The 47,184-nt window shown below is 69.5% G+C and carries 53 protein-coding genes and 1 other RNA gene; 7 read left to right on the forward strand and 47 right to left on the reverse strand.

The features are described 5' to 3' along the window. Nucleotides 1-18: 18 nt before the first annotated feature. On the reverse strand, nucleotides 19-1,641 hold the full coding sequence (locus ABTZ43_RS06980) for an MFS transporter (RefSeq protein WP_350538307.1): 1,623 nt from the start codon (nucleotides 1,639-1,641) through the stop codon (nucleotides 19-21). Then, entirely contained in the window at nucleotides 1,638-2,060 is a 423-nt protein-coding gene (locus ABTZ43_RS06985; protein ID WP_350538308.1) for a VOC family protein, read from the reverse strand. Before ABTZ43_RS06985 ends, ABTZ43_RS06980 begins: the two co-directional genes overlap by 4 nt. A 131-nt stretch (nucleotides 2,061-2,191) precedes the next feature. Here ABTZ43_RS06985 and ABTZ43_RS06990 point away from each other — a divergent pair, with 131 nt between their 5' ends. Together ABTZ43_RS06990 and ABTZ43_RS06995 are read left to right on the forward strand one after the other, a co-directional pair. Further along, nucleotides 2,192-2,452 carry a hypothetical protein gene (locus ABTZ43_RS06990; RefSeq protein ID WP_149422962.1) on the forward strand — a complete coding sequence of 87 codons (261 nt, stop codon included), beginning with the start codon at nucleotides 2,192-2,194 and terminating at the stop codon, nucleotides 2,450-2,452. A gap of 103 nt (nucleotides 2,453-2,555) precedes the next feature. Next, nucleotides 2,556-3,710 (forward strand): AI-2E family transporter, encoded by a 1,155-nt coding sequence (locus ABTZ43_RS06995; RefSeq protein ID WP_350538309.1) that lies wholly within the window; start codon nucleotides 2,556-2,558, stop codon nucleotides 3,708-3,710. On the opposite strand, the gene ABTZ43_RS07000 is transcribed toward ABTZ43_RS06995, so the two are convergent. From ABTZ43_RS07000 to ABTZ43_RS07015, 4 genes are read right to left on the reverse strand one after another with little or no spacing between them, the layout of a single operon-like run. Beyond that, nucleotides 3,697-4,626, reverse strand: a complete 930-nt coding sequence (locus ABTZ43_RS07000; RefSeq protein WP_350538310.1) for a diacylglycerol/lipid kinase family protein — start codon at nucleotides 4,624-4,626, stop codon at nucleotides 3,697-3,699. The two genes, ABTZ43_RS06995 and ABTZ43_RS07000, sit on opposite strands and share 14 nt — an antisense overlap. Nucleotides 4,627-4,635: 9 nt before the next feature. Next, nucleotides 4,636-7,611 carry a bifunctional [glutamine synthetase] adenylyltransferase/[glutamine synthetase]-adenylyl-L-tyrosine phosphorylase gene (locus ABTZ43_RS07005; RefSeq protein ID WP_350538311.1) on the reverse strand — a complete coding sequence of 992 codons (2,976 nt, stop codon included), beginning with the start codon at nucleotides 7,609-7,611 and terminating at the stop codon, nucleotides 4,636-4,638. Nucleotides 7,612-7,620: 9 nt separating this feature from the next. Then, nucleotides 7,621-8,958, reverse strand: a complete 1,338-nt coding sequence (gene glnA, locus ABTZ43_RS07010; protein WP_045253017.1) for a type I glutamate--ammonia ligase — start codon at nucleotides 8,956-8,958, stop codon at nucleotides 7,621-7,623. A gap of 2 nt (nucleotides 8,959-8,960) precedes the next feature. Further along, nucleotides 8,961-9,176 (reverse strand): hypothetical protein, encoded by a 216-nt coding sequence (locus ABTZ43_RS07015; protein ID WP_056417869.1) that lies wholly within the window; start codon nucleotides 9,174-9,176, stop codon nucleotides 8,961-8,963. 68 nt (nucleotides 9,177-9,244) lie between these two features. On the opposite strand from ABTZ43_RS07015, the gene ppgK reads away from it, so the two are divergent. After that, the gene (gene ppgK / locus ABTZ43_RS07020; RefSeq protein ID WP_045253019.1) at nucleotides 9,245-9,991 is read left to right on the forward strand and encodes a polyphosphate--glucose phosphotransferase; all 747 of its coding nucleotides are present in this window, start codon (nucleotides 9,245-9,247) and stop codon (nucleotides 9,989-9,991) included. Nucleotides 9,992-10,331: 340 nt separating this feature from the next. Here ppgK and rnpB read toward each other — a convergent pair. The 4 genes from rnpB to ABTZ43_RS07040 all read right to left on the reverse strand — a co-directional run bounded on the left by rnpB (nucleotide 10,332) and on the right by ABTZ43_RS07040 (nucleotide 13,641). Next, an RNA gene (rnpB, locus tag ABTZ43_RS07025) (RNase P RNA component class A) lies at nucleotides 10,332-10,688 on the reverse strand. Nucleotides 10,689-10,718: 30 nt separating this feature from the next. Further along, nucleotides 10,719-12,347 (reverse strand): bifunctional 3'-5' exonuclease/DNA polymerase, encoded by a 1,629-nt coding sequence (locus ABTZ43_RS07030; protein ID WP_502885343.1) that lies wholly within the window; start codon nucleotides 12,345-12,347, stop codon nucleotides 10,719-10,721. A gap of 106 nt (nucleotides 12,348-12,453) precedes the next feature. Further along, the gene (locus tag ABTZ43_RS07035; protein ID WP_350538313.1) at nucleotides 12,454-13,185 is read right to left on the reverse strand and encodes a zinc ribbon domain-containing protein; all 732 of its coding nucleotides are present in this window, start codon (nucleotides 13,183-13,185) and stop codon (nucleotides 12,454-12,456) included. Nucleotides 13,186-13,218: 33 nt separating this feature from the next. Continuing rightward, complete coding sequence (locus ABTZ43_RS07040; protein WP_350538315.1) at nucleotides 13,219-13,641, reverse strand: YchJ family protein; 423 nt, start codon at nucleotides 13,639-13,641, stop codon at nucleotides 13,219-13,221. Nucleotides 13,642-13,663: 22 nt separating this feature from the next. Here ABTZ43_RS07040 and ABTZ43_RS07045 point away from each other — a divergent pair, with 22 nt between their 5' ends. Both ABTZ43_RS07045 and ABTZ43_RS07050 read left to right on the forward strand, forming a co-directional pair. Beyond that, complete coding sequence (locus ABTZ43_RS07045) at nucleotides 13,664-14,503, forward strand: aldo/keto reductase (RefSeq protein ID WP_350538316.1); 840 nt, start codon at nucleotides 13,664-13,666, stop codon at nucleotides 14,501-14,503. Nucleotides 14,504-14,528: 25 nt separating this feature from the next. Next, the gene (locus tag ABTZ43_RS07050) at nucleotides 14,529-15,461 is read left to right on the forward strand and encodes a methyltransferase family protein (RefSeq protein WP_350538317.1); all 933 of its coding nucleotides are present in this window, start codon (nucleotides 14,529-14,531) and stop codon (nucleotides 15,459-15,461) included. Nucleotides 15,462-15,495: 34 nt separating this feature from the next. Here the strand turns inward: ABTZ43_RS07050 and ABTZ43_RS07055 are convergent, their stop codons facing one another. Then, nucleotides 15,496-16,386 (reverse strand): TIGR01777 family oxidoreductase, encoded by an 891-nt coding sequence (locus ABTZ43_RS07055; protein ID WP_350538318.1) that lies wholly within the window; start codon nucleotides 16,384-16,386, stop codon nucleotides 15,496-15,498. A gap of 99 nt (nucleotides 16,387-16,485) precedes the next feature. On the opposite strand from ABTZ43_RS07055, the gene ABTZ43_RS07060 reads away from it, so the two are divergent. Next, nucleotides 16,486-17,313 carry a zinc-ribbon domain-containing protein gene (locus tag ABTZ43_RS07060; protein ID WP_350538320.1) on the forward strand — a complete coding sequence of 276 codons (828 nt, stop codon included), beginning with the start codon at nucleotides 16,486-16,488 and terminating at the stop codon, nucleotides 17,311-17,313. On the opposite strand, the gene ABTZ43_RS07065 is transcribed toward ABTZ43_RS07060, so the two are convergent. Further along, nucleotides 17,301-17,681, reverse strand: coding sequence for a hypothetical protein (locus ABTZ43_RS07065; protein WP_253386158.1), 381 nt, complete (start codon nucleotides 17,679-17,681; stop codon nucleotides 17,301-17,303). The two genes, ABTZ43_RS07060 and ABTZ43_RS07065, sit on opposite strands and share 13 nt — an antisense overlap. Nucleotides 17,682-17,814: 133 nt before the next feature. On the opposite strand from ABTZ43_RS07065, the gene ABTZ43_RS07070 reads away from it, so the two are divergent. Continuing rightward, entirely contained in the window at nucleotides 17,815-18,903 is a 1,089-nt protein-coding gene (locus ABTZ43_RS07070; protein ID WP_149422939.1) for an AAA family ATPase, read from the forward strand. 36 nt (nucleotides 18,904-18,939) lie between these two features. Here ABTZ43_RS07070 and ABTZ43_RS07075 read toward each other — a convergent pair whose 3' ends face one another. The 35 genes from ABTZ43_RS07075 to ABTZ43_RS07245 all read right to left on the reverse strand — a co-directional run. Continuing rightward, nucleotides 18,940-19,785: a sigma-70 family RNA polymerase sigma factor gene (locus ABTZ43_RS07075; RefSeq protein ID WP_350538321.1), complete on the reverse strand. Its 846-nt coding sequence runs from the start codon at nucleotides 19,783-19,785 to the stop codon at nucleotides 18,940-18,942. 173 nt (nucleotides 19,786-19,958) lie between these two features. Then, nucleotides 19,959-20,273, reverse strand: a complete 315-nt coding sequence (locus ABTZ43_RS07080) for an HU family DNA-binding protein (protein ID WP_056417896.1) — start codon at nucleotides 20,271-20,273, stop codon at nucleotides 19,959-19,961. Nucleotides 20,274-20,480: 207 nt separating this feature from the next. Continuing rightward, on the reverse strand, nucleotides 20,481-20,894 hold the full coding sequence (fliW, locus tag ABTZ43_RS07085) for a flagellar assembly protein FliW (protein ID WP_056417899.1): 414 nt from the start codon (nucleotides 20,892-20,894) through the stop codon (nucleotides 20,481-20,483). Further along, nucleotides 20,891-21,778 carry a flagellar hook-associated protein FlgL gene (gene flgL / locus ABTZ43_RS07090; protein ID WP_082539378.1) on the reverse strand — a complete coding sequence of 296 codons (888 nt, stop codon included), beginning with the start codon at nucleotides 21,776-21,778 and terminating at the stop codon, nucleotides 20,891-20,893. Before flgL ends, fliW begins: the two co-directional genes overlap by 4 nt. Before the next feature lie 16 nt (nucleotides 21,779-21,794). Beyond that, nucleotides 21,795-23,201 (reverse strand): flagellar hook-associated protein FlgK, encoded by a 1,407-nt coding sequence (flgK, locus tag ABTZ43_RS07095; RefSeq protein ID WP_056417904.1) that lies wholly within the window; start codon nucleotides 23,199-23,201, stop codon nucleotides 21,795-21,797. 5 nt (nucleotides 23,202-23,206) lie between these two features. Next, entirely contained in the window at nucleotides 23,207-23,689 is a 483-nt protein-coding gene (flgN, locus tag ABTZ43_RS07100) for a flagellar export chaperone FlgN (protein ID WP_056417907.1), read from the reverse strand. 142 nt (nucleotides 23,690-23,831) lie between these two features. Beyond that, on the reverse strand, nucleotides 23,832-24,080 hold the full coding sequence (gene csrA / locus ABTZ43_RS07105) for a carbon storage regulator CsrA (RefSeq protein WP_350538322.1): 249 nt from the start codon (nucleotides 24,078-24,080) through the stop codon (nucleotides 23,832-23,834). An 87-nt stretch (nucleotides 24,081-24,167) separates the two neighbouring features. Beyond that, nucleotides 24,168-26,234, reverse strand: coding sequence for a flagellar biosynthesis protein FlhA (locus ABTZ43_RS07110; protein ID WP_350538323.1), 2,067 nt, complete (start codon nucleotides 26,232-26,234; stop codon nucleotides 24,168-24,170). A gap of 34 nt (nucleotides 26,235-26,268) precedes the next feature. Then, nucleotides 26,269-27,372 (reverse strand): EscU/YscU/HrcU family type III secretion system export apparatus switch protein, encoded by a 1,104-nt coding sequence (locus ABTZ43_RS07115; RefSeq protein ID WP_149422933.1) that lies wholly within the window; start codon nucleotides 27,370-27,372, stop codon nucleotides 26,269-26,271. Beyond that, nucleotides 27,369-28,130, reverse strand: a complete 762-nt coding sequence (locus ABTZ43_RS07120) for a flagellar biosynthetic protein FliR (protein WP_350538324.1) — start codon at nucleotides 28,128-28,130, stop codon at nucleotides 27,369-27,371. The genes ABTZ43_RS07115 and ABTZ43_RS07120 overlap by 4 nt, the downstream gene beginning before the upstream one ends. Beyond that, the gene (gene fliQ / locus ABTZ43_RS07125; protein WP_045253034.1) at nucleotides 28,130-28,405 is read right to left on the reverse strand and encodes a flagellar biosynthesis protein FliQ; all 276 of its coding nucleotides are present in this window, start codon (nucleotides 28,403-28,405) and stop codon (nucleotides 28,130-28,132) included. The genes ABTZ43_RS07120 and fliQ overlap by 1 nt, the downstream gene beginning before the upstream one ends. After that, entirely contained in the window at nucleotides 28,402-29,178 is a 777-nt protein-coding gene (gene fliP, locus ABTZ43_RS07130) for a flagellar type III secretion system pore protein FliP (RefSeq protein ID WP_149423484.1), read from the reverse strand. Before fliP ends, fliQ begins: the two co-directional genes overlap by 4 nt. A gap of 204 nt (nucleotides 29,179-29,382) precedes the next feature. Further along, nucleotides 29,383-29,826, reverse strand: a complete 444-nt coding sequence (locus ABTZ43_RS07135; RefSeq protein ID WP_350538325.1) for a flagellar biosynthetic protein FliO — start codon at nucleotides 29,824-29,826, stop codon at nucleotides 29,383-29,385. A 3-nt stretch (nucleotides 29,827-29,829) separates the two neighbouring features. After that, entirely contained in the window at nucleotides 29,830-30,486 is a 657-nt protein-coding gene (locus tag ABTZ43_RS07140; RefSeq protein WP_350538326.1) for a FliM/FliN family flagellar motor switch protein, read from the reverse strand. Beyond that, nucleotides 30,486-31,406, reverse strand: coding sequence for a FliM/FliN family flagellar motor switch protein (locus tag ABTZ43_RS07145; RefSeq protein WP_149422930.1), 921 nt, complete (start codon nucleotides 31,404-31,406; stop codon nucleotides 30,486-30,488). The genes ABTZ43_RS07140 and ABTZ43_RS07145 overlap by 1 nt, the downstream gene beginning before the upstream one ends. Before the next feature lie 6 nt (nucleotides 31,407-31,412). Continuing rightward, on the reverse strand, nucleotides 31,413-32,222 hold the full coding sequence (locus ABTZ43_RS07150; RefSeq protein ID WP_149422929.1) for an OmpA/MotB family protein: 810 nt from the start codon (nucleotides 32,220-32,222) through the stop codon (nucleotides 31,413-31,415). After that, nucleotides 32,219-33,019, reverse strand: coding sequence for a motility protein A (locus ABTZ43_RS07155; protein WP_350538327.1), 801 nt, complete (start codon nucleotides 33,017-33,019; stop codon nucleotides 32,219-32,221). The genes ABTZ43_RS07150 and ABTZ43_RS07155 overlap by 4 nt, the downstream gene beginning before the upstream one ends. Before the next feature lie 2 nt (nucleotides 33,020-33,021). Then, on the reverse strand, nucleotides 33,022-33,252 hold the full coding sequence (locus tag ABTZ43_RS07160) for a flagellar FlbD family protein (RefSeq protein ID WP_056417938.1): 231 nt from the start codon (nucleotides 33,250-33,252) through the stop codon (nucleotides 33,022-33,024). A 401-nt stretch (nucleotides 33,253-33,653) separates the two neighbouring features. Next, nucleotides 33,654-34,820, reverse strand: a complete 1,167-nt coding sequence (locus tag ABTZ43_RS07165) for a flagellar hook protein FlgE (RefSeq protein WP_350538328.1) — start codon at nucleotides 34,818-34,820, stop codon at nucleotides 33,654-33,656. 31 nt (nucleotides 34,821-34,851) lie between these two features. Continuing rightward, nucleotides 34,852-35,301, reverse strand: coding sequence for a flagellar hook capping FlgD N-terminal domain-containing protein (locus tag ABTZ43_RS07170; RefSeq protein WP_056417944.1), 450 nt, complete (start codon nucleotides 35,299-35,301; stop codon nucleotides 34,852-34,854). A gap of 9 nt (nucleotides 35,302-35,310) precedes the next feature. Beyond that, the gene (locus ABTZ43_RS07175) at nucleotides 35,311-36,768 is read right to left on the reverse strand and encodes a hypothetical protein (protein ID WP_350538329.1); all 1,458 of its coding nucleotides are present in this window, start codon (nucleotides 36,766-36,768) and stop codon (nucleotides 35,311-35,313) included. After that, nucleotides 36,765-37,130 (reverse strand): hypothetical protein, encoded by a 366-nt coding sequence (locus ABTZ43_RS07180; RefSeq protein ID WP_350538330.1) that lies wholly within the window; start codon nucleotides 37,128-37,130, stop codon nucleotides 36,765-36,767. The genes ABTZ43_RS07175 and ABTZ43_RS07180 overlap by 4 nt, the downstream gene beginning before the upstream one ends. Next, a complete protein-coding gene (locus ABTZ43_RS07185; RefSeq protein WP_350538331.1) occupies nucleotides 37,127-37,552 on the reverse strand; it encodes a flagellar FliJ family protein in 426 nt (141 codons plus the stop codon). The genes ABTZ43_RS07180 and ABTZ43_RS07185 overlap by 4 nt, the downstream gene beginning before the upstream one ends. Next, the gene (locus tag ABTZ43_RS07190) at nucleotides 37,549-38,877 is read right to left on the reverse strand and encodes a FliI/YscN family ATPase (RefSeq protein WP_350538332.1); all 1,329 of its coding nucleotides are present in this window, start codon (nucleotides 38,875-38,877) and stop codon (nucleotides 37,549-37,551) included. Before ABTZ43_RS07190 ends, ABTZ43_RS07185 begins: the two co-directional genes overlap by 4 nt. Then, nucleotides 38,874-39,512 (reverse strand): FliH/SctL family protein, encoded by a 639-nt coding sequence (locus ABTZ43_RS07195; RefSeq protein WP_350538333.1) that lies wholly within the window; start codon nucleotides 39,510-39,512, stop codon nucleotides 38,874-38,876. Before ABTZ43_RS07195 ends, ABTZ43_RS07190 begins: the two co-directional genes overlap by 4 nt. 122 nt (nucleotides 39,513-39,634) lie before the next feature. Next, a complete protein-coding gene (gene fliG, locus ABTZ43_RS07200; protein WP_350538334.1) occupies nucleotides 39,635-40,720 on the reverse strand; it encodes a flagellar motor switch protein FliG in 1,086 nt (361 codons plus the stop codon). Then, nucleotides 40,717-42,357 (reverse strand): flagellar basal-body MS-ring/collar protein FliF, encoded by a 1,641-nt coding sequence (gene fliF / locus ABTZ43_RS07205; protein ID WP_350538335.1) that lies wholly within the window; start codon nucleotides 42,355-42,357, stop codon nucleotides 40,717-40,719. The genes fliG and fliF overlap by 4 nt, the downstream gene beginning before the upstream one ends. Next, nucleotides 42,357-42,677 carry a flagellar hook-basal body complex protein FliE gene (gene fliE, locus ABTZ43_RS07210; protein WP_056417967.1) on the reverse strand — a complete coding sequence of 107 codons (321 nt, stop codon included), beginning with the start codon at nucleotides 42,675-42,677 and terminating at the stop codon, nucleotides 42,357-42,359. The genes fliF and fliE overlap by 1 nt, the downstream gene beginning before the upstream one ends. Continuing rightward, on the reverse strand, nucleotides 42,677-43,069 hold the full coding sequence (locus ABTZ43_RS07215) for a flagellar basal body rod protein FlgC (protein ID WP_056417970.1): 393 nt from the start codon (nucleotides 43,067-43,069) through the stop codon (nucleotides 42,677-42,679). The genes fliE and ABTZ43_RS07215 overlap by 1 nt, the downstream gene beginning before the upstream one ends. Then, a complete protein-coding gene (locus tag ABTZ43_RS07220; RefSeq protein WP_056417973.1) occupies nucleotides 43,066-43,413 on the reverse strand; it encodes a flagellar basal body rod protein FlgB in 348 nt (115 codons plus the stop codon). Before ABTZ43_RS07220 ends, ABTZ43_RS07215 begins: the two co-directional genes overlap by 4 nt. 108 nt (nucleotides 43,414-43,521) lie before the next feature. Next, on the reverse strand, nucleotides 43,522-43,800 hold the full coding sequence (locus tag ABTZ43_RS07225; protein ID WP_056417976.1) for a hypothetical protein: 279 nt from the start codon (nucleotides 43,798-43,800) through the stop codon (nucleotides 43,522-43,524). 6 nt (nucleotides 43,801-43,806) lie between these two features. Further along, nucleotides 43,807-44,232 (reverse strand): flagellar export chaperone FliS, encoded by a 426-nt coding sequence (gene fliS, locus ABTZ43_RS07230; RefSeq protein ID WP_350538336.1) that lies wholly within the window; start codon nucleotides 44,230-44,232, stop codon nucleotides 43,807-43,809. A gap of 39 nt (nucleotides 44,233-44,271) precedes the next feature. After that, nucleotides 44,272-45,636, reverse strand: a complete 1,365-nt coding sequence (gene fliD / locus ABTZ43_RS07235) for a flagellar filament capping protein FliD (protein ID WP_350538337.1) — start codon at nucleotides 45,634-45,636, stop codon at nucleotides 44,272-44,274. Between the two features lie 102 nt (nucleotides 45,637-45,738). Beyond that, nucleotides 45,739-46,563: a flagellin N-terminal helical domain-containing protein gene (locus ABTZ43_RS07240; protein ID WP_056417985.1), complete on the reverse strand. Its 825-nt coding sequence runs from the start codon at nucleotides 46,561-46,563 to the stop codon at nucleotides 45,739-45,741. A 115-nt stretch (nucleotides 46,564-46,678) separates the two neighbouring features. After that, nucleotides 46,679-47,184, reverse strand: a 506-nt coding sequence (locus ABTZ43_RS07245) for an RNA polymerase sigma factor (protein WP_350538338.1), incomplete at its 5' end; no start/stop codon positions are given.

Raw genomic sequence — 47,184 nt, forward strand, 5'->3', positions numbered from 1 at the left:
TGGTGCGGTGGTTCCGTCTCAGCGCGTGGCGACGCCCTGAGACGGCGGGGACTCGGGGAAGTAGTGCCGTTCGCGGGGCTCGCCCTGGATGTGCGCTCGGGCATCGGCCTGGATCTCACGATCGCGGCCGGTCAGTCTCTGCGTCTGCTGACGCCGGTATTCGCCCCAGGACGGGACCATGAACGACTCGAGCAGCACATCCTGTTCCTCCCCGCTGCGCAGAAGGTTCCACCGATACCCGCCGGTGCGGCGCCGGGAGGCCTCGACCAGCCGCATGGCCTCGCGGAACGCATCGACGCGGCCGGGATCCACGGTGTAGGTGATCTGCACCAGCACAGGACCGTCGGTCGACTGCGGGTCGAGAACGAGCGTGGGCGTGGGCCATGACATCGAGACTGTGCGGTCGACGGTGCCGGTGCCCGGCAGAAGTGGCAGCCACGCGACGCTCACGGCGACGATGACGAGCAGCGCCGCGGCCGCCGCCAGGGATGTCGCCGTGCTGAGCGCGCCGGCCAGAGCGCCCCACCCGAAGGATCCCACTGCCATCGCCCCCATGAAGACGAGGATGTAGATCGATGCCCCGCGCGATCGCACCCACTGGGGAAGGGTCAGCTGCAGTGCGGCATTGAGCACCGTGAGGGTCCCGATCCAGGCGACGCCGGCGAGAACGAGCAGCGGCAGCATCGGGACGAAGGGCAGGAACGCCGCCGCGAGCGTGCCGACCGCGAACAGCAGCGCGCTCACCCCGATCACCACGTTGTCCGAGAATCGCTTTCTGGCGACGGGCAGGACGAAGATGCCCAGCACGGCACCGGCGCCGACCGCGCCGAGAAGAAACCCGTATCCGCTCGAGGTGAGGCCAAGCCGTGTGGCGGTGATGGGAAGCAATGCCCACAGAGCGCTGGCGGGAAGGGCGAACAGGGCTGACCTCAGCAGGATACGACGCACCAGGTGGGCGGATGCGACGTACCGGACTCCCGCTCGGAGCGCGGCCCCGAAAGGCTCGCGGTCATCGAGGCCGAGCTGCGGTGGACGCCTCCACCACCACAGCGCAGCGACTGCGGCGACGAAGCTGAGCGCGTTGATGCCGAAGACCACCGGTGCGCCGAACAGCGACAGGACCACGCCGGCCAGAGCGGGTCCGACTGCGCGGGCGCCGTTCACCGTGACTCCGCCGAGCGCCGAGGACGCACCGATGAGCGGACGGGGAACGAGTTCGGGCTGGATCGCCTGCCACGCCGGTGACGTCAGTGTCGAGGTGATCCCGAGCAGAAAGGTGAAGCCGAGAATCGTCCACGGTGTGAGAGCACCGAAGAACGCGATGACCGTGAGTGCGGCGGCGATCAGCGCGCTCGCCGCCGATCCCCAGATCAGCAGCTTTCGGCGGTCGAGCGAATCGGCCAGCACCCCCGCCGGCAGCGAGAACAGCACGGCCGGGGCGAGGCTCGCTGTCTGCACGAGGGCGATGAGAGTCGCTCCGGCGGCCGCATCGACGAGGAACCACTGCGCGCCGACGGTCTGCATCCAGGTGCCGATGTTGCTCCCCAGCTGTGCGAACCACAGCACCCGGAACGCGGGAATGGCCAGGGGCGCCCACGCGGAGACGGGGCGGGATTCGGTGGCATCGGCTGCGGCGGTCATCGGTGCTCGTCCACCCTGTCTGACGGTTCCTCTCGAACGGCGAAGAGATTGCCGAACGGATCCAGAAGCTGACACAGCCGCTCGCCGGTGAAGACCGTCTTCGGTCCACGATGAGTCCGTGCCCCATGGGCGGTCCAGTCCGCGACGATCGCGTCGACGTCGGGTACGGTCCAGTACGGCACCGTCCCGGACGGCCCCGGCGAGTTCACCTCGTCCGCGGCGTGCAGCGTCAGACGCGAACCACCCAGCTCGAATGCGACCAGCGCTCCCCCTCGAATCGTGGGCCGGCGGTGCAGCCGCGCCGCGTACCACTCGACCGCGGCATCGAGATCGGCGACGAAGTAGAAGACGTTCCCGATCGCGCTGAACGAGTCGGTCTGCGGATGCGCGTGACCGACGGGAACGGGCTCTGTCGACATAGGATCCCCTCGATCTCGCGCCGTCTGATGGGCGCCCTGATCGCACGCTAGAAGGTGCGGAGGAGACGGCTGCTCGACATATGTCGAGGGTTCAGTGCACCCCCCGTGCGACCGCGCCGTCGACTCGGAGCATGGACCCTGCCACGGTGATGGATCGCTCACCGGTCGACATCGAGATGCGCACCTGGCAGGGTGGTCGGATGAGTGACACGGATCGCCGCACCCGCATCAGCTACGGCCTGATGGTCTTCGCCGTGCTCTTCGCGCTGACGTGCGTCATCCTGATCGCCACGGGCGTCGTGGGACCGACCGTCTGGTTCACGGTCGTGGCGATGGCGCTGCTCGCCCTCTCCCAATGGCTCAACATCCGCGCGCGGCGCAGGAGCCGCTGACCCGCTCCCTGCCGACCCGCGTGTCACGCGGCCGTGTCGCGCTTGCTTTCGCCCCGGGCGACTGGTCAACTGAGTGGTCTGTTCGATCATGATGGGGGCCGCCATGCGCCGCAAGCACGACAAATCGGAGCCGAAGAGGGTCTTCACCTCCGAGACTCCCCCTGCGCAGCCGAAGACCGCGGCCGCCGCGATCGCCCGCATCAATCCGTTCATGTACGGACTGCTCGGTGCGCTGGGTGTGCTCGTCGCCCTGATGCTCGGCGGGATCGTCAATCAGCTGGCCACCGTGCTCGTCTACATCGGCGTCGCCATTTTCCTGGCTCTCGGCCTCGATCCGATCGTCGCGTTCATCGAGCGGAAGCTGCCCCGCCCCGCAGCGGTCGCCATCGTCGTCTCGGTGGTGGTACTGGCATTCGCCGGGATCATCCTGGCGATCGTCCCCATCGTCGTCGATCAGATCACCAACCTGATCGACAACGGCCCCCAGATGGTCAAGGACATCCAGACAGCCGCCTGGTTCAAGGATCTCAACAGCCGGTTCGGTTCGACCTTCGAGGACGCGGCGAACGGCATCCTCTCGTTCCTGCAGGATCCGGGCAACCTCGCCGACATCGGCGGCGGAGTCTTCGCCGTCGGCGCCGGCATCGCGGGCGGATTCACCGGGGTCACCATCGTGCTGATCCTGACGCTGTACTTCATGGCGTCATTGCGGAGCATCAAGCGCGTCGCCACGCGCTTCGTTCCCGCCTACCAGCGCGACACCTTCCACGGGCTGCTCGAAGACGTCTCCGGCGCCGTGGGGCGCTACGTGATGGGGCAGGCCAGCCTCGCGCTGATCAACGGTGTGCTGAGCCTGATCATGCTGAGCATCATCGGGGCCCCGGTCCCTGCCCTGCTCGCTCTCGTCGCCTTCATCGGATCGATGATCCCGCTCGTGGGTACGCTGAGCGCCTCGATCATCATCTCGCTGGTGTGCCTCATCGAGAGCCCGGTGACCGCGCTGATCGCGATCGGCTACTACCTGGTCTACATGCAGGTCGAGGCGTACATCCTCTCGCCGCGCATCATGAACAAGGCCGTCGCCGTGCCCGGAGCCCTCGTGGTGATCGCCGCCGTCGCGGGCGGAGCGCTCGGCGGCATCCTCGGCGCTCTCGTCGCCATCCCCGTGGCCGCGAGCGTGATCATCATCGTGCAGAAGGTCGTCTTCCCCACGCAGGACCAGAAGGTCGTGCCTCCGGGAACGCTCAGCGAACGGTGAGCGCGCCGGGGTCGACCCGCACGGAGAACGACGAGACCTCGCCGACCTCTTCCCCGTCGATCTCGAACGCCTGAGGCGACGAGAGGGTCACCGCGATCCGCTCCGCCGCGACATGCGTGGTCGAGTCGGTGCTGACCGCCTGGTCTACGGCGCCGAACAACCGGCGCACGCCGTTCTCCCACACCAGGGAGCGCACGGTGTCGAGCCACTGCAGTGGACCGTCGGCGCTCACCAGCAGCATGTCGAGCTGACCATCATCGATCAGGGCGTCGGGCAGCAGGCGGATGCCGCCCTGGACCATGCCGCAGTTGCCGATGAGCATGGTGTGCCCACGCAGCCCCTCCGGCTCGGCGTCGTCGAGCGTCAACTGGATGTCGATCATCTCTGTGCCGGCGACTGCGCGACCCATCGCCTCGACGTAGGCCAACCAGCCCGCCCGGCTCTTGAGGTCGTCGTCCGTCTCGACGAGCATCTGCGCGTCGATGCCGAAACCGACCATCACGACGAACGCATGCTCCGCGCCGTCGAGCTCCACCCATCCCATATCGATCTTGCGCGGCTCGCTGTCGAGAACGCGGCGCAGCGCGGCGGAGATGTCGTTGAGGGGCACATCGAGATTGCGTGCCAGCAGATTGCCGGTGCCGCGGGGCACGATGCCCAGGGCGACGCCCGTGCCCGCCAGCCCTTCGGCGACCGCGCGCACCGTGCCGTCGCCTCCGGCGGCGATCACCACGTCGCAGCCTTCGCTCGCCGCCTCCGCCGCCATACCGCGTCCCGGGTCATCGGGAGTCGTCTCCCACCACTTCACCGTGATCCCGGCGGCCTCGTCTCCGAACACCTCGGCCACCGCCGCCTGCAGCTTGTCGCCGCCGGGCTTAGAAGGATTCCACACCACACCGAGCTTCGAGATCGTCATGGGATCAGGCTAGCCGTAGAACAGCTGCTCGAACGCCCTTCTGGCCCGCCGCGTCACGCCGAGATAATCGTCGTCGAGCACGCTCGCCGAACGGTCGGGGTAGCCCAGCAGACGGCCGATCGCATCGAGCTCCCTCGGTCCGGTCGGCAGCACGTCGCTGGTCTTGCCCGTGAAGAGCGTGATGGCGGAGCGGAGGCGGCTCGACAGCAGCCACGCCTCGCGCAGCAGATCGGCCGACTCCGCAGGTACGAGCCCCGCGGTCACGGCGGCGTCCAGCGCTCCGAGCGTCGACGTCGTGCGCAGCTCGGGCACGTCGTGCGCATGCTGCAGCTGCAGCAGCTGCACGAGCCATTCGACGTCGCTCAGGGTGCCGGGCCCGAGCTTGAGATGACGCCGGGGATCCACACCCTGCGGCAGCCGCTCCCCCTCCACCCTGGCCTTGATGCGCTTGATCTCGCGAGTGCCCTGCAGATCGATCTGCGCGGGGTAGCGGATGCTGTCCGCGAGGGCCGTGAACTTCTCGATCAGCGTCACGCTGCCGGCCACACCGCGCGCACGCAGCAGTGCCTGCGCCTCCCAGGAGAGCGACCACCGGCGGTAGTACTCGGCGTATGCGTCGATCGAGCGCACCACGGGACCGTTGCGTCCCTCCGGGCGCAGATCGGCGTCGAGATCGAGCGGCACCCGGTGATCCGTCAGATGCTCGCGCAGGCCCGAGACGATCCTCGTCGCCAGCGCCTGGGCCCGCTGCGGGTCGATCCCGTTGGCGTCGTACACGTAGAGGATGTCGGCGTCCGAACCGAATCCGAGCTCCGCGCCACCGAATCTCCCCATGCCGATGACGGCGAAATCGAGCGACTCGTCGTCCGCGGTCACGAACTCCCGGCGCACCGCACGCAGAGCTGCCTGGATCGTGGCATCCGTGATCTCGGTGAGCGATGTCGCGACCTGCTCGATCGAGAGCACGTCGAGCACCCCGCCCATCGCGGTGCGCAGAAGCTCCCGACGTCGCAGCGCCCGAACCGCCTGCAGCGCGTCGCCGATGTCTCGGTGGCGCGTCTGGATGGCGCGCGCCTCCTCATCGATCGCCGCTCCGCTGCGCGGTCGCAGGAGGTCGCTGCTGTCGAGCCACGCGACGGATTCGGGGATCCACTCCATGAGCTCGCCCACGTACCGCGACGACGACAGGAGGCGCGTGAGACTCTCGGCCGCACCGGAGGAGTCGCGCAGCATCCGAAGGAACCAGGGAGTGTCGCCCAGTCGCTCGCTGATCCGGCGGAATGCGATCAGGGCGTAGTCGGGGTCGCTGCCGTCGGCGAACCAGCGCACCATCACCGGCATGAGGTGTCGCTGGATCGTCGCCTTGCGGCTGAGGCCGGTGGTCAGGGCGCCGATGTGTCGGAGCGCGCCCGCGGGGTCACGGAAGCCGATCGCCATCAGCCTGTCGTGCGCCTGTGCGGTCGACAGCGTGCGCTCCTCCTCGGGGAGCGAGGCGACGGCGCTCAGCAGCGGTCGGTAGAACAGGCGGGTGTGGATGTCGCGGACCTCGCGGCGAACGCCCTCCCATCGTGCCCAGATCGCCTCGCCCGACTCCCCCAGTCCCGTGCTGCGCGCGAGCACCCGCAACCCTGCGGGGGTGCGCGGCATCAGGTGGGTACGGCTCAGCTCCCGCAGCTGCAGGCGGTGCTCCATCAGTCGGAGGATGCAGTAGTCGTCGGCGAACGACGCCGCCTCGGCGCGTCCGATGTAGCCCCCCTCGACCAGTGCGTCGAGGGACTCCAGCGTCCCCCTCGTGCGCAGCCGCGGGTCGGTGAGGCCGTGCACCAGCTGCAGCAGCTGCACCGTGAACTCGATGTCGCGAAGACCTCCCGCGCCCAGCTTCAGCTGATACGGCGCGTCCTCGGGGTCGATGTGCTCCATCACGCGCTCGCGCATGCGCTGCACGCTGTCGACGAAGTTCTCCCTCGCCGCGCTGGAGAAGATCTTCGGCTGCACGCCGGCGACGTACGCCTCGCCGAGCTCAGGATCGCCCGCCAACGGACGCGCCTTCAACAGCGCCTGGAACTCCCAGCTCTTCGCCCAGCGGTCGTAGTACGCCAGGTGCGAGGCCAGCGACCGCACGAGCGCGCCCTGCTTGCCCTCCGGCCGCAGCGCCGCATCGACCTCCCACAGCGGCGGTTCGACCTCGATGCCGCTGAGACCGCGCATCGTCTCGCGCGCGAGCCGCGTCGCGATGTCGATCGCCCGGGCCTCCGACACCACCTCTTCGTCGGCGGTGCCGCCGACGAAGATCACGTCGACATCGCTGACGTAGTTGAGCTCTCTGGCACCGGCCTTGCCCATGCCGATGATCGCGAGCTGCGTGGCGGCGACCTGCTCGGGGGTCAGCGAGTCGGCGAGACGGCGCCGGGCGATCGCCAACGACGCCTCGAGTGCCGCGCCCGCGATGTCGGCGAGGGAGGCGCTGACATCACCCACGATGCGCACCGGGTTGTGCACGGTGAGGTCGATCGCCGCGATCGCCGCGAGATTGCGGCGGTAGGCGACGCGCAGGGTGACCACGGCGTCGTCATCGCCGGACGCGGCGAATCCGTCGACCGCGCCGACGGCGTCCAGCATCCGCTCGCGCAGCTGCTGGGCCGTCGGGAGTTCCGCCGCTGCCTCGCCCAGCACCGCGATCTCGCCGGGATGCCGCAGGAAGAAGTCGGCGAACCCCTGCGAGGCACCGAAGACACGCCAGAGGCGTCGCCGTGCCCGCGGATCGGCGAACAGCCCGGCGATGGCCGACGGATCGCGACGCGCGACGCGGAGCATCCCCTCCACCGCGGAGTCGGGATCCGCCCCGTCGGCCTCGCCGAGCAGCATCGATCTCTCCAGACCGAGCAGCTCGGCGAGCTCCGCGAGATTGGCCGCCGCCTCACTGAGCTCGGCGAAGCCGAGCCGTGCCAGCGCGGACAGGGAGACGGAGTCGTCCGAACGGGCCATGCGCGACGCTCAGAGCAGCTCGAGGTTGTTCTTCAGCTCCAGCGGGGTCACCTGGCCGCGGTAGGCCTCCCACTCCTTGCGCTTGTTGAGGAGTACATAGTTGAACACGGACTCGCCCAGGGTCTCGGCGACGAGCTCGGAGCTCTCCATGTACTCGAGCGCGTGGTCGAGGCTCGCAGGCAACGCCGCATAGCCCAGAGCGCGTCGTTCCGCATCGCTGAGGGACCAGACGTTGTCCTCGGCCTCGGGAGGGAGCTCGTACTCCTCCTCGATGCCCTTGAGACCCGCCGCGAGCATGAGCGCGTACGCGAGGTACGGGTTCGCCGCCGAGTCGAGCGCGCGGTACTCCACGCGAGACGATCCACCCTTGTTCGGCTTGTACATCGGCACGCGCACGAGAGCCGAACGGTTGTTGTGGCCCCACGTGACGAAGCTGGGCGCTTCGTCACCGCCCCACAGACGCTTGTACGAGTTGACGAACTGGTTGGTCACGGCCGCCATCTCGTTGGCGTGGCGCAGGAGGCCGGCGATGAAGTGCCGACCGGTCTTCGACAGCTGGTACTTCGCGCCCTCCTCGTAGAAGGCGTTGCGCTCGCCCTCGAACAGCGACATGTGCGTGTGCATGCCGCTTCCGGGGTGGCCGCTCAACGGCTTGGGCATGAACGTGGCGTACACGCCCTGCTCGATCGCGACCTCTTTGATGACCGTGCGGAACGTCATCACGTTGTCGGCCATCGTCAGAGCATCCGCGTACCGCAGATCGATCTCGTTCTGCCCGGGCCCGCCCTCGTGGTGGCTGAACTCGACCGAGATGCCGAGGTCTTCGAGCATGCGCACAGACCGCCGACGGAAGTCGTGTGCGGTGCCGCCGGGGACGTTGTCGAAGTATCCGGCCGAGTCGACCGGGACGGGACCCTCAGGGCCGAACGACGACGACTTGAGCAGGTAGAACTCGATCTCGGGATGCGTGTAGAAGGTGAATCCGGCGTCGGCGGCCTTCGCGAGCGTGCGCTTGAGCACGTGCCGCGGGTCGGAGACGGCGGGGCGTCCGTCGGGCGTCGTGATGTCGCAGAACATGCGCGCCGTGGGGTCGATCTCGCCGCGCCACGGCAGCGTCTGGAAGGTGGTCGGGTCGGGCTGGGCGAGCAGGTCCGACTCGTAGCTGCGAGTCAGCCCCTCGATGGCCGAGCCGTCGAAGCCGATCCCCTCGGCGAATGCGCCTTCGACCTCGGCCGGAGCGATCGCGACCGACTTCAGCGTTCCGATCACATCGGTGAACCACAGTCGCACGAACTTGACGCCGCGCTCTTCGATCGTCCGGAGGACGAAATCCCTCTGCTTGTCCATCGTCACTCGGCGCCCGTGCCGGTACCGGAGTCCCAGCCGTTCTCGGCGGCCTCCTCGTCGGCCCAGGCGCGGGAGCGCTCCTGCAGCTTCTCGGGCGCGTGCGCGGCCTCGGCCTCGGTGTCGAAGGGACCGACACGGTCGGCGGACGCCGAGATCATGCCGAACTCGACCTGACGGGTCTCCAGGTTGTACCAGTACTTCTCATCGCCGTTCGACATGGCCGTTCCCCTTCATACGTGTGTCATCGATCCTACTGGCGCTGGCGGCGGTCGCTAAGCTATCGACCATGGCAAAAGCGATCGGCGTCGACATCGGCGGCACGGGAATCAAGGCGGGTCTGGTCGACCTCGAGCACGGCACCATGGCATCGGACCGGGTGAGGGTCCCCACCCCCGCAGGCGCATCTCCGCAGGATGTGCTCCAGGCGGTGCAGACCGTGCTGAAGACTCTCGACGTGAAGGACGCGTCGCTCCCGCTGGGCGTGGCGTTCCCCGCGATCGTGAAGCGCGGCAAGACGCTCTCCGCCGCCAACGTGTCGAAGGAATGGATCGACTTCGACGCCGAGAAGTTCTTCCGCGACGGACTCGGCCGCAACATCGTCTTCGTGAACGATGCGGATGCCGCGGGCGTCGCAGAGGCACGTCACGGTGCTGCCCGTGACGTGCGCGGCTTCACCCTGCTGACCACGCTCGGCACCGGCATCGGCTCCGCGTTCCTGAACGACGGCGTGCTGCTCCCCAACACCGAGCTCGGACACCTGAACTTCCGCGAGTACGAGTCGGTCGAGACCTTCGCCGCGACGTCGGCGCGGGAGCGCGAGGGGCTCAGCTGGTCGGAGTGGGCCGAGCGTCTGCAGGCCTTCTACTCGCACATCGAATTCCTCTTCAGCCCCGACCTGTTCGTGGTCGGCGGCGGCGTCTCGAAGAACGCCGGGGACTTCCTGCCGCTGCTCGATCTCAAGACCCCGATCGTCCCGGCGATCCACCGCAACAACTCGGGCATCATCGGCGCGGCGTCGCTCGCCGGCGACTGATCCGCACCCCGGGCAGGAGCCCAGGCGTCATCGTCGCGACCGGTTCGCATCGGGTGCCGTATTTTTTCTGACTTCCTTTTAGGTAGATAACCTAGTAACGTTCCCAGTAAGCAACCCGATCCCCCATTCGGGTGCGGGAACGATCCTTCCGACATCGCACAGCGCACGGTTCCCCAGACCGTCGTCGGACACATCGTTTACAGAGATCCGGCCCGGACCCCCCAGTGTCCGGGCCGGATCGCATTCCGAGGGAAGTCTCCTCGGACCTCCGGAATGTCGTCTCGGATCTTCGGACGCGCAGAGGATCCGTCACTCCGCTGTCGAATCCGGCCGGATGATGCGAATGGGCCGACCTGTACGCCGGGTTCTGTTCCGGGGTTCTTCGCCCCTTCGACGGCCATCTCTCTCGGCGACACGTTGCCGTGGCACTCTAGCGGTCTACCCGAGGACTCGGCGAGCCGCGTCAACATCCTCTGTCTGACCTTGCTCCGGACGAGGTTTACCTGGCGGGCCATGTCACCATGGCCCCCGGTGGTCTCTTACACCACCCTTTCACCCTTACCCCTTGCGGGGCGGTCTGCTCTCTGTGGCACTTTCTCGCGGATTGCTCCGGGTGGGCGTTACCCACCGTCCTGCCCTGAGGAGCCCGGACGTTCCTCGGTGCGGTTACCCGCCACGCGGCCGTCCAGTCGACCCATTCGCAGCTCCAGTCTACGACCAGGCCGCGCTACTTCTCCGCCGACTCCGCGATGCGCAGGTCGAGCGGCACCTCGATCGGGAACCCTCCGAACATCCGTCGGGTGGCGACGTCGGCGGCCTCCCGCACCGCGTCGGCGGCCGCCTCCGCCTGCTCCTGCGGAACATGGAGGATCACTTCGTCGTGCAGGAAGAACGCGAGATGCGCGCGCGACCCGAAGACCCCGGATGCCGGTGCATGCCGCTGCGCCTCGGGGAGCCTCAGCAGTCGGTGTCTGATCTCCGCCAGCCAGATCAGCGACCACTCGGCGGCCGTGCCCTGAACGACGAAGTTGCGCGTGAACCTGCCCCAATCCCTCGCACGGCGACGCGCCAGGGCGACATCGGTCGGGTCGGCATCGGCATCCGTCGCTCGCGCCTGCATGCCCTCCCACTCGGTCGAGGGGCGCGGGGACGACCGTCCGAGCCAGGTCGAGACGACTCCCCCGTCCTCGCCGATCCGCGCGGCCTTGTCGACGTGCGCCATTGCCCGCGGATACACCTTGCGCAGTCGCGGCACCAACCGCCCGCTGTCCCCCGTCGTGGCGCCGTACATCGCACCGAGCACGGCGTACTTCGCCTCTTCTCGCGTCGCCACCGCCCCCGAATCGACGACGCCGGCGTAGAGGTCCTTCCCCTGTGCAGCTCGGGCCATCGCCCGATCGCCGGCCATCGCGGCCAGCATCCGGGGCTCGAGCTGCGCGACATCCGCGACGACCAGCGTCCATCCCTCGTCCGCCCGGACCGCCGCACGCAGGTTTCTGGGCAGCTGGAGCGCTCCCCCGCCGGCCGACGCCCAGCGGCCCGTGACGACGCCGCCGGTGATGTAGATCGGACGGAATCGCCCCTCGTGCACCCACTCGGCCAGCCACGCCCATCCGTTGGCGCTCAGCAGACGCGAGAGCTTCTTGTAGGCGAGCAGCGGCTCGACGACGGCGTGGTCGTGCTGCGCGAGCTCCCACCGTCCGGTGGACTCGACCTGCACTCCCACCCGGTGCAGCGCCCTGAGCAGCTTCGGCTGGCTCTCGAGGTTCAGAGTCGCGTCGCCGAGGATCGAGCGGATGCGCTCCCCCTGCGCGACCATGCGGCTCGGGAGCCCGCCACCGGCCGGGCGTGCGCCGAGGACCTCGGTGAGGATCTCGTTATGCGCGGCCTCGTTCCACGGCAGACCGGCGACGCGCATCTCCTCGGCGATCAACCCGCCGGCCGATTCGGCGGAGGCCAGCAGCGTCAGCCTCCCGTCCTTTCCCGCGCGCAGGACGCGACGCTGCTCCCGGTATTGATCCAGCAGATCCGCCACGGGATCGTCGACATCGCCGCCGTCGGCGAGGTCGAACAGGGCCGGCGCCTCATCGACGGGGTCTCGGCGCAGCCAGGCCGGAGACGGCGCCAGGGGCCGGGCCACCGTGTCCGTGTCGCGGAGGATCGCATGGCACAGCAGCAGATCGTGCGAACGGCCGATCTGCACGCCGGCCGCCAGGAGGATCGGGTAGATCTCGCGCGCGCTGCGGATCACCCATCGAGGTCGGGCGTCGCGCTCCTGCCGCGCGACCCAGTCGGGCATCTCCGCACCGGTCAGGACGGTGCGGCCGGTTTCGGCGTCGTCGGCGTCGAGTTCCATCGCGGCGTAGCGGGTCGCCCCACCGTCGGAGCCGAGCGCGACCAGGGCGATCCGGCGTTCGATCGGCTGCCGCGAGCTCACCGTCGACGTGCGCGCGGCGCGATGCTCACAGCCCGGTCTCCTCGGTGCGCACCAGGATGCAGCCGCACTCGGGGCACGACACGACGAGGTCGTCCGGCGCATTGCGGATGTCGTTCAGATCGGTGCCGGGGAGCAGGATGCGGCATCCCTCGCAGGTGCCGCGGATGAGCAGCGCGGCCCCCGCACTGTTCGAGGCCCTGCGGGTGTACTCCGCGAGGAGCGGAGCGGGCACCGCCGCCGTCACGGCGTCGCGGTCACGCGCCAACTGGGCGGCGAGATCCGTCGCCGCCTGCACGTCGGCCTTCGCCTGCGCGGTGAGCGCCGTGCCCTCCGCCGTGGTCGTGGCGAGCAGCGCCTGCTGCGCGGCGACCGCGGCATCCGCATCCTCGACACGGCCCATGACATCGAGCTCGATGTCCTCGAGGTCGCTCTGGCGCCGGGTGAGGCTGGCGATCTCGTGCTCGAGCGCCTGCGCGTCCTTGGGGTTGGTCGATGTGGCGAGACGGTCGGCATCGCGAGCACGGCGCTGCTCGACGAGCTTCACATCGGACTCCAGACGGGTGAGCTCCGTGCGCACATCGTCGCGGGTGCCGGTCAGCGCGGTCAGCTCACGCAGCTGCTCCTGGCGGATCGCGACGAGCTCGGCGATCCGAGCGGCCTGGGAGGGCTTGGTCCGCGCGCGCTCCGCCTGCGCGATGCGCCGGTCGAGATCGGCGACGTCGAGAAGGATGCGCTGGTGTTCGGGGCTCGCGTTCACACTCTCAAATCTAGTCGCTGACGGAGCGGCTCATCACCCGATCCGACCGTCGAGGTACAGCCAGCGTCCGTCGTCGCGGACGAAACGGCTGCGCTCCCGCAACGACCCGCGCTCGTCGCCCTCTCGCCAGAACGCCTCGAACTCGACGACCCCCTCGCGGTCGAAGGGTCCACCCGCGACATGATCGACGATCAGCAGACGACGCCAGACGAGGGCGGGATCGAGATCCAGCTCCGCCGGCCTCGTCGACGGATGCCAGCTGGCTCGGAGATACTCGGCGTCGTGCAGCGCGAACGCCGTGTACCGCGAACGCATCAGCCGCTCCGCCGTGGGGGCGGCGGCACCGCGGAGCAGGGGCCCACAGCATCCGCCGAACACGTCGCCCGATCCGCAGGGGCATCGGGCGGCATCATCGGGGATGCGGGCTTCACGCGCCATGCTCTCCGCCGGGGTCATCGCTCCAGCGTACGCTGGCGGCATGACGGCACTCGCGCACTTCACCGCACACAACGGCTTCGCCCTCCCCGCCCTCGGTCTCGGCACCTACGCCCTCGACGGCGACGCCGGAGCGGAGGCCGTCGCCGGCGCGATCGGCGCGGGGTACCGCCTGATCGACTCGGCCTTCAACTACGAGAACGAAGGGTCTGTCGGCCGCGGTGTCCGCGCATCCGGCCTCGAGGCGTCGGAGCTCATCGTGACGACGAAGCTCCCCGGCAGACACCACCGCCGCGAGAAGGCACGCACCAGCATCGAGGAGAGTCGCTCGCGACTGGGCGTCGACGCCATCGATCTGCACCTCATCCATTGGCCCAACCCCCGACAGGACGAATACCTGCAGGCGTGGGAGGCACTGGTCGAGGCCCAGCAGCGAGGGACGGTGCGACAGATCGGCGTGTCGAACTTCCTGCCGGAGCACCTCGAGCGCATCGAGCAAGAGACCGGCGTGCGGCCGGTCGTCAATCAGATCGAGGTGCACCCGTACTTCCCTCAGGACGAGCAGCTGGCGTACCACCGCCAGCACGGGATCCTCACCGAGGCCTGGAGTCCTTTGGGACGCGCGAAGGACCTCCTGCAGGAGCGGGTCATCGGCGAGGTCGCCGCGGCGCACGGGATCTCCCCCGCGCAGACAGTGCTCGCCTGGCATGTGGCACGCGAGACGGTGGCGATCCCTAAGGCCTCGTCGCTCGCCCACCAGCAGGCGAACCTCGAGGCGGGCGCGGTATCGCTCACCGCCGACGAGGTCGCCGCGATCACCGCTCTCGGACGCGCGGACGGCCGCCTGTTCGATGCCGACCCGGCGACCCACGAGGAGTCCTGAGCCGCACGCTCATAGACTGGCGGGCATGCCCGTCATCGCTGGGATCCGCATCACTCCGATCACGGCACGGGTGTACTTTGCCGTCCAGGCGCTGTGCGGTGCGATGTGGTGGGTGGCCGTCGCCTTGTCCGCAGAGGTGCGCGACGCCACGCTCGGCGGCCTCCCCGCCCCGGTCATCGCGGCGTTCGACATCCCGCTCTTCGTCGGCGGCTCGGCACTGGCCGCAGCCGGCGTGCGCGGGGCCCTGTGGGTGGTCACGCCGTGGACGGCGCTCGTCGCCCTCGGGATGGCCGTCTATGCGACGGCGACCACACTCGCCGGCTGGGGCGCCCTGCTCATGGCGATCGCCGCCGGTGCCAGCGTCGCCGCGGCGATCGTCGTCCTGTGCGGGCGCGCACCGGTCGAATGGATCGTGACCGGTCCCTTCGCATTCCGCCCCGCCGACCGCGTCGGCACCCGTGGACTGCTGGCACGCACCGGTCAGCAGACTCTGGCGTTCTGGGGGACCTTCCTCATCGTCGTCCCCCTCATCGCGGCAGTGGTCGAAGCACGGTGGGGCCTGCGCATCGACGCTCCCCCTGCGGTGCACATCGCGGGCGGCGTACTGCTCGTCGTGGCGACAGCGCTCGGGGTGTGGTCGGCGGTGTCGATGTCGGTCGACGGCGAGGGGACGCCGCTGCCGTCGCAGATGGCTCGACGGCTGGTCATCACCGGCCCCTACCGGTACGTGCGCAACCCCATGGCCGTCGCCGGGATCGCGCAGGGAGTCGCCGTCGGGATGCTGCTGGGATCATGGATGGTCGTGGCATACTCGCTCGTCGGCTCGCTGCTGTGGAACACCCTCGTCCGTCCGCTCGAGGAGGCCGACCTCGAGCAGCGGTTCGGCGCCGAATTCGTCGCCTATCGCAACCGCGTCACCTGCTGGATCCCGGCCTCGCCCGTCTCCCGACAGGTCTGAGTCTCCCGACAGGTCTGAACGAGCGTCGCGCCCCTCAGAGCGCGGAGTCGACCGCCTGCCGCGCCGTGCGGTGCGTGAACTCGAACCCCGACGCCTCCAGCGCCGTCGGACGCACGTCGGCATCGGAGAGCAGCAGCGAGTCGGCGGCCTCCGTACTCAGCGCCAGCCGCAGCGCGAAGGAGGGAGCCGGCACCCAGAACGGCCTGTGCATCTTCTCGGCCAGCGCCCGGCCGATGTCGTTCGCCGAGGCCGGCGTGGGTCCGGTGAAGTTCACGGGACCTTCGAGGCCCGCGTCGATCACGTGACGGATGCCGCGGACCTCGTCGTCGAGCGAGATCCAGGGCCAGATCTGACGACCGGGACCGATCGGACCCGCGAGTCCGAACCGGGTGAGCTGGATCAGCGGCTTCAGCACCCCTCGGCGGTGGATGATCGGTGCCGTGCGCAGCAGCGACACCCTCGTATGCTCCCCCGCCCGCCGCGCCTCCTGTTCCCAGCGGACGCAGAGCTGAGCGAGGAAGGTGTCGCCGGCAAGCGAGTCCTCGGTCAGCGTCTCACCGGGCGCGGAGCCGTAGTATCCGACCGCGGATGCCGAGACGAACGCCGGAGCCGCGTCTCTGAGCGCGCGCACCGCCGTCGCGATCGTGCGCGTCGTCGTCAGCCGGGACTCGACGAGTTCCCGCCGGTAGCCCCGCGTCCAGGGAAGCCGACCGACGCTGGCGCCGCCGAGCGCGACCACGGCATCCGCTCCGTCGAGCACATCGGGATCGAGCTCCCGCTCGCCCGGCGCCCACTGCACCTCGGTGGGCACCCGGGGCGGGCGCCGCACCAGCGTCGTCACGTCGATGCCGTCGGCTCTCAGCGACGACGCGAGCACCGTGCCGATCAGGCCCGATGCTCCGCTGATCACGATGCGCTGCGCCATGCGAGCTCCCCTGTCCGACTGCCGTCGACGGCCGTCCCCGAGATTCTGTCACGTCGGCTCCCCTTCGGCGATGTCGGCGCCCCCGCGTAGGTTCCGAGCGTGCCTGACTCCGTGCCGACGTGGTGGGCGAGACGTCAGTTCTCGCGCGGACTCGACGTGCCCTACGAGAAGGGAACCTACCGCGCCGGGTGGGCCGCCTACCCGGAGCTCATCCGCCAGTACCATCCGGAGCTCAACCACGGCATCGCGCTCTCGCAGGTGCCTCTGGCCGCCGACGTGCTGCTGTGCTGGGAGTGCCGGGCCGGGCACCGCTTCGCCGCGACCCCGACCGAGCAGCGCGAGCGGCCGGGGCGGGTGCGTCGCCAGTCCGCATGGTGTCCGGAGTGTTCGTCGCTCGCGCGCCCGCAGCCGGTGATCCTCGGCGAGGCGCGCGCGATTCCGCGCCGTGCCCGCACGCCGTCGACGCTGTGCGGCAAGACACCCGACCTCCCGACCGGCGAGGCGTTCGCGAGCGTGTGCGCGCCGACGCCGGCGTCGGCATCCGAAGAGAAGCTCAGAGCCGCACTGCACGCCCGACTCACGTTCGCCGCCGACGTCAACGCGGTGAAGGTATCGCGCCCGTTCTTCCGCCACACCGAGGTGTGGCCCGACATCCTCCTGCCCGAGCTGCGAGTCGCCATCGAGTACGACACGGTCGGGCGTCACGGGCTCGAGCACGTCGGACGACGACAGGAGGCCGACGAGCGCAAGGACCGCGCGCTCCGGGCTGCGGGCTGGGAGGTCATCCGCATCCGCACGGGAGCTCTGGAGCCGATCGGACCGCACGATCTGCCGATGTCCGGCATCGGCCGGCGGGGCGTCGACCGGATCGTGGACGAGCTCCGCGAGATCCGCGGGTCGCTCCTCGTCGACGCCTACCTCGTCTGAGGGAAGGAGTCGGGCCGCTCGGCGACGGCATCCCACTCCGAACGGAGGAAGCGGGCCTCACCCGCCGCGACGATCTGCGCGTTGTCGTTCGGCCCCACCTCCGGCCGCATCGTCAGCCCGTCGACCGTGAGGCTGGGGATGCTCCGTCGGATGCACTCGATGCTGCCGCGCACGAGCAGATCGGCCGTCTGCTCCGGCGTCGTCGCCGAGGCGATCACGGCGTCGTCATGCGCGATGATCACGGCCTGCCAGATCGGCGTGCGCGCCTCGGGGTCCAGCGTGTACTGCATCAGCCCCTGCGGTGCCGCCTCGACGACCACGATGATCCCGCCGACGATCGGCTGCTCGCCCCGCTCGTGTACACCCATGCCCCGGTTCCCCTGACCCGAGCGTCCCCACGCCCGTCGTGCGAACAGGCTACTGCGGAAACTGCTCTCCCGATCGCCTTACGGTCCGTCGATCCCAACCGATATACACAACGGGGAGCGAAGGAGGAGGACTGTGACCAGCACCTACATCGAGACGGGTGGGCACGTGCGCGTCTACGACGACGCCGTCCGCACGCACCTGGAGTTCCCCCTCGGCACCTACCGGGTGCACTTCACCTCGAAAGAGGGATTCAGCCTGATCAAGATCGACGACCTCACCGTCGGCACCGAGCGGGTGTACGGAGGCCGCGACAGGAAGGTCGACAAGATCTTCCGCTCCTACGCGCTCAGCGACCGCAGTCTCGGCGTGATGCTCTCGGGCGACAAGGGGATCGGCAAGACACTGTTCCTGCGCATGGTCGCCGAAGAGGCCAGAGAGCTCTGCCTGCCGGTGGTCATCGTCTCGGAGGACAACGACGGCATCGTCGAGTTCTTGGAGAGCCTGGACGAGTGCCTCATCATCTTCGACGAGTTCGAGAAGACCTTCCCCGCAGGCCGTCGCGGATCCGCCGACGGCACCAACCGTCAGAATCAGTTCCTGCCCCTGTTCGACGGGCTCTCCTCGGTCAAGCGTCTCTACTGCGTCACGGTGAACGACATCGCCGACGTCAGCACCTACATCGTCAATCGCCCCGGCCGATTCCACTACCACATGCGGTTCGAGTACCCGGGCCCCGACGAGGTGCGCCAGTACCTGATCGACCAGGCGCCGCGGGCCCACCGCGACGAGATCGAGAACGTCGCGCTCTTCTCGCGACGGGCCCGGTTGAACTACGACCACCTGCGGGCGATCGCCTTCGAACTCGACCAGCCGGACACGCTCTTCGCCGAGATCGTGGAGGACCTCAACATCAAGGCGGTGGAGCCGAGCACGTACCGCATCGAGGCCAGGTTCCCCGACGGCAAGGTGTGGGCGGAGGAGGTCGAGATGAACCTCTTCGAACGCGGCGACGTCGCACGCACGTTCGAGCTCCGCAACGCGAACCGCTCGATCTTCGCGACCTTCGTGCCGCGGGACCTCCTCTTCGAGGCGGACGGCGGCATCTTCGTGCCCATCCACAAGCTCGAGCTGATCGACGACGAGGACGAGCAGCCCGAGGTGTACCCGACGACGGTGGCGCTGATCCTCGTGGGGCAGCCGGCCTACGGGTTCGGTTTCTGACGGTCGTCTGACCCGGATGCCGGGCGGCGGCGACCTTCAGGCGCTGACGGCGTGTGACACCACTGCGCGGGTGAATCGCCGTCCGCCCGCGACGACCCGGTCGACGTAGGCGTCACAGGTCGATGTGGACGAGCGCGACGCGGTCTGCGCCTCGTGCCGAGATGCATCGGTGTCGGGCCGTGGCGGGTGGGCGTCGTCGCGCGGCGTATCGGCGTCATGCCGTTCGAGTGCGTCCTTGAGCATCCGCACCGCCGCCGCTCGCTGCTGCGAGACGGCCGCATGCGAGACCCCCAGCTCGTGGGCGATCTCGGTGACCGTGCGATCCTCGAAGTACACCGCCCGCACGATCAGCCGTTTGCGCTCGGGCAGCGCGTCGACGGCGCGCCGCAGGAACTCGTCTCGCTCCGCGGCGATCGCGAGCTCCTCCGGCAGGTACCCCGTCCAGACGATCTCGGGCGCGTTCGGCGCATCGAGGCTGGTGAGCATCAGCTCCGCGTCGGCGAGCCCCTCTCTGACGTCGTCCGTGGCCACGCCCATCGCCGCGGCGATCTCGACGACCGATGGCATCCGACCCAGCGCGGCGGCGAGAGCCTGCCGCACCCTGGTGGTCTCCTTGGCGCGCGCGCGTACGGCGCGCGGTGCCCAGTCCATGGCCCTCAGCTCGTCCTTCAGCGCCCAGTCGACCCGGCCGCGGGCGAACGCTCCGAAGGGGACGCCGAGACCGGCATCGAACTTCTCCGCGGCCCGCACCAGTGCGAAAGCTCCGGCCGCGGCGAGATCCTCTCGGGAGACCTGAGTGAGGCGAGCGGCGATGCGGGCCGTCGCCGCACCGACGATGTGCAGGTGATCGACCACGAGCTGATTACGCGCACGCATCGTCATGGGGGTTCCGTCTCTTCCACCGTAGGGGCGAGTCCTCCCCGATGACTCACAGCACGACCACTCCCCAGAGGTCAGGACTTCGTTTCTGACTACATGCTACGTCCGCGGAGGCACGAAAAAACCCCGGAGGCCGAAACCGTCGGGGATTCTCGTTTACGTTCAGATAACGATGACTAGTCGTTCACTTTGACACGCCGGTTCACCTCACGCGTCGCGGAGAACTTCAGGACCGTGTAGTCGTTGACCTCGGCGTCGCCCTCACCCTTCGCGAACTGCACGCGGTGCCCCTTGTGCGTCTGCGGATAGAACTTGCCGAAGTTGGTGAGCGTGACCGTGTTCCCGCGGCCCACGAGGTCGAGCAGTTCGTCGATCATCGCGTTGTAGGCGGTCTGCGCGGCCGGAACCGAGATGCCCCCACGTCGCGCGAACCTCTGCACGAACTCCCGCTTGCTGACCCTGTTCGTCTCGAGCGTCCTTGATGTGCTCATGTCTTCATCCGTCCCATCGAATGTCGCTCGTCACCGAGCGATGTGCGCTGTACCCCTACCAGCCATCCACGGAACGCCCAGGCCCCACTCTTCTGCGCCGTCCCCTGGATCTGCCAGTACCCCAGCCTGTGCACTCAGAGCGTAGACGATGTTCCTTGGTATATGCGGTGAATTCGCAAATATTCCGCGCAAGCGCGGCGGGCGGCGTCAGGGAGCGAGCAGTGCGCGCACCGGATACGCGGGGTCGTCGAGGATGATCTGGGTCGCGCGACCGGTGTCGAGATGGATGAGGACGGGCGCCTTGAGGTTGACGCGGATGCCCTCGGACGAGGGATTCGCGATCACGAAGAGCGCGACCTCGGCATCGTCGGCGGCTCCGATCAGCGCGCGGGCATCCGCGGGGATGCTCGGGGCGTACCCATAGGAGCCGGTGCGCGGATCGAGCAGGAACAGCCGCACATCGGCGTCGGCGGCCCTGAGCGCATAGAGCCCGCTCCCCTCTCCGATCCGGGCCAGGGTGAACGCGGTATGCGGGGCGAGCCCGGGCATCGGCGAGACGAACTCCACCGCGCTGGTCGTCTCGACGGCAGCAGCGGGGGCGGGGGTGGCGGCAGCGGTCATCGCAGGAACTCCAGCAGGTTGGTCTGCAGCGACCGGGCGGTCACCTGCAGCGCGGATTGGAAGACGAGCTCGGCCGACTGCAGTCGCACCAGAACCTCGAGACTGTCGACGTTCTCGACCTCGGCACGGCGAGCCTCGAGGTCGATGGACGTCGACAGGTTCTGCGACGCCGCACGCTCCAGCTGCACCTGCCGGGCGCCCGTCGCCCCTCGGGCGGCGACGAGACCGTCGAGTCGCGCGTCGATGTCCGCGAGTCGTGGTCCGACCTCCGCCCCGCTCCGGAGCTCCGCGGCGATGTCGCCGAGCATCGCGAACACGCTGTTCGCGCCGTCCCCGAAGGCCTGCGCGCCGTCGGCGTCGACACGCACCGTCTCGTTGTCGCTGATCCGCCTGCGCACGCCGTCTCCCGGACTTCCGTTGAAGGTGAACGTCCCCGGGTCGAAGGCCGCTCCCGCGTCGCTCGTCCCGGCGAAGACGCTGCGACCGAGAACGGTGGTGTTCGCCTTCGCCAGCAGCTCGGCGCTGATCGATTCGAGCTCCTGCGCGATCGACTCGCGGGCAGCCGGACTGAGCGCGCCGGAGTTCGCCCCCTGAGCGGTGAGGTCCCTGGCGCGGTTGAGCAGATCGACGCTCGCGCCGAGGGCCGTGTCCACCGTGGTGACCCACGCCATCCCGTCGCTCAGATTGCGGGAGTACTGCGCCACCCGCGATTGATCGCCGTGCACGCCGAGCGTCGTGGCGGCGGCGGCCGGGTCCTCGCTGGGAGTCCGGAAGGCGCGCTGCGAGGCGGCCTGATTCTGCAGCCGATCGCGGTCGGCGAGGTTGGTCTGCAGCGTGCGCAGCGACTGCTGCGTCATGGTGCTGCTCGTGATGCGACCGATCATGTCACTCTCCCCAGAGTCAGCGGCCGACGAGGCCGGTGCGGTTGATCAGGATGTCCAGCGCCTCGTCCACGGCCGTCAGCACGCGGGCCGCCGCCTGGTAGGCCGTCTGGTAGGTCAGGAGGTTGATCGTCTCCTCGTCGCCGTCGACCGACGCGTTCGACTGCTGCGCGGTGACCGCGGCGACAGCTCCCATGTCGGCGATGTCGGCGCGCTGCAGATCACCGGCGACGCTCACGGCGAATCCGGTGACGAAGCTCGACCACGTCGCGCTCGGTCCGGTCGTCGACGTCGCCAGAGCGCCGATGCGGTCGGCGACGGTCGTGTCCTTCGCCCCGGCACCCGGTGCCGCGAGTGCGAGGTCGGCGAGCCCGACGGGCACCACGCGCAGGCCGAGGGCCGCGGGGCCCGTCGCCGACAGCGCGAAGAAGTCGCCCCCGGGTGCGCCGGCCGACGTGACACCGGTGCGGTGGACGTCGTTGACGGCGGTCGCCAGGGCGGTCGCCGTGCGGTTGTACGCGGCGGCGACGCCTGCCAGCGTTCCCCCGTCTGCCGCGGGCGCCAGCGCACTGATCGTCCCACCGACGAGTCCGCCGGTGACCGTCACCGGCACGCCGGGGCGGTCCGCCCACGCGATGCCCACCCGTCCGCCGTCGGCCACGTCACGAGGACCTGAAGCCACCAGCGACCTGCTGCTGTCGCCGGAGACGAGAGCGTTCCCGTCGACGCGCAGGGTCAGAGTGCCGTCGGCCTCGACGATGCCCGTCGCTCCGACCGCCGTGGACAGCTGCTGCGCGAGCACCGTGCGCTGATCCATCAGCTCGTTCGCGTTGCGTCCGGACTGCAGAGCCTCGCGGATCTGTCCGTTCAGCGCGGCGACCTGACCGGCGACCGCGTTCACGTCGGCGATCTGGCTGTCGACCTGACCGCGCAGGTCGCGCCACTGCGAGGCGATCGTGCCGTAGCCTGCGGCGATCTGACCGATGAGCACGCCGGCATTCGTGAGCACGACCTGTGCCGCCGCGGTGTCGGGGGTGTTGGCGAGATCGGACCATCCTGCCCAGAAACGGTCGAGGTTCGCCGCGAGCCCGTCCTTGGTGGGCTCGGCGAGGACGTCCTCGGCCTGGCTCGCGGCGGTGGCTCGCGCCACCCAGAACCCGGAGGTCGCGAGGGCGTCACGCACTCTGGCGTCGAGGATGTCGTCTCCGAGCCTGGCGATGCCGGTGACGCCCACTCCCCCGCCGACGGCGAGACCCGACGGCCACAGTCCTGTCTGTCCGGGCGCCACGATCGACGTCTGGTCGACCCGCTGCCGCGTGTATCCCGGCGTGGTCTGGTTCGCGATGTTCTGACCTGTCACGGTCATCCCCGCGCGGGCGGCGCTGAGCGCCGATTGGGCGAGCCGGAGTCCGGCGAACGACGACATCGTCCTCACACCCTGGTGTCGAGCAGTCGGGCGTCGCCGTCGCGGACGACACCGCCCTGCGGGTCGTACTCGCCGGTGGGAACGCCGAGTCCGGCGATGGTCTCCTGGGTGATGCGGATCGCGGTGCGCAGACGCTGCTCGTTGACCTTCTTCATCTCGCCGATCTCGTCTGCGAGAGTGACCATGGCCGTGAGGTGTCCCGACAGGATCTCGCGCCAGGCATCGGTCGGCGCGGCATCGATCAGGTCCTGCAGCGTGGTCGCCTCGGGGACGCCCCACTCGTCGGCGACCGAGATGACCAGCGTGTCACGGGAGAGAGCGACCGTCGGCATGGCCGCGAGGACGCGCTCGATCTCGTTCGCCGCGTGGTGGATCCAGCGATTGCGTCCCGTCGCGAGCAGCATCTGCTGTTCGTCGAGCTTGAACAGCAGCACCTCCAGCAGGTCGCGCTCTCGCATCAGTTGCATGCTCAGGTCGTGAGCGGCCACGATTGGTCACCTCGTCATGTCGCGATTTCCGCGAGGGGGAAGCCCGTCGCACGTCCGACTATCGCGACAACGTGAGCGTCAGTAACTCCACGGAGCGGAGCGCATGCGGCATCCGTGGTCCGCACCGTGCGCCCGCTCGCGCTCAGCGGCCCGCGCCCGGACGTCCCAGAACGTCGAGCAGCAGCGATTCGGCCGTCTCGTCGGCCGCGGCCTGCAGCGCTTCACGATTGGCATCGCTCACGGCGACGACGATCTCGGCGCGGTTGATGCGCTTGTCCCGCGGGGCGTCGATGCCGACCCTGACACCGCTCGGAGTGACCGCGAGGATGGTGATGGTGATGTCATCGCCGATGACGATGCTCTCGTTGGCGCGTCTCGTCAGTACCAGCATGCGTCGTCTGCCTTCCATGGCTGGGCACGGTCGCGCCTCTGTGCACAAATGTATCGCACTCATCTCGTAAATGAGCAGAATTCGAGATCAGAGGGTGGCAGCGGGCAGCGCCGGGTTCGTCATGCGCACCACGCCGACGACATCGGTGGCGAGCCCGCCTGACGCCGCCTCGTCGTAGGAGAGCACGGGGAGGCCGCGCACCTGCGACGCGACAAGCCGTCGCACGGCGTGACGCAGCGTCGGGGCGCACACCAGCACGGGTTCGGAACCCGACGGATCGAGCTCCTCGACGGTGCGGCGCACGTTGTCGAGGACCTGCATCGTGGTCTCGGGGGTCAGCACGATCTGCGGCTGCCCCTCGACCACTCTCATGCCCTCGAGCATCTGCTGCTCGAGGATGGGCTCGAACATCACGACCCGGATGCGCCCCTCCTCGGCGAAGCGGGCGGCGATCGCCGGTCCGAGCGCCGCGCGCGCCACGTCGATGAGCCCCGCGGTATCGGCCGAGGCCTTGCCACGAAGGGCGAGGGCCTCGTAGATCCGGGCGAGATCGTTGATCGGCACCCTCTCGGCGAGCAGTCCGGCCAGTACGCGCTGGATGGCGGCGAGCGACAGCACGGCCGGGGTGAGCTCCTCCACCGTCGCGGGGCTCGTCTGCTTGAGGTGCTCGGTCAGCTGGCGGACGTCCTCGAGCGAGAGCAGCCGATCCGCCTGGCCCTGCACGATGTCCGAGAGGTGGGTGATGATGACGCTCGCTCGGTCGATCACCGTCGCGCCGGCCATGTCGGCCGCGTGCGACATCTCGGCCGGGACCCACTTGCCCTCCAGGCCGAAGACCGGGTCGACGACCGCCGTCCCGGGCAGCTGCTCGAGCCCGGAGCCGATCGCGAGCACGTGGCCGCGGGGAACGGATCCTCGTCCGGCCTCGACGCCGGCGATGAGGATCGCGTAGGTCTGCGCCGGCAGGTCGATGTTGTCGCGGGTGCGCACCGGCGGCATCAGGATGCCGATGTCGAGGGCGAGCTTGCGCCGCAGCGACTTCACACGGGTGAGCAGATCACCCGCGCCCCCGGACGCGAGATCCACGATGTCGGGCGAGAGCGAGATCTCCAGCGCATGCACGCGCATCCGATCCATCAGCTCCTCCGGCCCCTCCGCGCTCGCGTCCACCGCCTCCTGCTGCAGAGCGTCGGCCTCGAGGGCGGCATCGCGATCCTCGTTCGCCTTCACGCGCGACGCCGCGAACAGCAGTACCGAGCCGATCACGAGGAACACCAGCAGCGGCATGCCGGGGATGAACCCCATGGCGATCGCGGCCAGCCCGGTGATCACCAGCGCATTGCGGGACTGCATGAGCTGGCGTCCCGCCGCCTGACCCATCTCGGTCTCGGCGTTCTCGCGGGTGACGATCATGCCGGTCGACACCGCCATGAGCAGCGCGGGGATCTGCGTGACCAGACCATCGCCGATCGTGAGGATGCTGTACGTCTCGAGCGCATCCCCCATCTCCATGCCGTGCTGCACCATGCCGATGATGATGCCGCCGACGAAGTTGATGACGACGATGACGATGCCGGCGATGGCGTCGCCCTTCACGAACTTCGACGCCCCGTCCATCGCCCCGTAGAAGTCGGCCTCCGCGGCGACCTCGGCGCGGCGCCGGCGCGCCTCGACGTCGGTGATGAGCCCCGCGTTCAGGTCGGCGTCGATCGCCATCTGCTTGCCGGGCATCGCGTCGAGCGTGAATCGCGCGCCGACCTCCGCCACGCGCTCGGCGCCCTTGGTGACCACCACGAACTGGATGACCGTGAGGATGAGGAAGATGACGGCGCCGATCACCAGGGACCCGCTGATGGTGATCTGCCCGAACGCCTGGATGACCTGACCGGCGTGCGCTTCGCTGAGCACCAGGCGGGTCGAGGCCACGTTGAGTCCGAGTCGGAAGAGGGTGGCGACCAGCAGCAGGCTGGGGAAGACCGAGAAGTCCAGCGGCTTCTTCACGAACATCGCCGTGAGCAGGATCAGCAGCGCGAACGAGATGTTCAGCACGATGAGCACGTCGAGCAGCGGCGTGGGGATCGGCACGATGAGCAGCAGGATGATGCCCACCACACCGACGGGCACGGCGCCCTTGGACAGCAGCTGACCGAACATGTGCTTCTCGTTCTCTCTCGACGGGGACGGGGGCTCAGAGACCGCGGTCTCGAGTGCTGGCGAACGGCATGGTGTGCGTGCCACGCGCGGCACCGCGACGCTTGAGGTGCTCGATGAACGCGAGCACCTGAGCCACCGCGGTGTACAGCTCTTCGGGGATCTCCCGGCCGAGCTCGCAGGCGGCGTGGACGGCGCGCGCCAGGGGGATGTCGCGGATCATGGGCACTCCCGCCTCCTCCGCGCGTTCGCGGATCTTCTGCGCGACGATGCCCGCGCCCTTCGCGACGACCCGCGGCGCCGACTTGCCCGGTTCGTAGCGCAGCGCCACCGCGACGTGGGTGGGGTTCACGAGCACGACATCGCTCTCGCCGACCGCGGCGATCATCCGGTTCCGGCTCATCGCGAGCTGCCGCGATCGGCGCTGCGACCGCACGAGCGGGTCGCCCTCGCTCTTCTTGTGCTCGTCCTTCGCCTCGTTCTTGGTCATGTGCGTGTGCTTGCGGTTGCGTCGCATGACGACGGCCACATCGATCGCGGCGAGCAGGATGCCCACCGCCACCGCGACCTGCAGCAGCGCCACCGCTCCCCCGGCCGCCTGCTCCAGCAGCCAGGTGATGTTGTGGCTGCCGCTCGCCATGAGCACCGGGACGAGACCCGAGACGACGATCCACAGTGCGAGTCCGATGGCGACGGTCTTGAGCAGCGCCTTCGCCCCCTCCCAGAGCGCCTGCTTGCCGAACACCCGCATGATGCCCGAGACGATGTTGAACTGCTCCGTCCGCATCGTCACACCGCGCAGGTGGATGCCGCCCTGCGCCACCGCGGTCGCCGTGGTGGCGAGGAGCACCACGACGAGCATCGGCATCATGATGCCGCCGAGCGACGAGAGCGCCGCGCCGAGGACGTCCAGCGCGGCGCCGTCGCTCGGATCCTTCGCCACCGGCGCCACCGCGAGGAACAGCTCGGTGAGCACCTGCGTGCCCGACGCGATCGTCGGCACCATCATGACCGCCGCCGCGGCGATGCAGACCCAGGCCGTGAAGTCCTGACTGCGCCCGATCTGCCCCTTCCTGCGCGCCTCCTTGAGGCGACGATCCGTGGCCTTCTCGGTGCGCTCCCCGCTCTCGGCCTGGCTCATCGGGTCACTCCCAGCAGCAGCCGTGCCGCATCCTCGGCGATCACGGCCACGACACTCGGCAGCGCGGCGTACACGAAGCCGACGAGCAGCAGCGTGAGGCCGATCTTGATCGGGAAGCCCATCGCGAAGGCGTTCAGCGCGGGTGCCACGCGACTGACGAGCCCGAGACCCACGTCGGCGAGGAAGAGCGCGATCAGCAGCGGGCCGGCGATCTGCACGGCGCTGAGCATCATCTGCCCGGCAGCGCCGACGAGGGCTTCGGCGGGGGTGCTGAGGTCGATCATCCCCGTCACCGGGACGGCGTCGAACGAGCGGAACAGCCCGCCGAGCACCAGCTGGTACCCGTCGGAGGCGAACAGCAGCATGATCGCCGTCATCTGGAACAGACGGGTGAACTGCGCCCCGTTGATCGCCATGCCGAGGTCGAACGCCTGCGCCATCTGGAAGCCGCCGAAGGTGTCGACCAGGTGCCCCGCGCCCTGGATCGCGCTGAAGAGCACCATGACGAGGAACCCGAGCAGGGCGCCCGTGATCGCCTGACCGACGAGCGCGAACAGGAACCCGCCGGTGTCGAGGCGTTCGTATCCTGCGGTCACGACGGGCGAGACGGCGAGGGCCAGCCCCACCCCGAGCATCGCGCGGATGCGCATCGGGATCGTGCCATGGCTGAACGGCGGGGCCAGCACGAGGAAGGCGGTGATCCGCACGCAGGCGAGCGCCGTGGCCTCCAGCCACCCGAAGTCGAGGGGGATGTTCATCATCCCCCGTTCAGGAGCGTGGGGATGCGGGCGAACATCTCGTTCGTGAACGCGATCATCTCGGCGATCATCCAGTGCCCGCTCACGAGCAGGGCGATGCCGACGGCGACGAGCTTCGGCACGAACGAGATGGTCATCTCCTGCACCTGGGTGATCGACTGCAGCAGCGAGATCGCGAAGCCGACCACGAGCGCGGTGATCAGCATCGGCGCACACAGCTTCGCGCCCACGATCAGGGCGGCCTGACCGATGTCGATGACGGCCTCGGGGTTCATCCGCCGCCCCCGTTGTACGACTGCACGAGGGCGGTGATGACCATTCCCCAGCCGTCGATGAGCAGGAAGAGCAGGATCTTGAACGGCAGCGAGATCATCACCGGCGGCAGCATCATCATTCCCATCGACATCAGCGCGCTGGCGACGACCAGATCGATCACGAGGAACGGCACGAAGATGATGAAGCCGATGAGGAAGGCGGCGCGCAGCTCGCTGATCATGAAGGCGGGGACGAGCGTCTGCAACGGGATGCCGGACGGATCGGACGGGTTGTCCATCTGCGCCGCCCTGTGCATCAGCGCGATGTCCTCTTCGCGCGTGTACGAGAGCATCCAGTTCCGCAGGGGCTCCTGGGCGAGTTCGAACGCACGCCCGAACTCGATCTGTCCGTCGGTGAACGGGCTGACGGCGACCGTGTTGATGTCGGTGAGCACCGGCCACATGATGAACAGGGTGAGGAACAGGCTGAGCCCCGCCAGCACCTGGTTCGGCGGGATCGAGGGCAGCGAGAGCGCGTTGCGGGTGAGCGCCAGCACCACGAAGATCTTCGTGAAGCTCGACATCATCAGCAGCAGCGCGGGGGCCACGCTGAGGACCGTGATGCCGAGCAGGGTCATGATGCTGTCGGACGGCGACCCGTTGATGCCGTTGATGGTCACGCCACCGCCGTCGCCGTCACCGGTCTCGGTCGCGAGCAGCGCAGGGGTCGCATGAGCCCCGGTCGCGTCGATCAGCACCAGCACGGCGATCAGGCAGAGGGCGACGGCGAGCATAGCCCACAGCCGGCGCGCGCGGCGCGGCAGAGGCGCGGGCAGCACGGCGGCGGCGGATACGGGCACGGCGGCACTCCGAAGGTGGGTGTCGTGGCCGATCCGTAGCCAGAGGGGCGAGCTATCCGTGCTCGCTGTCGACTATCGCGACGCGGGGCCGTGCCGGTAACCCCTCGACGGCGAGGTCGTCGTCGCGGCGGGTCGATGTCAGGCGACGGACTTCAGTGCGCGATCGACGATGTCGTTCTGCAGCTCGTCCGTCTCGGCCGTGTCGCGCTCCGCCGGTTCGCGTCCGCTCGCTTCGTCGTCGTCGAGGAGCGGAGCCTCCTGCGTGTCGACGACGTTGATCCCGTGCTCGGTCACGCCGAGCACGTAGCGGATGCCGCCGAACTCGGCCACGACGAGCTGGGCCCTGGCGCCGATGCCGGATCTCGCGACGACCGTGATCTTCTCCTGGCGGGCACGAGGCGGCGCCGTCGTGCGCGTCGGCCGCAGCTCCGCGAGTCTGCTCAGACGTTTCGGCAGGAGTCCGGACAGCGGGCTGACGCCCTTCGCCTGCGACTTCTGGAGTCGACGGCTGAGGAAGAGCAGCAGGCCGAGCACGGCTCCGAGCGCGACGATCGCGCGCAGGGCGATGAGGATGTCGTCCATCGTTCAGACGGCCTCTGCGCCGTCGAGGATGCGCTCCACGCGGATCGCGAAATCGCCGTCGGCGACCACCACGGTGCCGTGGCCGATGAGACGGCCGTTCAGCTTGATGTCGGCGGGGGATCCCGCCGCGCGGTCGAGCTCGACGACGCGTCCGGGTTCGAGCGACAGTACGTCGCGCACCGGCATCCGTGTGCGTCCGATCTCGACGACCAGCTCCATCTCGACGCCGGCGATGCGACTCAGCCGCTGCGGCCCGGGAGCGACGTCGGCCCGCGCACCGTCGATCCGCACGGCGGCCCTGGCGACGACGCTGCCCGCGGCGTCGACCATGTCGAACACCTGGGTGCCCGCATCGGTGAACACCTCTGCGGCGTCGAGCACCTCGCCCCCGCCCAGCGATCCGCTGCCCAGCACGGCCACGGCGGCCTCGAACACCGGATGCAGGCGATCGGCCAGCGGCGCGCTCTTCGACCCGTCCTCGAGCTGCGCGGGGTCGACCACCTGGATCGCCAGGCGGGCGCCCGGGCTGCCGGCGAACGCGACGACGACCGCGTCTCCGGACGCACCGGGGTCGGTGGACGGCGCCGGGATGACCGGGAAGGCGAACGGCAGCCTGCCGGCTATCGCGGCGGCGACGGCGGTGGCGTGGAAGGTGCTCATCAGTGGGTCTCCTCGGAAGTGCTCGTGATCATGCAGGTGAGGCGGGAGCCCCTGCTGCCCGGTGTGGCGAGGCCGATCGGCGTCTGCCCTGCCACGAGTTCATACGGTCGCGTCTCGGGATGCGGCAGACGCAGAAGGTCTCCCGGCGCGAGATCGAGGATCTCGCCGGCGCCGATCGTGAGCGGCGCGAGGCGCAGCGTGATCTCCAGCGGAGTGCTGCGGACCTGCTCGAGGGTCTGCCCGGCCGAGTGCCCCGGGTCGGCATCCGAGCCCGTGGCTGCGAGGCGGTCCACGACCGCGGAGGCCGGGAGCATGACGGTCGCACTCGTCTCGGAGTCGCCCAACCGCATCGTGAAGCGCGCGACGATGACCGCGGCCGTCGCGGCGACGACCTGGAGGTACTGCGGGTTGTAGTGCACCGCACTGAACCGCGGCGCACCGGGCAGCAGGGCGTCCAGACTCGCATGCAGGTGCTCGAAGGTGCCCTCCATGAGATTGCGCACCAGCGCGAGTTCGATCGGGGTGAAGGTGCGGGGCTCGGGCAGCGCCGTGCTGCGGCCGCCCATCATCTGCACGACCCACAGCAGTGCGCCGTCGAGGCCGAACTGCACCACGCAGGGCTCGTCGCGGTCGACGAAGGAGCCCGCGACCATCGCCGTGGTGCTGGGCAGGGTGTCGGAGTACTCCTCGTAGCTGATCAGCTCGACGCGATCGAACGCGAGGTGCGCACGCACCCGGATCTTGTCGGTCAGCTGCGACGACCACAGACGGGCGAAGGACTCGAATGCCGCCTCCAGGTGTCGGGTGCTCTCGCGCCCGAGCTGTGCAGGACGGCCGAAGTCGTACGCGGGGTGGCGCACGGAGGCCGGCTCGAGCACGGTGTGTGCGCTGACGACGGTCGACTCGGCGGTGGTGCTCATATCTCCTCAGTCCTTCGACGCGGCAGCGATGGCGGGGATCAGAGCCCGCACCTGCTCGGCCTCGGTCGATTCCACGACGATGTCGACGCGACGGTTGCTCGCCAGCGCCTGCGGGCTGTCTCCCTGAGCGATCGGGCGGGTGTCCGAGTACGCCGTCGCCTTCACCCTCGGCCCTCCGACACCCTCGTGCTCGACGAGGAACCGCGCGACCTGGGTCGCCCGCCCGCCGGACAGCTCCCAGTTGGTGGGGAACGGCAGCGCCGACACGCGATGGTCGGCATGCCCCTCGACGCTGACCTGGTTGTCGACCGTGGTCAGGACGTCGCCGATCGCGTCGAGCACCGAATCGGCCTTGGCCGAGAGCTCCGTGCTGTTGTCGGCGAAGAAGGTCTCGGCGCCGACCAGACCGACCTGCAGACCGCGGTCGTCGATCACGAACTGCACCGTGTCCTGCAGGCCCTGTGTGGCCAGGGACGCGGTCATGCGGTCACGCAGCTGCTCGAGCGACTCGAACTCGGCCTCGGCCCTGGCGGTGAGATCCACCACCCCGTCGTCGTCCTGCAGTTCCTCGGGGACGACGATGCCCTCGGCGGTGTCCGCTCCACCCTCGGTGCTCTCCTGCCCGAACCCGGTGGCCAGGCTGTTGGCGAGGAGCTCGAACTTCGTCTTGTCGACGTTCGACACCGCGAACAGGACGATGAACAGGCACATCAGCACCGTCACCATGTCGGCGTACGAGACCGCCCAGCGCTCGTCGGGCTCGTCGTGCGCATCGTCCTCGTGCCCGCGGCCGCGTGTCCGACGGGCCGTGCTCATCGGGCGTCCTCGGCGGCCGGTGTCTGCTCGCGCTTCGGCTTCTTCGCCTTCGGCTTGACGGTCGAGAGCGCCTCGAGCCGCTCCTGCAGCAGGTGCGGAGCGCTTCCCGCCTGGATCGCCAGCATGCCCTCGGAGACGAGGGTCATGCGCTCGAGCTCCACCGCCCCGATCCGGCCGAGGCGACCGGAGATCGGGTTCCAGATGAAGTTCGCCGACAGGAGTCCCCACAGCGTGGCGACGAAGGCCGCGGCGATCATGGGCCCGAGGTGATCGGGCTCGTCGAGCTTCTCGAGCACGTGGGTGAGCGAGACGACCGTGCCGACGATGCCGATGGTCGGCGCGTAGCCGCCCAGGGACCCGAAGAACTTCGAGGCGACGCGAGTGCGCGACGCGGTCGCGGCGATCTCGTCATCCATCACCGTCTGCAGATCCTCGGGGTCGGTGCCGTCCGCGAGCGCCTGCAGTGCCTGCCGGGTGAAGGCGTCGGGGGCGCGGTCGAGCTCCTGCTCGAGCGCGAGTAGTCCCTCGCCGCGTGCCTTCTCGGCATACCCGACCAGGAACGGGATCACGGCCTCGGGGGTCATCTTCGGACCGCGGACCATGCGTCCGAGACTCTGCACCGCGAGGATCGTGTCGCGCAGGGTGTGACTGGCGATGCCGACGCCGATCGTCGAGCCGAGCACCAGGATCATCGGGGCGGGGATGAGCAGCGCCTCGAAGCTCGCGCCCTCCATCGTGATCATCGCGACCAGGGCGCCGAACGCCAGGACGACGCCGATGAGGAATGCGGGATCCACGATCAGATCCGATCCTGCGCGGCGAGCGAGCCCGTGGTCAGGGACTGCGCGACCCCGAGCACGCGTGCGCGATACGCGACGATGCGCTCGATGACCTCGTCGAGGGACTCCACGACGACATGCACCTTGCCGTCGACCATGTGCAGGGTCGTGTCGGGAGACGAGAGGATGCGTTCGATCAGGTCCGGGTTCACCGCGAACCGCGTGCGGTCGAGGCGGGTGACGATGATCATCGAGAAGGCTCCGGGCGTCGGGCGAGTGGGAGGTCCGTCCGACTATCGCGACGCTGTGAGCACCGGGTAACCGGCGTGCGGACGTGTGATGCCGGGTGCCGCGGTCCGATGCCTGCCGCCCGCCGTACCGTCTGCCGCGCGCCGTACCGTCTGCCGCCCGCCGTACCGTCTGCCGCCTGCCGTACCGTCTGCTGCCTGCCGTACCGTCTGCCGCCTGCCGTACCATCTGCTGCCTGCCGTACCGTCTGCAGGACCACGGCACGTCTGCAGGACAATACCGGCCGTCCGATCCGGCATCCGTGCTTCGATCCTGCAAACGGACACAAGCCGGACCTGCTTCGGGCCTGCAACGGACACCGCCTCGGGACCCGGCGACCGGGGCCCGAGGCGGTGGCACGACCTCAGCGCTTCAGCTGCGTGAGCTCCTGCAGCACCTCGTCGCTGGTGGTGATGATGCGGGCGTTCGCCTGGAACCCGCGCTGCGCGACGATGAGGTTCGTGAACTCCTGCGACAGGTCCACGTTGCTCATCTCGAGAGCACCCGAGACCAGATCGCCGAATCCCGCGTCTCCCGGCTCCCCCACCCGTGCTCCGCCCGAGTTCACCGAGACCCGGTAGGCCGTCCCGCCGGCCTTCTCGAGTCCCTCGGGGTTGGCGAAGGTCGCCATCGCGATCTTGCCGAGAGTCTGCGTCGCTCCGTTGCTGAAGGTGCCGACGATCGATCCGTCGCCGGTGATGCTGTACGACTTCAGGGTGCCCGCCGCGGCCCCGTTCTGCTCCGAGACCGCGACGGTCGACAGCTCGGCGTAGCCGGTGACGGCGCCGAGGTCGACGGTCACGGCGCCGGCGACGAGAGTGAGACCGGGAGCGGCCTGAACTCCGTTCGTGAACGCGAGTGCCCCCGTGGCACCGCTGGCGGGATCCGTGACGTCCCAGCCCGCGGCGGTCCTCGTGAACGTCAGGCTGAGAGTCGTGGGTGTGCCCTGCGCGTCGTACACCTTGACATCGCGCACGAGCTCGTCGCCCACCGCAGCGGTCGAGGGCAGGTTGCCGGTCACCGAGGCGGCCGTCGTGGCGCGCGCCGGCGCCACCGCGTCGAGGGGAAGCACGATGTTCCCCGTCGCCTGGCCGGTGCTGACGATGCCGTTCTGCGCCGACCAGCCCTGCACGACCGCGCCGTCGGCGGTGACCATCTTGCCCGTGGGGTCGAACGAGAAGGCCCCGGCGCGGGTGTACAGGGTCTCCCCTCCCGCACGCACCGCGAAGAATCCGTCGCCGGAGATCATCAGGTCTCCCCCACGGCCGGTCGCCTGCGCGGAACCCTGCGCGAAGTTCGTGCGGACTCCGGCGACCTGCACACCGAGTCCGACCTGGGCGGGGTTGCGGCCGCCGACCTCGTCGTCGGGGATGCCCGGATTGCCGACGAGCTGCGACAGGGAGTCCTGGAACAGCACCGAGGACCCCTTGAAGCCGGCCGTGTTGACGTTGGCGATGTTGTTGCCCGTGACATCGAGCATGGTCTGGTGCGAGCGGAGTCCGGAGATGCCGGAGTAGAGCGAGCGGAGCATGAGGGTTCTCTCTTCCTGTGGGAGACGGAGGTCAGAGGGCGGCCGGGGCGGGAGCCGCGGGGGTGGTCGGGGTGGTGACGCCGGTGATGGCGTCGAGGGAGACGGTCTTGTCGCCGATCGTCACCTGCGGGATGGGACCGTCGAACGACACCTTGGTGACGATGCCGGAGACGGTCGCGCCGTCGGCATCCTTGTAGCTGGCCTGCTGGCCGATGAGCGCGCTCGCCGCCTGGCGCATATTCAGGGCGAACGCCTCGGCACCGCTGTCGGCGAGGGCCGTGAGCTGCTCCATCATGGCGAGCTGGGTGGTCTGCGAGATCATCTCGTTGGTGTCCATCGGACTCGACGGGTCCTGATGGGTGAGCTGGGTGACGAGCAGTTTGAGGAACACCTCGCCGTCCAGCACCTGCTTGCGTGCGGCCGGGTCGATGGTGCTGCCCGTATGGATGGCGCTCGGTGCGCCCACGGCGTCGACGGTCATGTGGTCCTCTCAGGCGAAGATGTCGAGACCCGCGCCGACGGCGATGGTCGTGGTCGGGCTGACTGCGGGTGACGTCCGACCGGGGTCGGATTCCGGATGCTGTCTCGGTCGCCCGTCGCTCTCACTCGCGCTCGGGTCGCCGGCCGCTCCCCCGGCTCCCGGCTGGCCTCCGCGGTCCGAGGGCGACTCGGCCCCGGCGTCGACGCCCATGCTGAGGGTGGCGTGGGGCATGACGCCGGCCAGATCCCGCCGCAGATCGACGAGCATGGTGCGCAGTGCCTCTCGTCCGATCTCGGTCGCGCCGCTGAGCTCGACCTGCACGTCGCCGGCCGCGCTGATGTGCGCGCGGAGGGTGACGGGTCCGAGGTTGTCGGGGTTCACCGTGAGGGTGAGCTGATGCGTGCCCGCGGGGCGCTGGGCGATGCTCACGACGACCGGCGACACCTGGGCCGCCACGGCCCGAGTGCTCGCGTCCGCCGCATCGGGGGCGGCGAGCGGTGCGGTCGAGGGCACGGGAGCGGGTGCCGTGGCAGCGGTCGGCGTCACCGAGGCGGAGGGCTGAGCGCGCTCGACAGCGATGGCAGGCGCGTCGTCCACCGCGGCCGACGCGCCTTGCGATGCCGCGACACCGGAGGGAGCCGCCGCACCGAAGGTGGCATCGACGGCGGCAGAGGTGGAGGCCAGGGCGGCAGAGGCGGACGCAGTGTCGGGAGCGGTGACGGACGCGGAGGGTGCGAACGCGGCCGGAGCGGCGGCCGGCATCGGGGCCTCGGCCGAGACGCGTGACGACCCTGCCGGGGTGACCACGGTCTCGTCCGTGCCGCGCGATCCCGCCGGCCTGGCCGCGGTGTCCGATCCCGACGCGGCCTGCGGGGTCCCGACGTCGCCCGCACCGGTCGTCGCCGGAGTGACGGTCGTCGCCGGGATGCCGATCATCGTCGGTGTGCCGGTCGACGTCGACGCACCCGTCGCGGTCATGCCGGTCGGCGCAGCAGTCCCTGCCGTGCCGGTCATCGCCGGTTCGGTCATCGCCGGTTCGGTCATCGTCGGGTCGGTCATCGCCAGGTCGGTCGGCGAGAGCGGAATCACCGGCACTGACGACGCCGGCCGATCGCCGCCATCCGCCCCCGACGACTCCGGCGCCGTCATCGCTTCGTCGGCAGGCGTCGAGGCACCGACCGGCGGCGGCGTCACGGCGTCGGCCGAGGACCCCCGCTGCGCCGCGAGCTGCAGCAGCAGCGCTCCCGTCCTATCCGCACCGATCGGGGTCGACCCCTCGGAGTCGCTGTCGGAAGGAGCACGCGACGCATCCTCCTCGCGGACGCGGAAGTGCGATTCGCAGAGCCGAAGGTCCTGGTCGGAGAGCACGGATGAGAAGTGCGCGACCGAGCCGCCTGTCGCACCGCGATCGACCTCCCGCTCCGGTGTGACTCCCGGCACCGGTCCCAGCAGGCTCACGGCGCTCATCCCGCCATCTCGATGATCTTCCGCAGTGAAGCCGAGGTGCCCCCGAGTGCCGCCGAGTCGGCGGACCCGGCCGCGAACAACGTCTGCAGAGCGGCGGCGAGATCGGCGCTGCCGGCGGGTGTCGTCGGATCCGCAGCACCCGAGACGGCCCCCGGCGTCGCGCCCGGTGTCGTCGTCTGGGCACCCGATGCCGCCTGCGCCGCCTCGAGCATGCCCGCGAAGGTCGCCGCGCTCGCCTCTCCGGTCGCGGCGCTCGTCTCCGTCGGTGCCTGCGCGGCCGCGGCTCGCGCCGCCGGGTCCAGCGAGACGATCCGGCTCTCGATGGCCTCGACGCGGGCGATCGCCGCGTCGATCCCGCTCACGCGGCGCTCCCCGCGTGCCGGGTCGTGCGGGCCACGGCGATCTCATCGAGGGCGGTCTGCTCCGCCGCGAGGTCGACCCTCGCAGCCTCGGTGCGATGAGCGTCCTCGAGACGCTCGAGCCCCTTGAGCTCGCGTCGCGCGTCGATGTGGGCCGATCGTGCCGACGACTCCTCGATCCTGCGCATCTCGACGAGCGCCTGCAGATCGCTCAGCGTGCTGCGACCTGCGGCACGCGCGGCGGCCATGGCCATCAGCGCGCGAGGATCGTCGATCTGCGCGCTGATCTCGGAGAGGCTCGACACCGCGTCGGTCACGGCGTCTTCGGCATCGGTGCGCTCCGCACTCGCACGCGAGAGGTGCTCGGCGGCGACACGCTCCTGGGCGCCGCGCACCCGAAGCAGTCCGGACAGGGTGAAGGTCATCGGGCGAGCCCTCCGAAGTCGGTGGTGAGCGCGGCGAGCTGCCGCCAGGAGTCGTCGGACGCGGTGAGGTCGTCCATCCGCTGCGTGAGAAAGCCCGAGATCGCCGGCTCGTGCGCGAGAGCGGCGTCGACCAGCGGGTTCGCACCGGGCCGATAGGCACCGATGTCGATGAGATCGTTGGCGCTGCGGCGGGCAGCGAGCACGCTCCGCAGTGCCACCGCATCCTGTCGCTGCGCCGGGGAGGTGATCTTCGACACGACGCGCGAGATCGAGCCGAGCACGTCGACGGCCGGGAAATGCCCGCGGATCGCGAGGGCACGGTCGAGCACGACATGCCCGTCGAGGATCCCCCGCGCGGCATCAGCGATCGGCTCATTGTGATCGTCGCCGTCGACGAGCACGGTGTAGAGGCCGGTGATCGAGCCGGTCGGGCCGGTGCCGGCCCGCTCCAGCAGCCGCGCGAGAACAGAGAACGTGGAGGGCGGATATCCCCGGGTGGCGGGCGGCTCTCCCGCGCTGAGGCCGATCTCGCGCTGCGCCATGGCGACACGGGTGAGGGAGTCCATCATCAGCACCACGTCGAGCGCATCGTCACGGAAGCTCTCGGCGATCCGCGTGGCGACGAAGGCCGACCGCAGACGCGCCATCGCCGGCTGATCGGATGTCGCGACGACGACGACGGAGCGCGCCAGTCCGTCAGGACCGAGATCGTCTTCGAGGAACTCGCGCACCTCGCGTCCGCGCTCTCCGACCAGCGCGATCACGGTGACATCCGCCGTCGAGCCGCGGGCCACCATCGACATCAGTGACGACTTGCCGACGCCCGACCCCGCGAAGAGTCCCAGACGCTGCCCGGTGCCCACGGGCGTCATGGTGTCGAGCACGCGTACGCCGAGTCCGAGCTGGCGGTCGATGCGCTGCCGATCCATGATGCTGGGGGCGTCGTGATCGAGTGAGACGAAGGACGCGCCGGGCCCGAGCGGGCCTTTGCCGTCGATGGGGCGGCCGAGCCCGTCGAGGACACGACCCAGCAGCGCTCGGCCGGTCGGCACCTGCAGGGGCGCTCCCCCATGACGCACCCGAGCCCGAGCGGTGATGCCGTCGACCCTGCCGAGGGGCATGCACCGGGCGGACGTGCCGTCGATCGCGACGATCTCGGCATCGACCGCTCGCGAAGCCCCCGCGTCGATGCGCACCCGGTCTCCGACGGCCCCGTCGAGACCGGCGATCTCGACTCCGAGTCCCCGCACCGACGTCACCGTGCCGAGGCGTTCGGGCCGCGCAGCGTCGAGCGCACGCCGCCATGCTGCGGTCGCCGCGCTCATGCGATCGCCTCGAGGTCGTCGTCGCCGCGGAGCGCGGAACTCGCACGTGCCAGCGCCCCGGCGACGCGGGTGTCGACGGCGCCGTCCTCGACGCGGACGATCGCTCCGCCGGCGTCCACCGTGTCGGAGGCCGTCGCCGGGATCCGCTGCAGGGTCGGAGGCTCGTCGTCCTGCAGCGTCTGCAGGTCGCGGGTGCTGAAGGTCACCCCGGTCCACCGGTCGACCGGGACCTCCGCGAGCGCCCGACGCAGGGCGTGGGCAGCGGATCGCGCGGCATCCGAGAGCTCGACCCCGAGGATCACCCGGGCCAGGTCCACCGCGAGCTCCTCGAGACGATCTGCTGAGAGCGCACTCACCTCGTCGACCCGTCGCCGGTATTCCGCCTGGGCCGCGTCGAGAGCAGCGAGTGCCGATCCGCGCTGGTGCAGGTAGGACTCCCTGAGCTCCTGCATCCGCTGCTGCTGAAGGATCTGCTCGTGCTCCGCCGCGTCGAGCGCGATGCGCCGTCCCTCGGCGAACCCGTCGGCGTAACCGCGGGTTCGCGCCCGATCGGCCTCGCCGCGGATGTCGATCGGAGTCTCGCCCACGCGCGGAACCGCCAGAGGCGTGAAGGCGGAGTCGAGCACGATGGACACCTCGGGATCAGAAGACGAGGCCTGTCCGTGGCCCGAAGGTCGAGCAATCCGTGCTCTGTGGGAACTATCGCGACGGTCATCCGCTCCCGTAACCACGGCGGCCCTATCCGTCTCGGATGCACTCACTCGATGAGCTCGTCCTCGTCCTCGCGGGAGATCGTGATCTCCTCGGCGGCTTCGAGCTCGCGGATGACGCGGACGATCTCGGCGCGGGCTTCGTCGACCTGCCGCATCCGGACCGGCCCGAGCACGCGCGTCTCCTCGGCCAGGTTCTCCTGGTTGCGCTCGGTCATGTTGCCCTTGACCTTGTCGAGGATCTGCTCGTCCGCGCCCTTGAGCGCCAGCGCGAGCATCCGCAGGTCGATGCCGCGGAGCACGCGCTGGGCGTCGCGATCCTCGAGCCTGGCGATGTCGGCGAAGGTGACCATTCGGCTGCGGATGTCCTCGGCCAACGCCAGATCGCGTCCCTCGAGGCTCGCGAGCAGCGACTTCTCCAGCGCGGTGTCCGAGCGGTTGATGATCTCGACGAGCGGCTGCACCCCGCCGATCGACTCATGGTTGTCCCGCATCGCGAACACGCCGGTGCGTGCGCGCAGCGAGTCGGCCACGATGGAGATCGCCTCCTGCGTCGCGGTGCCCATCGTCGCGATCGCCTGTGCAACATCGGTGCGCAGCGGATCCTGGAGGGCGGCGAGCACGGCGGCAGCCCTGTCTGCTCGGAGATTCGCCAACACGACGGCCACGGTCGTCGGCAGCTCGCCCTCGATGATCGTGGCGAGCTGGGCAGGATCCGCCGCATTGAGGAAGTCGAACGACACAGAGCCCTGCGACATCACCCGGCCCACCATCCCCACCGCCTTCTCCCGCCCGAATGCGGTCTCCAGCAGCCCGGTGGCGAGCTCCTGGCCGCCGCGCGAGGGCACGGAGCCGCCGGTGGCGATCCGTCGGAATTCGCCGAGGGCGCGGGCGGTCGAGGCGAGATCCACTCCGCCGAGCTGCGTGAGCTCCGCCGCCAGCATCTCGGCGCGCTCCTCGCCGAGATGACGCAGCACCTCGGCGCTCGCCTCCCTGTCCATGTTTATCAGGACGATGGCCGCCTTGCGCAGCCCGGTCATCTGCGGCACCGGCATCGGCGCGATGGGGGGCGACGCGGTCGACACCTCCACGGTGTCGGCCTGAGCATCGAGCATCTCGGTGAGCAGGCTCATACCGTCGCCTCATCCATCAGGTCGGCGAGAGCCGTGGCGATCGCGTCGGGCTCCCGCTTGGCGAGGTCATCGATCTCGCGGCGGCGGCGCTCGACGAGCACCTTGTCGGGCTCGGGCTCGTCATCGAGGTCCACCGAGGCCGAGGGCAGCAGGGTGGTCGGTGCGGGCATCGGGATCGCCTCGGCGTCTTTGAGCCCCCGGAGGGACTTGAGCTTCTGCTCCTCGCTCTCGGTGACGGTCGCGAAGTACTCGATCGGCCCGTCGTCGGTGTACATCACACGCCGCTTCATACGGCGACGCACCACGAGATAGACGATCAGGACCGCGACCGCGAGCAGGATCGAGCCGCCGATGATCGCCGACCGCAGCAGCTCCTGCTGGAACTGCTGCTCTCTCTCCGCCTCCGCGGCCGCGAGGGCGGTCTGCGCCGCCGTCGCTCCGGCCTGGGTGAACTCGACGAACTCGACCGCGATCTCATCGCCGCGTTCGACGTCGATCCCCGCCGCCGACGCGACCAGCGATTCGATCTGGTTCGCGGTGACCCCCGTCACCGCCCCGCGGTTGAGAGCGATGCTCACCGTCTGCCTGGTCACCTCGCCGGCGGGAGTGACGGTCTTCTCGGTCGACTTGTTCACCGCGTTGCTGCGAGATGTCTCCTCGAACTCGTACGCCCCCTCGCCGTCTCCCCCGTTCGGCACGGCGATGTTGTCGGGCCCCAGGACGCCGGTCCCGCCGGCCTGGCCGCCGTTGTACGTCTCGGTCTTCGTCTGCTCCGAGGCGCTGAGGTCGCCCTCCGGCGCGGAATAGGTCTCATCCATCCGCTCGGAGGTCGAGTTCGCGACATCGGCCGACACGGTGACGGTGGCGTTGCCGGGGCCGACGATCGTCTCCAGCATCCGGCTGACCGAGGCCGCGACCTTCGCCTCGTGCTCGGTCGCCTGCTTCGACGAGCTGCCGGTGAGACCGGTGCCGACCGCCGAGAGCACCCGACCGTCCTGATCCGTGACCGCCACGTCCTCCGGGGTCATGCCGGGGATCGATGCGCTCGTGAGATGGACGATCGCCTCGATCTTCTCGTCGCTGAGGGACGCGCCGCTGCGGGTCTTGACGAACACCGAGGCGGTGGGACTCTGCTGCTCCGAGACGAACACGCTCTGCTCGGGGATCGCCAGCTGCACGGATGCCGTCGAGATCCCCTCCATCGCACCGATCGTTCCGGCGAGCTCGCCCTCGATCGCGCGCTTGTAGGTGACCGACTGCTGGAACTCGCTCGCGGTCACGCCCATCTTGTCGAGCAGCGTGTATCCCGCGCTGGTGTCGCCGGGCAGACCGGCGGATGCGGCCGCGAGGCGTTGCGCGTAGACCTGGTCGTCCGGCACGAGGATCGTCGCCCCGCCCTCGGTGAGCTCGTATCCGACGCCGGCGGACTTCAGCTGCTCGACGACCGCCGACGCATCCCCCGCGCTCAGTCCGGTGAAGAGGGGGCTCATCTGCGGCCGGGTCAGCCAGGAGCCGAGCGCGACGGCGCCCATCACCAGCAGCGCGACGCCGATGACGGCGATCGTGCGCTGGGCCAGAGAGAAGCCGCCTACGACCCGCTTCGCGCGGTCGTAGTAGCCCGTGAGCATCGTGGGCATCAGGCCTGCATCCTCATGATCTCGTTGAACGCCGAGACGCTGCGGTCTCGCACGGCGACCACCAGATCGAGGGTCACCGAGGCGCGGGTGGAGGCGATCATCGCCTGGTGGATGTCCTGCAGGTCTCCGGTCACGGCCTGCACCGCGAGCTCGTTGGAGGTCGACTGCAACTGCTGCAGACTCTCGACGGCTCCGGTGAGCGAGGTCGCGAAGGCACCGGCGGATGCCGGTGCACCGGCCGCGTCGGGACCCGTCTCGAAGCTCAGCGCCGACAGCGGCGCGACACCGGCGGCGGACACCGCGTCGATCGGACCGCTCATCAGCCGCGTCCGATCTGCAGCGCGGCCTCGTAGGTCGTCTTCGCGCGGTCCACGACCGCGGCGTTCGCCTCGTAGCCGCGCTGCGCGAGGATCAGCATGCTCATCTGATCCCCGAGCTCGACGTCGGGGTACTGCACGTAGCCGTCGTCGTTCGCGTACGGATGCTCGGGGTCGTAGACGAGTGTGCCCTCGGCCTCCGATTCGACCACGCCCGCCACGTACACCCCGGGGCTCTGTGTGCCCGCCTGCACGGCGACGTACTTCTCGCGGAACCCCTCCTGACCCGGAGGGGTCGCGGTGTTGACGTTCGCGATGTTGTCACTGAGCGCATCGAGCCATTTGCGGTGCGCGGTCAGCCCGGTGCCGGCGATGCCGATCGCATCGAACGTCATGCGGAGGCCTGACCGATCGCCTTGCTGATCGACGAGGCCTGGCCGCCGATCGCCTGACTGGCGAACTGGAAACGCAGCACCGTGTCGATGTTCGAGAGGGTCTCGGTGTCGAGGTTGACGTTGTTGCCGTTCAGCCGGGTGGGCTCGAGCGACCGCTCGACCGTGGCGGCGACCGAGCCGGAGCCGTTCGCGACGGCCGTGCGCAGCTCGTCCTCGAACTGCACGCGCTGGGCCCGATAGCCGGGGGTGTTGACGTTGGCGATGTTCTCAGCGATCGAGCGTTGGCGCAGCGCCAGCCCGTCGAGGGCGCTGATCAGCGCGGAGGAGGTGACGGATTCGAGCACGGGGGCACTCCGGACGTTGGTGGAGAGGCCGATCCGTGGCCAATCGTCGAGCGATCCGTGCTCGGAGCGGACTATCGCGACACCGATGCTCCCCCGTAACCCTCGCGGTCACCCTTCGATGTCGAGGTACGCGGGACGATCCTGCCGCCCTGTCGGCACCCGACGCAGTGCGGCGATCTCCCGCGCGACATGCGCGCGCGACGCCGTCAGCGCGCCGATCATCAGCTGCTGGCGCGCGAGCACGGCCTCGGCCCGTTCTCTGAGTTCGTCGGGAACGGGTCCGGGCGGCGCGTCGAGGGGCCGATCGTCGAGCGTCTCGTCGGCGGCGTCGAGCGCACGCTCGAACCTGTCGAGCACCGCCATCCAGGCGGTCAGCGCCTCGGTCATCGCGCGTCAGCCCAGAGCCGAGACGCGCGGGGCCGAGACGCGCGGAGCGGCCGCGGCGGTCAGCTCGGCCGCCTCGTGCCACGCCTCGCGCAGGGGCGCCACCAGCTGACGGCACTCGAGGGTCGCGGCGCGATCACGCGAGACGTTCGCCGAGATGAGGCGCCCGGTGAGGTACGTGTAGACGCCTCGCAGCTCCGCCGCGGCGTTCCAGGCGTCGGTGAGCGAGCCGTGCAGCTCCGCGACGATCGACTGAGCATGCGTGAGGTGCGTGTTCGCCGCGTTCCAGTCCCCGGCGTCCTGCGCGGAAGCCGCTCGGTCGATGTCGACCAGCAGGCGGTCGTACAGCAGGGTGAGCAGACGTTCGGGCGTCGCGGACGCGACCTGCTGCTCCAGGTACTGCTGCTTGGCCCGGTCGAGGGAGGTGAGTGCCATGATGTGCGAGCTCCGGTGGGTGGTGGTCGGGAGGACGGGTCAGTCGCCCGAGGACGGCGAGAGGCCGGCGAGCTGGCTCGTCAGCCACGAGGACTGCGACTGCAGCTTCGAGAGCTGGACCTCGAGCTGGGCGTAGGTGCGCTCCAGCGTCGCGCGGCGCTGGTCGAGACGGACATCCCAGCGCTCGACCTGGGTCTTGAGCGTCTTGACCTCGTCCTCCTGGCCGGTGATGCGGCTGGTGAGCAGCCCGTCGTACTTGTCGGAGTACTGGGTGGTCACGCCCTGCAGCCGCGCAGCCACGCCGGAGAACAGCTCCTGCGTGCCCTCCGCGTCGGCGGCGAGGGCCGCGGCGAACTTCTCGGCGTCGAAGGACAGCACGCCCTTGTCGCTGACGGTGATGCCGATTGTCGAGGGAGAGATGCCGTCCACCGGATGCTGCACGGCGTTGGCCAGCGCACCCCGCAGGTTGCGTACGGTGCTGTCGCCCGTGAAGACACCGAGGGTGGTCGTCTCGCCCACCCCGCCGACCGTCGCCGTCGATCCCTTGTCGATGCGGGTCAGCAGGCTCGCGATCTCCTTGATGAAGGTCTCGGCGGTCGTGGTCTGCTTCTTCGCGTCGCGCGCCACCGTGACCGTCACGGGATCGGCGCTCACCGCGGTGACGGTGACCTCGATCCCCTCGCCCACGGTGATCGTGTTGCCGGGGTGGGTGAGCACCTGCTCGGCAGCGGTTCCCGCGAACAGCCGGATGCGGGCATCCGCTCCCTGCGTGATCAGCGCCGCACCGGGCTGGGCTCCGAGATCCGTGGAGGTGCCCGCCGCGACCTCGGCCGCAGTCCCCCGGTGCACGGTGAAGGCACCCGCCGCGCCTGTCTCGGCGGAGGTGAGCTGGATGCGTGAGAGCGGTGCGCCGTCGGCATCCGTGCCCGCGGGCACGACGGTCGCGCTGACTCCTGCCTTGGAGTCGTTGATGGCCTTGGCGAGGTCCTGGGCGCCGGTGCCCAGCGGGGTGACCTCGACGGCCTCGCCGTCGGATCCGACGACGGTGAAGGGTCCGCCCCAGCCTGTCGATCCGGCGGCTGCGGTGACGAGGGAGTGGGCGGTCGCGACCGCGTCGACCACGACGGCGGTCGAGAAGGCGCTGGCCTTCGCTCCCGCCGAGACCGTGACGGTCTCGGACGATGACGAGGCGGTGAACGCCGCGAGCGAGGTCGCGGATGCCGCGGTCTTCGCCTTCGTGACGAGCTCCTGCAGCGTGGTGTTCAGCGACTGGAGGTTCGTGATGATCGAGTTGCGATCGGCGATCTTGTTCGTGATCAGCGTCTTCGGGATGGCCGAGACGTCCATCATCGCCTTGATGAGCTCTTCGGTCTTGAGCCCTGATACGAGTCCGTCGAGTTTCATCCCGGTCGTCTTCCGTGCGGTGCGGTCGAAGGTGTCCTACAGGAAGGCGCCCGAGCGGAGGTGACTCCACCCGGGCGCCCTGCGCGCCTCAGGCGCAGCGACTCAACGGAGCAGCTGCAGGACGCCCTGACCCGACTGGTTCGCCTGCGCGAGCATGGCGGTACCGGCCTGCTGCAGGATGTTCGAGGCGGTGTACCTGACCATCTCGGCGGCCATGTCGGTGTCGGCGATGCGGCTCTTCGCGGCGGAGAGGTTCTCGGCCGAGACCTGCAGCGAGTTGATCGTCGACTCGAAACGGTTCTGCACCGCACCGAGACCGGCGCGAGCCGTGGAGACGGCCGTGATCTGCGTGTCGATCGCGGCGATCGTGGTCAGCGCGTTGGCGGCGGTGTCCACCGTCAGCCCGCCGATCGTGGCACCGAGACCCGAGAAGTCCGTCAGCGTGACGGCGATCTGGTCCTCGGCCGCCTCGGAGCCTGCGCCGACCTGGAACGTCAGCGTGGCCGCGCTGTCGAGCAGCTTGATCCCGTTGAAGTTCGTGCTCGCCGCGACGCGGGTGAGCTCCTCGCCGAGCGTGTCGATCTCGGTCTTGATGGCGGTGCGCGAGTCGGCGTTGTTCGAGTCCGAACCCGCCTGTACCGCGAGGTCGCGGACGCGCTGCAGGATCGAGTGGACCTCGGTCAGGGCGCCTTCCGCGGTCTGGATGACCGAGATGCCGTCCTGCGCGTTGCGAGCGGCGACGTTCAGGCCGTTGACCTGCGAGCGCAGGCCCTCGGAGATCGCGAGGCCGGCCGCGTCATCGGCTGCACGGTTGATGCGCAGACCGCTCGAGAGCTTCTCGAGCGACTTGGACATGTCGTTCTGGTTGATGGAGAGGTTGCGGTACGCGTTGAGTGCACCGACGTTGGTTGCGATCTGAAGACCCATGAGTGTTCCTCCGTGGTTATGGGGCTGAATGCGGGTCCGTCCGTGGACCTGCACAACCGACATTCGCGACGACGGCAGCCGCGGTAACCGCGGTGGAGCAATTTTCCCGCCGCGCTCAGACGGCGGCGAGCAGGGCGCCGGCGCGCGCCGGCATCGCGATACGGGCCGCCGCCGCAATCGGGGCCGGTGCCGCGGTGCGCGCGGGACCGAAGAGGGTCTCGAAGAAGCCGGCCTTCGCCTTGGTCGAGCGGTCGCCCGTGGTGCCGCCCTCCCAGGCCTCCATCGCCTCGCGCATCAGCAGCAGCCCTCGGGAGCGCAGCTTCGACACGTAGGCGTGACTGACCTCGAGCTCCTCGGCGATGTCCTTGACCGTGCGGTCCTCGAGGTAGATGCCGCGGACGACCTGCTGCATCGCGGCGGGCAGCGCATCGACGACCCGGTTGACCATGTCGCGCGTCTCCGACTGCTCCACCGCGTGCTCGGGGAGGATCACGCTGTCGGTGAGATCGACGGCCTGCCGCCCCGTCTCCACATCGAAGTGCTCGTCGAAGCTGATGGCGGAGCGCACCATCTCGTCGAGCTGCAACATCTCGGCGACGGCGTCGGCGCCGAGGCCGGACT

This window comes from Microbacterium sp. NPDC097977 (genome assembly GCF_040302605.1).
GTDB lineage: Bacteria > Actinomycetota > Actinomycetes > Actinomycetales > Microbacteriaceae > Microbacterium.

Bases quoted from the DNA above. Each gene is read 5' to 3' on its own strand.
- ABTZ43_RS06980 (WP_350538307.1), bottom strand. From the start codon at position 1,641: ATGACCGCCGCAGCCGATGCCACCGAATCCCGCCCCGTCTCCGCGTGG.
- ABTZ43_RS06985 (WP_350538308.1), bottom strand. From the start codon at position 2,060: ATGTCGACAGAGCCCGTTCCCGTCGGTCACGCGCATCCGCAGACCGAC.
- ABTZ43_RS06990 (WP_149422962.1), top strand. From the start codon at position 2,192: ATGGACCCTGCCACGGTGATGGATCGCTCACCGGTCGACATCGAGATG.
- ABTZ43_RS06995 (WP_350538309.1), top strand. From the start codon at position 2,556: ATGCGCCGCAAGCACGACAAATCGGAGCCGAAGAGGGTCTTCACCTCC.
- ABTZ43_RS07000 (WP_350538310.1), bottom strand. From the start codon at position 4,626: ATGACGATCTCGAAGCTCGGTGTGGTGTGGAATCCTTCTAAGCCCGGC.
- ABTZ43_RS07005 (WP_350538311.1), bottom strand. From the start codon at position 7,611: ATGGCCCGTTCGGACGACTCCGTCTCCCTGTCCGCGCTGGCACGGCTC.
- glnA (WP_045253017.1), bottom strand. From the start codon at position 8,958: ATGGACAAGCAGAGGGATTTCGTCCTCCGGACGATCGAAGAGCGCGGC.
- ABTZ43_RS07015 (WP_056417869.1), bottom strand. From the start codon at position 9,176: ATGTCGAACGGCGATGAGAAGTACTGGTACAACCTGGAGACCCGTCAG.
- ppgK (WP_045253019.1), top strand. From the start codon at position 9,245: ATGGCAAAAGCGATCGGCGTCGACATCGGCGGCACGGGAATCAAGGCG.
- ABTZ43_RS07030 (WP_502885343.1), bottom strand. From the start codon at position 12,347: ATGGAACTCGACGCCGACGACGCCGAAACCGGCCGCACCGTCCTGACC.
- ABTZ43_RS07040 (WP_350538315.1), bottom strand. From the start codon at position 13,641: ATGACCCCGGCGGAGAGCATGGCGCGTGAAGCCCGCATCCCCGATGAT.
- ABTZ43_RS07045 (WP_350538316.1), top strand. From the start codon at position 13,664: ATGACGGCACTCGCGCACTTCACCGCACACAACGGCTTCGCCCTCCCC.
- ABTZ43_RS07050 (WP_350538317.1), top strand. From the start codon at position 14,529: ATGCCCGTCATCGCTGGGATCCGCATCACTCCGATCACGGCACGGGTG.
- ABTZ43_RS07055 (WP_350538318.1), bottom strand. From the start codon at position 16,386: ATGGCGCAGCGCATCGTGATCAGCGGAGCATCGGGCCTGATCGGCACG.
- ABTZ43_RS07065 (WP_253386158.1), bottom strand. From the start codon at position 17,681: ATGGGTGTACACGAGCGGGGCGAGCAGCCGATCGTCGGCGGGATCATC.
- ABTZ43_RS07075 (WP_350538321.1), bottom strand. From the start codon at position 19,785: ATGACGATGCGTGCGCGTAATCAGCTCGTGGTCGATCACCTGCACATC.
- ABTZ43_RS07080 (WP_056417896.1), bottom strand. From the start codon at position 20,273: ATGAGCACATCAAGGACGCTCGAGACGAACAGGGTCAGCAAGCGGGAG.
- fliW (WP_056417899.1), bottom strand. From the start codon at position 20,894: ATGACCGCTGCCGCCACCCCCGCCCCCGCTGCTGCCGTCGAGACGACC.
- flgL (WP_082539378.1), bottom strand. From the start codon at position 21,778: ATGATCGGTCGCATCACGAGCAGCACCATGACGCAGCAGTCGCTGCGC.
- flgK (WP_056417904.1), bottom strand. From the start codon at position 23,201: ATGTCGTCGTTCGCCGGACTCCGGCTCGCCCAATCGGCGCTCAGCGCC.
- csrA (WP_350538322.1), bottom strand. From the start codon at position 24,080: ATGCTGGTACTGACGAGACGCGCCAACGAGAGCATCGTCATCGGCGAT.
- ABTZ43_RS07110 (WP_350538323.1), bottom strand. From the start codon at position 26,234: ATGTTCGGTCAGCTGCTGTCCAAGGGCGCCGTGCCCGTCGGTGTGGTG.
- ABTZ43_RS07115 (WP_149422933.1), bottom strand. From the start codon at position 27,372: ATGAGCCAGGCCGAGAGCGGGGAGCGCACCGAGAAGGCCACGGATCGT.
- ABTZ43_RS07120 (WP_350538324.1), bottom strand. From the start codon at position 28,130: ATGAACATCCCCCTCGACTTCGGGTGGCTGGAGGCCACGGCGCTCGCC.
- fliQ (WP_045253034.1), bottom strand. From the start codon at position 28,405: ATGAACCCCGAGGCCGTCATCGACATCGGTCAGGCCGCCCTGATCGTG.
- fliP (WP_149423484.1), bottom strand. From the start codon at position 29,178: ATGCTCGCCGTCGCCCTCTGCCTGATCGCCGTGCTGGTGCTGATCGAC.
- ABTZ43_RS07135 (WP_350538325.1), bottom strand. From the start codon at position 29,826: ATGGACGACATCCTCATCGCCCTGCGCGCGATCGTCGCGCTCGGAGCC.
- ABTZ43_RS07140 (WP_350538326.1), bottom strand. From the start codon at position 30,486: ATGAGCACCTTCCACGCCACCGCCGTCGCCGCCGCGATAGCCGGCAGG.
- ABTZ43_RS07145 (WP_149422930.1), bottom strand. From the start codon at position 31,406: ATGAGCACCACCGCCGAGTCGACCGTCGTCAGCGCACACACCGTGCTC.
- ABTZ43_RS07150 (WP_149422929.1), bottom strand. From the start codon at position 32,222: ATGAGCACGGCCCGTCGGACACGCGGCCGCGGGCACGAGGACGATGCG.
- ABTZ43_RS07160 (WP_056417938.1), bottom strand. From the start codon at position 33,252: ATGATCATCGTCACCCGCCTCGACCGCACGCGGTTCGCGGTGAACCCG.
- ABTZ43_RS07165 (WP_350538328.1), bottom strand. From the start codon at position 34,820: ATGCTCCGCTCGCTCTACTCCGGCATCTCCGGACTCCGCTCGCACCAG.
- ABTZ43_RS07170 (WP_056417944.1), bottom strand. From the start codon at position 35,301: ATGACCGTCGACGCCGTGGGCGCACCGAGCGCCATCCATACGGGCAGC.
- ABTZ43_RS07175 (WP_350538329.1), bottom strand. From the start codon at position 36,768: ATGAGCGCCGTGAGCCTGCTGGGACCGGTGCCGGGAGTCACACCGGAG.
- ABTZ43_RS07185 (WP_350538331.1), bottom strand. From the start codon at position 37,552: ATGACCTTCACCCTGTCCGGACTGCTTCGGGTGCGCGGCGCCCAGGAG.
- ABTZ43_RS07190 (WP_350538332.1), bottom strand. From the start codon at position 38,877: ATGAGCGCGGCGACCGCAGCATGGCGGCGTGCGCTCGACGCTGCGCGG.
- fliG (WP_350538334.1), bottom strand. From the start codon at position 40,720: ATGAGCCTGCTCACCGAGATGCTCGATGCTCAGGCCGACACCGTGGAG.
- fliF (WP_350538335.1), bottom strand. From the start codon at position 42,357: ATGCCCACGATGCTCACGGGCTACTACGACCGCGCGAAGCGGGTCGTA.
- fliE (WP_056417967.1), bottom strand. From the start codon at position 42,677: ATGAGCGGTCCGATCGACGCGGTGTCCGCCGCCGGTGTCGCGCCGCTG.
- ABTZ43_RS07215 (WP_056417970.1), bottom strand. From the start codon at position 43,069: ATGACGTTCGATGCGATCGGCATCGCCGGCACCGGGCTGACCGCGCAC.
- ABTZ43_RS07225 (WP_056417976.1), bottom strand. From the start codon at position 43,800: ATGACCGAGGCGCTGACCGCCTGGATGGCGGTGCTCGACAGGTTCGAG.
- fliS (WP_350538336.1), bottom strand. From the start codon at position 44,232: ATGGCACTCACCTCCCTCGACCGGGCCAAGCAGCAGTACCTGGAGCAG.
- fliD (WP_350538337.1), bottom strand. From the start codon at position 45,636: ATGAAACTCGACGGACTCGTATCAGGGCTCAAGACCGAAGAGCTCATC.
- ABTZ43_RS07240 (WP_056417985.1), bottom strand. From the start codon at position 46,563: ATGGGTCTTCAGATCGCAACCAACGTCGGTGCACTCAACGCGTACCGC.